Raw genomic sequence first — 55046 nt, 5'->3', positions numbered from 1 at the left:
AAAAGACAATCGGAGACACGCCATCATGGCTTTGGATTTATTCGTCGTCCTCATCTACGCCGCCGGCATGCTCTTGCTCGGCTACTTCGGCATGCGCAAGGCCAAGACCAACGAGGACTTTCTCGTCGCCGGTCGCAACCTCGGCCCAAGCCTGTACATGGGCACCATGGCCGCGACCGTGCTCGGTGGGGCGTCCACCGTCGGCACCGTGCGTCTGGGTTACGTGCACGGCATCTCCGGTTTCTGGCTGTGCGCGGCACTGGGTTGCGGCATCGTTGCGCTGAACCTGTTCCTCGCCAAACCGCTGCTGAAACTGAAGATCTACACCGTTACCCAAGTGCTGGAAAAGCGCTACAACCCGATGGCCCGCTCGGCGAGCGCGGCGATCATGCTCGCCTACGCACTGATGATCGGCGTGACCTCGATCCTCGCCATCGGCACCGTGCTGCAAGTGCTGTTTGACCTGCCATTCTGGGCTTCGGTACTCGTCGGTGGTGGCGTCGTGGTGATCTACTCGGCGATTGGCGGCATGTGGTCGCTGACCCTGACTGACATCGTCCAGTTCATCATCAAGACCGTGGGCCTGATGTTCATCCTGTTGCCGATCTGCCTGTACCGCGTTGGCGGTTGGGACGAACTGGTGCTGAAACTGCCGGCGACTGCCTTCAGCTTCACCACCATCGGCTGGGACACGATCATCACCTACTTCATGATCTACTTCTTCGGCATCCTGATCGGTCAGGACATCTGGCAACGGGTGTTCACCGTCAAGACCGCCAAAGTCGCGCAATACGCCGGCAGCATCGCCGGCATCTACTGCATCGTCTACGGTCTGGCCTGCGCGCTGATCGGCATGGCTGCACACGTGCTGATCCCGGATCTGGACAACGTCAACAACGCCTTCGCCGCCATCGTCAAACTGTCGCTGCCGGACGGCATCCGTGGTCTGGTGATCGCTGCTGCACTGGCCGCGATGATGTCCACCGCCAGTGCCGGCCTGCTCGCCGCTGCCACCACCATCACCGAAGACCTGCTGCCGAAACTGCGTGGCGGCAAACAGTCGAGCCTGGCGATCAACCGTTTGTTCACCCTGCTCACCGGTATTGTCGTGCTGGGTATCGCACTGGTGGTGAACGATGTGATCAGCGCCCTGACCCTCGCCTACAACCTGTTGGTGGGCGGCATGCTGATCCCGCTGATCGGTGCGATCTTCTGGAAACGCGCGACCACTGCCGGCGCCATCGCCAGCATGGGCCTGGGTTTCGCCACGGCGCTGCTGTTCATGTTCAAGGACGGTCTGGATGCGAACACGCCGATCTACTACAGCCTGGCCGTGGGTCTGGTGAGTTTTGTGGTGGTCAGCCTGGTTTCTCCTCGTCCGGCAACCGTGGCGAGTGCGATCTAAGCTCTGATGTAACGACTTGATGCTTTCTTCGACGGGTGTGGCGTCGGTTGCCACACCCGTTTTTTTCGTCTGGAGAAAAGTGCTTATGAAGATCGTTTCGCGCGATCAGTGGTTTGAAGTGCAGAGTTTCGGTCATGGAGTTCGGCTGATTCATGAGCCCTACATTCGACCGTTCTACCGCTGCAACCTGTGGCATATTCAGGGCCGCGACAAAGACCTGTTGCTCGATAGCGGTTCAGGGCTGGTCAGCCTGCGCGAGCAGTTGCCCTGGATCACCGAGCGGCCATTGGTGGCGGTGGCCAGTCACTGCCATTTCGACCACATCGCCGGGCATCATGAATTTGCTGAACGGCTGGTGCAGCCGGCCGAGGCGGACATTCTTGCGGCACCCGATGGCGAGAATGATTTGAGCCGAGCCTTTGTCGGCGATGACATGTTCGAGGCGCACCCGGACTGCCCGTTGTGCTACGCCGAATACCGGGTCAAAGCCGCGCCGGCCACGGGGTTTGTCGAGGACGGCGATGTGCTCGATCTGGGCAATCGCACACTGCAAGTGCTGCACACACCCGGGCATTCGCCGGGCGGCATCAGCCTGTATGAGGCGGCGACTGAAACCCTGTTCAGCGGTGACATCATTTACGACGGGCCGCTGATCGAGGACGCCTACCATTCGAATCTGCGGGATTACGCCACGAGTCTGCGGCGTCTGCACGCCCTGCCCGTGCGCACGGTACATGGCGGGCACTTCGGCAGTTTTGCCGGTGCGCATTTGCGTTCGATGATTGACGAATGGCTGCGCAGGCACGCGTGAGGCCTGCTTCACTCAAGCCAAACAACAATCAGACATTTCTGCCATGAGAAGAGCTGCCGTGCGTGCCGCCGTGCATCGGTTCATCCGGCGTCTGCTGGAAAACCGTGACTTCAATGAACACACCAGCCTGGTGCAATTGGGTTTGGAAAAAGCCGATATCGAGGATTTGATCTTTCATCTGGAAGATGAATTCGGACTGACGGCATTCACCGCCGAAGAAGATCGCATGCTCAAGACAGCGAAGACCGCGAATGACTTGAGCCGGTTTTTGCTTGAGATTGGCCGGCACTGAAAGCAAAAGATCGCAGCGTTCGGCAGCTCCTACATTGATTCGTGTAGGAGCTGCCAAAGGCTGCGATCTCTTGACCCTTAAAGAGGCACTTACCGCCGGCGTGGCTGACGGCGGCGCTGCTCGTCATCGGTGCGGATCGGGACAGGCTGCATAGGCGGTTCGATCAAGCCGAGGGCTACACCCAAGTCGTGAAGCCAGTTTTGAATTTTCTCTTTCATCGTCATGCCCCCTTCAGGGTGGTGCTGAGCGGCCGGAATTCTGAGGCCGCTTCGCACTGATAATAGTCCGAAGTCCTACGCAATGCTCGGCCAAATCCGCAATGATCTGTTACTGAATTGAACAGAGTTCGCCGCCATTGGTTCAGGCTGTTTCTCGGGTTTCGATCTGAGCCGCAGGATAGACAGCCTGCTGCACCTCGACCCAGGCATTGAGGTTGGCGCCGACCATGCCTTTGCGCCACATGAGCCACGTTGTCGCACCCACGAATGGTTCGGCCAAAAAGTGCGCGGCGACGCTTTCGCGACCCGGCAGGCTGGCAAGCATCGACTCAGACATCAATGCCACGCCGCTGCCAGCAATCACGCAGGCGAGCATGCCTTGATACGACTCGATCTCGATCGCTCGCCCCATCGTCGCGTGGTAATGCGAAAACCAGGCTTCCAGGCGCATCCGATAAGAACAACCGCGGCGAAAGGTAAACACTGAGCGTCCTTCGACATCTTTGGCACTGTGCACGGGCGGATGGTCGGTTTCGGTGATCAGCACCAAACGCTCTTCGCACAACGGCACGCCATCCAGTCCGGCCAGCTCCAGCGGGCCATCGACCAGCGCCGCATCGAGTCGGCCAGTGAGCAAACCTTCAAGCAACTCGCCACTCGGCGCCGATTGCACCTGCAGGTTCACCGCCGGGTATTGCTTGTGATAACGCGCCAGCAACGCCGGCAAATGGATCGCCGCCGTGCTGTACATCGTACCGAGGACAAAATCCCCCGCCGGTTGCCCGCCCATCACTGCCGCACTGGCCTGATCACGCAACGCGAACAGTTTGCCGGTGTAGTCCAGCAGGACTTTTCCTGCAGGCGACAACTGCAAACGCTGACGCTCACGGACGAAAAGCTCTACGCCCAGTTGCTCTTCAAGCTGTTTAAGCCGCGTCGACAGATTGGAGGGCACCCGGTGCAGGCGTTCGGCGGCCCGGGTAATTGAACCTTCCTCGGCCACGGCCTGAAAGATCCGCAGTTGGCTGAACTCCACAAGCATTCTCCAGAACAGAACAAGTTACTCACTATTATTCAATTTTAAAGAAAGTCAATCAGTCCTAGCCTGACGGTCATTGATGTCCCCAAGGAACTCCGACCATGTCGCCTCTGATTCGCTTATCCGCCTGCTTCGTTGCCTTGATGATGGCCATGGGCATCGGGCGTTTCGCCCTCACTCCACAAATGCCGCACCTGCTCAGCGAAGGCCAGTTCGACCTGACCGCCGCCGGTCTGATTGCGGCGGCCAACTACCTCGGTTATCTGCTCGGCGCGGTGGATGCGATGTTCGCCCATCGCCCGCAGCAGGTGCAGCGGCGCCTGCATGGCGGCTTGTGGTTGTGCGTGTTGCTGACGCTGGCGTCGTTCTGGGCCAATGGGTTCTGGTCGCACTTGGTACTGCGCTTCGGCACCGGAGTCGCGAGCGCCTGGGTGCTGGTGATGATCACTTCGTTGAGCCAACCACTGGCGGCGGCAGCGGGTCGTCCGCGTTTGGGCGCGCTGGTATTTGCCGGGCCGGGTCTGGGGATTTTTCTGACGGGGTTGTTGGCGCTGGTCTCACATCTGCTGCAGCAGACGTCAGCAACGCTTTGGCTGATTTATGCCGCGGCGGCGCTGGTGATGATGCTCGGGGTCTGGCGCGTTTTGCCGCAACCCACCGCCGCCGCGTCGATTGCCCCGGCTCAGGTCAATGCGTCGAATCGCGGTATCGGGCGTCTGGCTGTGATCTATGCGCTGTACGGCGTGGGCTACATCATCCCCGCGACATTCCTTTCGCAAATGGCCAATGCGCAGTTTCACGGGCAATGGCAGGCCGATCTGTTCTGGCCATGTTTCGGTTTGGCCGCCGCGCTCGGCGTGTTGCTGGTGAGCCTGCGCCGTCACGATCCCGCGACAACCCGACATTGGTTGATGGCAACGTTATGGCTACAAGCGGCCGGGGTGTTCGCCTGCCTGCTGAGTAGCGGCCTGGGCTTGGCGCTGGGGGTGATCCTGTGTGGCACGCCGTTCCTCGCGTGCATGCAATTAGTCATGCAGCGTTCGCGGGACATCGCGCCCCATGCCACGCAGCGCAATGCCGGCCTGCTGACCGCTTGCTTTGCCGTCGGCCAGCTCAGCGGCCCGTTATTGGCCGCGCTGAGCAGCCATTTCAGCGGCGGCCTGCAACCGGCCTTGGTGATCGCCGGCAGCGGGTTGCTGATCGCCGGCGGCCTGGCAATGAAATCGACTAGCGTTGGCCCAGCGCTTTGCGCAAACGCCTGCGCAGCCACTGTTCGGCGCTGACAAAGGTGATGCCGAGCAACACCAGCACGGCGCCGATCACAAAGTTGACGCTGAGCTCTTCGCCCAGCAGCAACACGCCGAAGGTGACACCGAACAACGGCGTCATGAACGAGAACACCGCCAGATTGGCCGCCAGGTAACGGCGCAGCAGCCAGAACCAGATCAGGTAACTGAAGAACGACACCACCAAGCCCTGAAACAGCACGCTGGCCACGGCCACGGTGGTCAGGCTGACGTGAGTGATCTGGCCGCTGAACAGCGCGATCAACAGCAGGCCGACGAAGCCGACAATCAGTTGGTAGAACAGGGTCAGCGTCACCGGCGCTTCCGACAAGCGCGAGGCACGCACCACCACGGTGGTCGCGCCCCAACAGGCGCCGGCCAATACGCCGAAGGCATCGCCGAGCAGCATGCGCCGGTCGAGGTTGTCCCACGACACGCCGCCGGCGAAGGCAATTGCGATGCCGACAAACGCCAGAAGAATCCCCAGCCATTGCAACGGTCGCAAGCGTTCGCTGGCCAGCAGGAAGTGCACGCCCAATGCAGTGAAGATCGGCGCGGTGTAGAGGAACACCGACATGTGCGCGGCGGTGGTCAGCTGCAAACCTTCGGCAATGAAGAAAAACTCCAAACCGAACAGCGCACCGGCCAGCAAGCCACCGCGCCAGGTGCTGCCGACCTGATCCCAGCCGCCCTTCCAGCAGATCAGCAGTGCTACGAGCAACGCGGAAATGCCCGACCGCCCCGCCGCTTGCATCACTGGCGCGATGTCCGCCGCGGCCCACTTGATCATCACTTGCTGCACGCCCCAGATCAGGCACAGGCCGATCATCACTTGCAGGGCAAAACGGTCGGCATTGCGCCGCTCGACACTCACCGCAAAACCTCGAACACACACAACATGGCAGGCCATCCAATGGTCAGAAAACAGTGCTGAGGATTATCAATCAGTCGGGCGGGAAAAAGGCGTCTGGAAGAGACATTTAGTGATTCAGTGGCGGCAGAGGTGAATGGCTGGCGGCTGCGCCATTCGCGAGCAGGCTTACTCCCACTTTGGAATGCGTTCCCCTGTGGGAGCGAGCCTGCTCGCGAAGAGGCCGGCATTGCTTACCTGCATTTCGGGTCAGACCTTGCCAAACCGCCTCGCGAGCAAAAACCCGACGGTACAAGCCACCGCCGTGGCAAACGTCCCCCACGCCCAATCCATCAACGACACTTGCGCCGACCACCCGCGCAACGTCGCCCAATTGGTCAGGTCGTACGTGCCATACGCCACCAGCCCCAACAGCGCGCCGCGCTTGGCCGCCCATTGCCAGGTCGCTGCAGGCAGCACCACAAACATCACGCAACCAAAAACATACAGGCAATAAAAAACCGCTGCAGGGACCAGCAGCGGTTTTTCCAGCATCAGCGAACCGAGCAGTTCGCGATAGGTCGGCGCCATCAGCAGGCCGAGCCAGAGGCCGTCGAGCAAAAGAAACATCACCAGCGTCGCGACGTAAGCCATCAGCGATTTTTTCATTGAACCGACCTCATGTGTGCCCATGCTAGATGGGCCACGCAAGACTCAGGTTAGTTCAATGCGATCAGCGTGAATGACGATCTTGCCTTCCTTGTACAGCGCACCGATGGCCTTCTTGAAGTTGCCCTTGCTGACGCCGAACAGGCTGCTGATCAGCGCCGGGTCGCTCTTGTCGCTGACCGGCAAAGTGCCGCTGTTGTCGCGCAACTTGGCGAGGATCTTCGAGTTAAGGCTGCTGGCCGCTTCCTGACCAACCGGTTGCAGGCTCAGGGCGATTTTGCCGTCGGCACGCACTTCCTTGATATAGCCCTTCTCGATCATGCCGGCACGCATGAACTTGAAGATTTCATTCTTGTGGATCAGGCCCCAGTGCTTGTTGTTGATGATCGCCTTGAAGCCCATGTCAGTGGCTTCAGCCACCAGCAGGTCGACTTCCTGGCCTTGGCTGTAGTTGGCCGGGGTCTTGTCGAGGTAGCGATCCAGACGCGCAGTCGCTGTGATGCGCCGTGTGTGTTTATCGAGATAAACGTGCACCACGCAGTATTCGCCGGCGGTCATCTGCCGTTTTTCTTCGGAATACGGCAGCAACAGATCTTTCGGCAGCCCCCAATCGAGGAACACGCCGATGCTGTTGACTTCAACAACTTTCAGGCTGGCAAATTCGCCGACCTGAACTTTTGGTTTTTCAGTGGTAGCGAGAAGTTTGTCTTCGCTGTCCAGATATACAAATACGTTGAGCCAGTCTTCATCTTCGCTGGGAATATCTTTAGGGATATAACGGTTGGGCAAAAGAATCTCGCCGTCAGCGCCGCCATCCAGATATAAACCGAAGTTAGTGTGTTTAACCACTTGCAAACTGTTGTAACGCCCGACTAAAGCCATTTCCAGAACCCTCATTGCGTGGGCGGCATTCTACCCGTTTTGTCGCAGCCGTTGGACGGTAGATCGGCGGTTCTCGGGAATTCTGCGCTAATCCTTGATTTTCCTCGATCGGCGCGCTGAAGGTTGCCGCCCGTCAGTCGGCTGAGTGCGGTTGCGGCAGATGGCTACACCGTCAGAATTCATTAATGTTCTTATTTAAAACAGCAGGTTAGCCAAGTATTTCGACTATTGAATCGATAATAATGCAGCACAGCGGTTGGTTATTCCCGGGGATATTTACCAAGCAATTGTCAAGTTATTCCTGTACGATGCCTGGCCGAGTTACTTTTCTACAGGTTAATGGCCGCCATGCGTGTAAAAGCATCCACCAGCAAAGCAAAGCCAGCTCCAGCCGTTGAAACCAGCGAATCGATCAACGATCAGATCGCAGCGTTCCTCAAGTCCGGCGGCGAGATCCAGCAAATTGCCAAAGGCGTCAGTGGCCAGACGTTCGGCCCGTCCAAGCAGATCAGCCTGGGCAAGAAGTAACACCCGGTTTTACCCCCGTCCAGAGGCGCTTTGAGCTTCGAAGCGTCTGGACTGGCACCGCACTCCCCCTCCGCGTTTTAAACAAAAAAATTCTAAATCGACGAACGGCCATCAATGCCGATCATTCGCCGGTATCCTTGCACGCGTCTAGATCAAGCGTTTCAGCAGGCCCGCCGCCCTGCGCTCGCCGTTCATGGAGTGACGCATGCGCCCATCTTCCTGTTTATTGCTCGTAGGCCTGTTCGCAGGCACGACCGCGCACGCGCAGGTTTTCCAGCGTGAACTGGGTGACTTCGATCTCAAACTCGGCACCACCCCCAGCCGCAGCATGGCTCAGGGCCTGGTCAAACCGTCGGCCGCCGGCTCCTTCCATGGCGGGCTCGACCTGAGCCACGATAGCGGCCTGTACGTCGGCCAATACGCGCCGAGCATGGGCATCACGCCTGGCAAGAATCTCGAAATCGACTCCTACGTCGGCTTCAAACAACCCTTCGACCAAATCCTCGGCTACGAAGTCGGGATGATCCATTACAGCTACCCGAAAGTGGACACCCTCGACAGCCAGGAGCTGTTCGGTGGCCTCACCCTGCTCGGCAGCCGTTTCGGCGTGGCCTTGAGCAACGACCCGGATAAACAGAACAACACGCTGTTTGCCGACCTCGGCGGCAATCAGCCGTTCGGCATCGGTGTCAGCATGAAATACACCACGCACCAATTGAACACGCCGGTGGCAGTGGATGGCGGCTACGTCAGCAGTTTTACGGATTGGTCGGTGAAGTTGTCCCGGCCGTTCATGGGCGTCGATCTGGACCTGATCTACAGCAACTCCAGCCTCAGCGGCAGCGATTGCTCGGCCTATTCCGGGCATAACAGCGAGTGCGACGGCCTCGTCACCCTCAAGGCCGAACGCGCGTTCTATTGATCGGCTGAACTGCTGCGCGCTTCCTGCATCACATAAGAATCAGACTTTCGAAGCCAGGCCAACGCAAGGATTCGCCCATGTCTCGCTGGTTCAAACACATTGCCGCACTGTTGATTTTCACCCTCGCCCTCGGCGCCTGCAGCCGCGTCGGCCTGGCTTATCGCAACCTCGACGTGATCATTCCATGGACGCTAGGCGACTACCTGGACATGAACGGCGAGCAAAAAGACTGGTTCAACGAACGCCTCAAGGACCACCTGAACTGGCACTGCACCACGCAATTGCCGGGCTATCTGGACTGGCTGGATCGCCTCCAGACCATGGTCGAAACCAATCAGGTCAGCGATGCTGCGTTGCAGGCGCGGACTGAGGAAGCCAAGCAGGCCATCGCTGCAACGGCGAAGGAAATCACCCCTTCGGCCATCGAGTTATTGCAAGGTCTGGATGACAAGCAAGTGGCGGAAATGAATGACGCGTTCGCCAAGGATCTGCGCAAGCGCCAGCAGGAATACTTGAAGCCACCGCTGGACCAGCAAATTGCCGAGCGTAGCGCGCGCATGTTGAAACGCCTGAACGACTGGCTCGGCCCCTTGAGCGCCACGCAAGAGCAGCGGGTCATGGCGTGGTCGACCGCCCTCGGCGATCAATACACCCAATGGATCGCCAATCGCGCCCATTGGCAGAAGCAATTCAGTGCTGCCGTAGCGCAACGCAAAAGTCCCGAATTCCCACAAAGAATCGAGACGCTTCTGGTCAATCGCGAGAGTTTATGGACAGCGGATTACCGCAAGGCTTACGCCAGCACCGAGGCGCAGGCACGCTCGCTGGCGGTGGACCTGATGGCTGAAAGCACCCCGCAACAGCGTCAGCGGTTGTTGAAAAAGATTGAAGGTGTGCGTAAAGACTTCAACGACCTCAAGTGCCTGAAGGCCGCGCAAAAACCTTGAACAAAACGAAGAGCCATGTGGGAGCGAGCCTGCTCGCGAAAGCGGTGCATCAGTGAGTTCAAATATCACTGACAGACCGTATTCGCGAGCAGGCTCGCTCCCACATGCGTGTGTGTGTGTGTGTTTGAACTCAGGCGATCTGGGCTTTTGACGCGACTTCGTCAAAAGTGGCTTCCGCCAGCGCATCGTCCTGCTCATCCAGCACCTGACGCGGATGGTCATTACCGGGAATGCTGCTGTCGATCAGGCTGAGCAGGCTTGAACCGCGCGGCGTCAGCACAAAATTATTCCCCGTGCTGCCTTCTTCATCAGGACGCGGCGCGATGTAGCCGCGCAATAGCAGCAACCTTTCATAATCGCAGGCCAGGGTTTTCAGGTGATCGAGGTTCTCGATCGGTTCGCCTGCGCTCGCCTTCTCCGCTGCGTAATCTTCGGCGTAGGCGCGAGGGGCGAAGCTGTGGCCGGCGCTGTTCTGCACTTCGTGCAGCAAACGTTCAATCAAATCCCAGTTATAAGTCGTCATCCTGATACAACCTCCGGTGCGCGTGATTTATGACGCGTTCATAGGTTGTGACCGGAGCGGCACGCAGCCGTTCAGCCTCATCTTGCGCAGCGCCCGACCGACGGTCTGTCGATTTCCCCCAAGGTTAAACGACTAACCTGAAACAGCCGCTTCAACCCCGCAGGAGGCATCATCATGAACGTTGAGAATCATCCGGTGGTATCGCACGAAGAATGGCTCGCCGCCCGCACACAGCATCTTGCCGACGAAAAAGCCTTTACCAGAGAACGCGACCGTCTCAGCGCCGCACGTCGGGCATTGCCCTGGGTTAAGGTCGACAAGGACTACCACTTTCAAGGCCCGAGCGGAGCACTGAAGCTGGCCGACCTGTTCGGTCAACACAGCCAGTTGATCGTTTACCACTTCATGTTTGCCAAAGACTGGGAGGAAGGCTGCCAGGGTTGCTCTTTTCTCAGCGACCACATTGATGGCGCCAACCAGCATCTGGCTCATCACGACATAGCCGTGGTGGCTGTTTCTCACGCGCCCTTCAACGAGTTTCAACAATTTAAACAGCGGATGGGCTGGAGGTTTGACTGGGTGTCGTCAGAAGGCTGCGATTTCAACTATGACTTCGGCGTCTGCGCGCGGGCGGAAGACGTCGCAGCGGGAAAGGCTACGTACAATTACGAAAAAACCGACAGCGCCGAGGAAGAAATGCCCGGGCTGAGCGTGTTTTACCGGGATGCGAACGGCGACATTTTCCACACGTATTCAACCTATGCCCGCGGCCTCGACATGCTGGTCGGCGCCTACAACTACCTCGACCTGACGCCCAAGGGCCGCAATGAAGACGAGATCATGGAGTGGGTTCGGCATCATGACCGCTATGAGGGAACCACAAAATCCAGTTGCTGCCACGGCAACTGAGCGTTTTTTGTGGGAGCGAGCCTGCTCGCGAAGGCGGCAGCTCATTCACTATTGATGATGCCTGACACGACGCTGTCGCGAACAAGCTCGCGCCCACAGTTTCTGAACTTTTTCCTGCCAGATGGCCTCAACCCATTAAATGCCTTAACCGGAACTGAGGCCTGCCCCGATGAAAACCCTGATCAAGATTACCCTCGCCGCCACCCTCGCTTGCGCCCTGCCCGTCTGGGCCTGCACACCTGAAGAGGCGACTGCCAAACGCGAACAACTGGCCAAAGAAGTCACGAAGCTCACCGAGCAGAATCCGGCCAAGGCCAAAGAGATCAATGCCGAGTTGCAGAAGATGGATCTGGGCACGGCCAGCAAGGATTTGCCGGACAAGTGCCAGCTGATTGACCAGCGCTTGAAAGAGCTGAATGCGGCGGAGAAGAAGACCGAAGGCTGAAGCGAAGATCGCAGCCTTGGGCAATTCCTGCCAACGGACGAAAAAAAACCCGGACACTGTCCGGGTTTTTTCTGCGCGTCTGAAAAGACTTATTCAGCCGCTGGCTCTGCCGGCTTGCGACGTTTCAGCGGCGCCATGCCATCGCTGCTCACCAACGAATCCGGCTTCGGACGGTTGGCGCTCTTGCGCTTGGTCGGCGTCTTGGCGGCGGTTTTCTTCTTGTCGCCCTTGGCGTCGGTCTTTTTCTTCTTCACGCCAACGGCTTTGCCCGAGGCCTTGACCTTTTTCGGTCCGCCGTAGGTGCCTTTGACTTCCTTGATCGTGCGGCGCTCGAAGCTCTGCTTCAGGTAGCGCTCGATGCTCGACATCAGGTTCCAGTCGCCGTGGCAGATCAGCGAGATCGCCAGACCGTCGTTACCGGCGCGGCCAGTACGACCAATGCGGTGCACGTATTCGTCGCCGCTGCGTGGCATGTCGAAGTTGATCACCAGATCCAGACCATCCACGTCCAGACCACGGGCTGCAACGTCGGTGGCCACGAGGATCTTCACGCCGCCCTGCTTCAGACGGTCGATCGCCAGTTTGCGATCCTTCTGGTCTTTCTCGCCGTGCAGCACGAACGCTTTGTATTCCTGAGCCACGAGGCGGCCGTAGATGCGGTCGGCCATGGCACGGGTGTTGGTGAAGACGATGGCCTTCTGATAGGTCTCGTTGGCCAGCAGCCAGTTCACAATCTGCTCTTTGTGCTGATTGTGGTCGGCGGTGATGATTTGCTGACGGGTGGTCGAGTTCAGCTGGCTGACCGCGTTGAGCTGCAGGTGCTCAGGGTTGTTCAGCACTTTGCCGATCATGTCGCGCAGGCCGGAACCGCCAGTGGTGGCGGAGAACAGCATGGTCTGCTGACGGTTCGGGCATTCGTCGACCAGACGCTGGACGTCTTCGGCGAAGCCCATGTCGAGCATGCGGTCGGCTTCATCGAGCACCAGCACTTCGACTTCTTTCAGGTCGAGGTTGCCGGCATTGAGTTGCTCGATCATCCGGCCCGGGGTGCCGATGAGGATGTCCGGCACTTTGCGCAGCATTGCGGCCTGGACCTTGAAGTCTTCACCGCCGGTGATCAGGCCGGATTTGATGAAGGTGAACTGCGAAAAGCGTTCAACTTCTTTCAACGTCTGCTGGGCCAGCTCGCGGGTCGGCAGCAGGATCAGCGTCTTGATGCTGACGCGAACCTTGGCCGGGCCGATCAGGCGATTGAGGATCGGCAGAACGAAAGCGGCGGTTTTGCCGCTACCGGTTTGCGCAGTCACCCGCAAATCACGCCCTTGGAGCGCCAGCGGAATGGCCGCGGCTTGCACAGGCGTTGGCTCGACAAATTTCAGCTCGGCCACAGCTTTAAGCAGGCGTTCGTGCAGGGCGAATTGGGAAAACACGGGTGCTACCTCGAAGATATGCAAAAAAACAGCTGCATAGGTTACCGGTTTCGAGCGCTCAGGCCGAGTTTCTTTATACAAACGGGCGTAATCAGTGGCTTTTTTGTTGCTCGATTTGTCTCCAACGGTAATACACGGCGTCTTAAATGCTCTAATCGCCCATCGCGTCTTACAGAAGAATCGTTGCTCATATGGATTTCAAACAGCTCTGGCTCAACGCCCAGGACCTCTGGGGCACCCTCGAACAGCATCCGCTCTTGCAGGCGGGGCTCGCGCTGACCGTGTTACTAGTGATCGCGCTGTTGCTCGGACGAGTGGCGCGCTATCTGATCCTGCACGCCAGCCGCATGCTCGGTCGCCAACCGGCGCTGCACTGGATCAATGACTTTCGCCACAATAAAGTGTTTCAGCGTCTGGCGCAGATGACGCCGTCGCTGGTGATTCAGTTCGGCTTGCATCTGGTGCCGGAGCTGAGCAAAACCGCCATGACCTTCCTCAGCAACGTGGCGTTGTCGTTCACCATCCTGTTCCTGCTGCTGGCGGTCAGCGCCCTGCTCAACGCCCTGCTCGACATCTATGCGCGCACCGAACACGCCCGCACGCGCTCGATCAAGGGCTACGTGCAACTGGCGAAAATGGTCTTGTACGTGTTCGGCGCGATCATCATCGTCGCCACGTTGATCGACCGCTCGCCGCTGTTGCTGCTCTCCGGTCTCGGTGCGATGTCGGCGGTGATTCTGTTGGTCTACAAGGACACCCTGCTGTCGTTCGTCGCCAGCGTGCAGTTGACCAGCAACGACATGCTGCGGGTCGGCGACTGGATCGAAATGCCGCAAGTCGGCGCTGACGGTGACGTGGTCGACATCACCCTGCACACGGTCAAGGTGCAGAATTTTGATAAAACCATCGTCTCGATCCCGACCTGGCGCCTGATGTCCGAGTCGTTCAAGAACTGGCGCGGCATGCAGCAATCCGGTGGACGGCGGATCAAACGCAGCCTGTTCATCGACGCCAGCGGCGTGCGTTTCATCCGCGATGACGAGGAAGAAAAGCTTTCGCAAGTGCACCTGCTCACCGACTACATGAGTCGCAAGAAAGCCGAACTCAAGGCGTGGAACGAGGCCCAGGGCAATGTTGCGGCGATGTCGGCCAACCGTCGCCGGATGACCAACATCGGCACTTTTCGCGCTTATGCGCTGGCGTATCTGAAGAGTCACCCGGAGATTCAGCCGAACATGACCTGCATGGTCCGCCAGATGCAGACCACGGCGCAGGGTATTCCACTGGAGATCTACTGCTTCACCCGCACCACCGTGTGGGCCGATTACGAGCGGATTCAGGGGGATATTTTCGATTATCTGCTGGCGGTACTGCCGGAGTTTGGATTGAGCCTGTATCAGCAGCCGAGTGGTGGGGATTTGCGTTCGGGGTTGCTGCCAGCGGTGCTTGGCGCGGCGAGCATTCCCGAACAGCAGAAACACCTGATGTAACCCAAACATCAAATGTGGGAGCGAGCCTGCTCGCGAATGCAATGCGTCAGTCGACCCATCCTGATCTGACCCAGCGCCTTCGCGAGCAGGCTCGCTCCCCCAGGGGTTAGGCAGTGACTGGTTTTTTTCGGAAGCCCAACCGGCTAATCCACACAGCAGCAAGGATGACGCTGCCGCCAAGGAACAACCGCCCCAATTCCTCATGCTGATTCCAGATCAGCAGATTCAACAACAACCCCACCGGCACATGCAGGTTGTTCATCACCGCCAAGGTGCCGCCGTTGACCATGCACGCGCCCTTGTTCCACCAGTACATGCCCAGCGCCGTCGAAACCAGACCGAGAAACAGCAACACGCCCCACTGCAGCGGCGCTTCCGGCAGGAAGTTGGCTTTGCCGAACATCAGGAATGCCGGCAACACCACGGCCAATGCGCCGAGGTAGAAGAAGCCGAAACGCCGGTAATGCGGCAGATCGCTCGGGTGCTTGGCCACCAGATGTTTGTACATCACCTGCCCGGCGGCGTAGGTGAAGTTGGCCAGTTGCAGCAGCAGGAAACCCATGAAGAAGTCCGGGCTGATGCTGTCGAAACGGATCACCGCCGCGCCGCCCACCGCCACCAGCGCAGCGATCAGTGCCCACGGGTTGAAGCGTCGGTTCAGCGCGTCTTCGATCAACGTCACGTGCAACGGCGTGAGGATGGTGAACAGCAAGACTTCCGGCACCGTCAGCACGCGGAAGCTCAGGTACAGGCAGACGTAGGTCACGCCGAACTGCAACGCGCCGATCACCAGCATGCCGCGCATGAACGAAGGTTCGACCGAGCGCCAGCGGGTCAGCGGGATGAACACCATTCCGGCCAGTACCACGCGTATCAGCACGGCGAAGTAGCTGTCGACGTGACCAGCGAGGTATTCGCCGATCAGACTGAAGGAAAACGCCTGGATCAGCGTGACAAAAAGTAGATAGCCCATGCTCGCCCCTAATTTGAATGGCGGCGACGATAGCGGTTTTCTGGCCTCACTGCGAATAGCCAGAAACACAAAATGCCCCTGTGGGAGCGAGCCTGCTCGCGAAAGCGGTGTGTCAGACAAGCATCTGCCATCTGCAGGCTCGCTCCCACAAGGAGTTCTTGTTGTTCATCAAATCGTGGGCAAAAAAAAGCCCGATCTCGCTAATGCGTTCAATCGGGCTACAGCACTCAGGAGCAACAAGTGCAAAGGGAGGTTCGATGCGCGTAGAGCCTTGAAGGGGTTGCGCCAGGTCACTTAAACAATCGGCGATTATCTGGCGATTAACATATCAAGCAACCTGGGACAGCTTGGCGTTCGCCTGGTTGAGGCCCTTCTCCTGGAAGTCGCCACCGAGGTTCATGCCTTCGGCGTGAATGAACGTCACGTCGTTGATGCCGATGAAACCCATGACCTGACGCAAGTACGGTTCTTGATGATCGGCTGGGCCGCCGGCGTAGATGCCGCCGCGAGCGGTCAGCACATAGGCACGCTTGCCGCTGAGCAGGCCTTGCGGGCCGGTTTCGGTGTACTTGAAGGTCACGCCGGCACGCAGCACGTGGTCGAGCCAGGCCTTGAGGGTGCTCGGAATCGCGAAGTTGTACATCGGCGCGGCCATCACCAGCACGTCGGCGGCAAGCAGTTCATCGGTCAGTGCGTTGGAGCGGTCCAGCGACGCCTGTTCGCTGTCGTTGCGTTGTTCAGCAGGTTTCATCCAGCCGCCCAACAGGTTGCTGTCCAGGTGCGGTACCGGGTTCACGGCGAGGTCACGCACGGTGATCTGATCGTCTGGGTGCGCCGCTTTCCACTGACTGATGAAGGTCTGGGTCAGTTGACGGGATACCGAGTCTTGCTGGCGGGCACTGCTTTCGATGATCAGAACGCGGGACATGGTGTGTAGCCTCCATCCGAGAATGTTGTAGGTCGATGGAGTGAAGGTTAAACAGAGTCGAATCGATGAAAAAGCGCAAATAATTGCTGCAAAGCATCGAATAATTCGTTTAGATGCACTTACCCTCCCTGTGGGAGCGAGCCTGCTCGCTCCCACAATGGGATTCGGGTTATTTCGGGGTGCAGGTCAGTTTGATGCGCAGCTTGATGATCTCGCGGGTGAACTTGGCCGTGGCGTTTGTATGTTTGCCGGCCGGCACATCGATGGTGCGGGTGCGTGGCGCCTCGGGGCCATTGCTGAAAACGGCCTTGCACACTGCATCGACGTCACCGTAGTTGGCCACCCGAATCGAGCCGATGTCGTTATCGGTGTCGAAGGTTTCGTAGTCGATCTTGAGATCGTTGAGATTCTTCTCCACATCGATCGGGTAGGCAAAAGCAGTCAGCGGAAGCAGCGCCAGCACCACACAACAGAATTTTTTCATTCGGCAGTCTCCATGAGGGACCGCCAGCTTAGGACAAGAGGAGCTATTGATGAAAGCGCCCCGCGTGACCCTGGATCAATGGCGAACATTGCAAGCCGTGGTCGACCATGGCGGATTCGCCCAGGCTGCCGAGGCCTTGCACCGCTCGCAGTCGTCGGTGAGTTACACCGTCGCGCGCATGCAGGACCAGCTCGGCGTGCCGCTACTGCGCATCGACGGGCGTAAAGCCGTGCTCACCGAAGCAGGGGGCGTATTGCTGCGCCGCTCGCGGCAACTGGTGAAACAGGCCAGTCAACTGGAAGACCTCGCTCACCATATGGAGCAAGGCTGGGAGGCCGAAGTAAGACTGGTGGTGGATGCGGCGTACCCGAGCGCGCGGATCGTCCGCGCGTTGACCGCGTTCATGCCGCAAAGCCGTGGCTGCCGCGTCCGTCTGCGCGAAGAAGTGTTGTCGGGGGTTGAGGAAGTGTTGCTCGAAGGCGTCGCCGATCTGGCGATCACCGGCCTGAGCATTCCCGGTCACCTCGGTGCGGAATTGAGCGACGTCGAGTTCATTGCCGTCGCCCACCCCGATCACCCGCTGCATCGGCTCAATCGCGAACTGAGCTTTCAGGATCTGGAAACCCAGATGCAAGTGGTCATCCGCGACTCCGGCCGCCAGCAACCCCGCGACGTTGGCTGGCTCGGCGCCGAACAGCGCTGGACCGTGGGCAGTCTCGCTACGGCAGCCACCTTTGTCAGCAGCGGCCTCGGTTTTGCCTGGCTGCCCCGGCACATGATTGAACGAGAACTGAAGGATGGCTCGCTCAAGCTGCTACCGTTGGACAGGGGCGGCACCCGCAACTCCAGCTTCTACCTGTATTCGAACAAGGACAAACCCTTGGGCCCGGCCACGCAAATCCTTATCGAACTGTTGCGCACCTTCGATACGTTGCCGCTGGATGCGCCGTACGCCGCCCCCGAACAAGCCTGACACGGAGTTCACCGATGGCCTATTTCGAACACGATGGTTGCAACCTGCACTACGAGGAATATGGCCACGGCACGCCGTTGCTGTTGGTTCACGGGCTCGGCTCGAGCACGCTGGACTGGGAAATGCAGATCCCGGCGCTCGCCGCGCACTATCGGGTGATCGTCCCGGATGTTCGCGGCCACGGTCGCTCGGACAAACCCCGTGAGCGGTATAGCATCGGCGGTTTCAGCGCCGACATGGTTGCGCTGGTCGAGCATTTGAACCTCGGCCCGGTGCACTACGTCGGGCTGTCGATGGGCGGGATGATCGGTTTCCAGTTCGGCGTCGATCAGCCGCAGCTGCTGAAAAGCCTGACCATCGTTAACAGCGCACCCGAAGTCAAACTCCGCAGCCGCGACGATTATTGGCAGTGGTTCAAACGCTGGAGCCTGATGCGCGTGCTCAGCCTCGCGACCATTGGCAAGGCCCTCGGCGGCAAACTTTTCCCCAAACCTGACCAGGCCGATCTGCGGCAGAAAATGGCCGAACGCTGGGCAAAAAACGACAAACGTGCTTATCTCGCCAGCTTCGATGCGATTGTCGGCTGGGGGGTTCAGGAACGACTTTCCCGAGTAACCTGTCCAACCCTCATCGTCACAGCCGACCGTGACTACACACCGGTCGCGCTGAAAGAAACCTATGTAAAACTGCTGCCTGATGCGCGGTTGGTGGTGATCACCGATTCGCGCCACGCCACACCGCTCGATCAACCCGAGCGTTTCAACCAAACGCTGCTGGAGTTTCTCGCCGCAGCCGATATTCAATCTCAGGATCACTGACCCATGCTGAAAAAACTCGCCCTCGCCGCTGGTACTGTGCTGTTCGCCGCCAACCTGATGGCTGCCACGCCGGTCAAAGCACCGCACGTGCTGCTGGACACCACCAACGGCCAGATCGAAATCGAACTGGACCCGGTCAAGGCGCCGATCAGTACCAAAAACTTTCTCGATTACGTCAACAGCGGCTTCTACACCAACACCATTTTCCACCGTGTGATCCCGGGCTTCATGGTTCAGGGCGGCGGCTTCACCCAACAAATGCAACAGAAAGACACCAAGGAACCGATCAAAAACGAAGCCAGCAATGGCCTGCACAACGTTCGCGGCACCTTGTCGATGGCGCGCACCTCCAATCCGAATTCGGCCACCAGCCAGTTCTTCATCAACGTGGCTGACAATGCGTTCCTCGACCCGGGCCGTGACGCCGGTTACGCGGTGTTCGCCAAAGTGGTCAAAGGCATGGACGTGGTCGATGTCATCGTCAACTCGCAAACCACCACCAAAAGCGGCATGCAAAACGTGCCTGTCGACCCTGTGATCATCAAGTCGGCCAAAGTCATCGACTAAGCTGTACAGGGCGCTCGGAGCGGCGTGAATTCAAACTCACGCCGCTCACACCGATAAAAGGAGAGCCCGGACTCCGGGCGGTTATCTGATGCTCTATCGCCGTTTTGAACAACTGATCGACGTGTTCCGCGACGCCCCCACGGCATCCCCGCCGGATCGGGTGCTGCCCTTCTACACCTATTACCTCAAGCAGGTCTGGCCAAGTTTTGCCGCCCTGCTCACCGTCGGATTATTCGGTGCCTTGATCGAAGTGGCGTTGTTCAGCTACCTCAGTCGCATCATTGACCTTACCCAAGGTGCACCGAACCCGAACTTCTTTCAGGAGCATGGTCTGGAGTTGGCCTGGATGGCTGTGGTCGCGCTGATCTTGCGCCCGGTCTTTGTCGGCTTGCACGACTTGCTGGTGCACCAGACCCTGAGTCCGAGCATGACCAGCATGATCCGCTGGCAAAACCACAGCTACGTGCTCAAGCAAAGCCTGAACTTCTTCCAGAACGACTTCGCCGGCCGTATCGCCCAACGCATCATGCAGACGGGCAACTCGCTACGTGATTCTGCGGTGCAGGCAGTGGATGCGTTGTGGCATGTGCTGATCTACGCGATCAGCTCGCTGGTGCTTTTTGCCGAGGCGGACTGGCGCCTGATGATCCCCTTGCTGACATGGATCGCCGCCTACATCGGCGCGCTCTGTTACTTCGTGCCACGGGTCAAGGAACGCTCTGTGGTGTCCTCCGATGCACGCTCGAAACTGATGGGACGGATCGTCGATGGCTACACCAACATCGCCACCCTGAAGCTGTTCGCCCATACCAATTACGAGCAGCAATACGCCCGCGAAGCAATCGAAGAACAGACTGAAAAAGCCCAACTGGCGGGCCGCGTTGTGACCAGCATGGACATCGCCATTACCACCATGAATGGCCTGCTGATCGTCGGCACCACTGGCTTGGCCTTGTGGCTGTGGACGCAGTCGCTGATCACCGTTGGCGCGATTGCTCTGGCTACTGGCCTGGTGATCCGCATCGTCAACATGTCCGGCTGGATCATGTGGGTGGTCACTGGCATTTTCGAAAACATCGGCATGGTGCAGGACGGTTTGCAGACTATCTCGCAACCGGTCAGCGTCACCGATCACGAACAGGCCAAACCGCTGGATGTGGCCCGTGGCGAAGTGCGTTTCGAGCACGTGGATTTTCACTACGGCAAGAAGCGCGGGATCATCGGCGACCTCAACCTGAACATCAAACCAGGTGAAAAAATCGGTTTGATCGGGCCGTCCGGCGCCGGTAAATCGACCTTGGTCAACCTCCTGTTGCGCCTGTATGACGTCGAGGGCGGGCGGATTCTGATCGATGGTCAGAACATTGCCGAAGTCGGCCAGGAAAGCCTGCGCGCGCGGATCGGCATGATCACGCAGGACACCTCGCTGCTGCACCGTTCGATCCGCGATAACTTGCTGTACGGCAAACCGGATGCGACCGACGCCGAACTCTGGGACGCGGTGCACAAGGCCCGCGCCGATGAGTTCATCCCACTGCTATCGGACGCTGAAGGCCGCACCGGTTTTGATGCGCATGTCGGTGAGCGTGGGGTGAAGTTGTCGGGTGGCCAACGCCAGCGGATCGCGATTGCGCGGGTGCTGCTCAAGGACGCGCCGATCCTGATCATGGACGAAGCAACCTCGGCGCTGGACTCGGAAGTCGAGGCGGCGATTCAGGAAAGCCTGGAAACCCTGATGCAGGGCAAAACCGTGATCGCGATTGCTCACCGCCTCTCGACCATTGCGCGCATGGACCGGCTGGTGGTGCTGGAGAACGGCAAGATTGCCGAGAGCGGCACTCATGCTGAACTGCTGGCGCATCGCGGTTTGTATGCGCGGTTGTGGGCGCATCAGACCGGGGGGTTTGTCGGCATCGATTGACCTCCTGGCACTGATCGTTCCCACGCTCCGCGTGGGAATGCAGCCCGTGACGCTCCGCGTCCCTTGCGGCGCTACCACGCAGAGCGTGGGAACGATCAGCTAGCGGGAATTCAGGTTTGCCGATAGGGCAAGGCGGTTCTCGCCTCTTCGGCATAAGCCAGAATGCCCGCGCGCTCTTGCTGGAGAAAATCCTTCACCGCCGCTTTCAGCCCCGGATGGCGCAAGTAGTGCCATGAATGGGTGATCACCGGTTCAAAGCCGCGAATCAACTTGTGCTCACCCTGCGCCCCGGCATCGAAACGCTGATAGCCCTGGGCAATCGCGTAATCCATACCCTGATAGAAACACGTCTCGAAGTGCAGCCGGTCAAACTCGGCCAGACACCCCCAATAGCGCCCATAGAAACTGTCGCCACCGACCAGACTGAACGCCATCGCCACTGGCCGTGAGCCCTGTTTGGCCAATACCACGCGGATCGCTTCCGGCATGCGTTCGGCCAACAGGCTGAAAAATTCCCGCGTCAGATACGGCGTCTGCCGGCGCACCGCATAGGTGTTGGCGTAGCAGGCGTAGACGAAATCCCACTGCGCCTCGCTTAGCTCGCGCCCCTCCAGCCAGTCGAACTCAAAGCCGTGCCCCGCCACTTGCTCGCGTTCCTTGCGCATCTGCTTGCGCTTGCGCGAACTGAGCACGTCGAGGAAATCCTGAAAGTCGCGGTAGCCGCGATTCTGCCAGTGATACTGACAGCCGATGCGCTGCAGCCAGCCCGGTTGCTCGGCCATCGCCGCATCGGTGAAGGGGTCGGTGAAGTTGATGTGCGCGCTGGAGAGCTCTTCGATTTCCAGATAACCCGGCAGGCTCTTGAGCAGTTCGAAACCGTCTTCGACATTGGCCGCCAGCAAGCGCGGACCGCTGACCGGACTGAACGGCACGGCCGTCAACAACTTAGGGTAGTAATCGATGCCCGCACGGGCGCAGGCATCCGCCCAGCCATGGTCGAAGACGTACTCGCCGTAGGAATGCCATTTGCGATAACTGGGCAACGCGGCGATCAGCCGACCGTCTTCGACGTGCAGCAAATGCTCCGGTTGCCAGCCGCTGTGAGGGCCCACACTGCCGCTGTCTTCCAGCGCACTGAGAAAGGCATGGCGCAGAAAAGGCTGACTTTCCGGCACCAGCGCATCCCAGCTGGTCGAGGCGATTTGCGACAGGTTTTGCAGGCATTGCAACGGCATCAACAAGCTCTCCACAACAGGACTTCGGCGCCCGGCGAGTATCGCTGATTGCGCCCGTTTGCACACCCGCCATCGGCCGACAGCGCTCTAGATCAATCGTTCGGCGCGAATCAACAACGTCATCAACCTGCCATCACTGTGCCACTGCTCTGTCATAAACCATCGCGATACTGGCGCCTGTTTTTAGAGCGCCGGGTTCTAACCCGGACACTGTTTTCCGACGTTCAATGCGTCGGTTGTGCCCAGGATGGTTCAGCCATCCTCTCTCATCTTCGGAGATTGCTATGCGTCTTGCTTCCACGAAAACTGCGGCGGCCCTGTGCGGTGGCTTGTTGCTGGCCATGAGCGTTCCGGCCAGTGCTGCAGTCGACGCCAAACTGCTCGACATGCTCAAGGCTAACGGTTCGATTTCCCAGGCGCAGTACGTAGAACTGCAAACTGAACTGGCCAAGGATCAGAAGGCTCAGCAAATCGCGCAGCAGGCGCAGCAAGAGACCAACGAACAAGTCGCCGCCGTGGCGAAGAAAACCAGCGAACAAAGCGTCTTCGACCAGAAACTGGCGTGGGCCGCGAAGACCCAGTTCAAGGGCGACGTGCGTATCCGTCAGGAAACCATCAAGATCGACGGCGAGCCGAACAATGGCGGCCGCGACAAGGATCGTCAGCGCATCCGTGCCCGTCTGGGCGCCTACACCGAGATCAACCCGCAGGTCGACACCGGCATCCGCATCGCCACCGGCGGCGGCGACGATGCCCGTTCGACCAACCAGGACCAGGACAACTACTTCGACAAGAAGCAGATCTGGCTCGACCTCGGCTACATCGACTACCACCCGGATCAGATCAAGAACCTGCACATCATCGGCGGCAAAATGCTCCAGCCGTGGGTGAGCATGGGCGACGTGATCTGGGACAGCGACATCAACCCGGAAGGTCTGGCCGTTACCTACAAATATCCACTGGGCAGCAGCGCCGAACTGTTCGGCAGCCTGGGTAACTACAACCTCAAGGACAACGTTGACGGCGATGGTGTGCAATTCCGCCACGACCTGCGTTTGACCGCCGGCCAGTTGGGTAGCCGCTTCAACATCACCGACAACCTGAAACTGACATTGGGCGGCAGCGTCTACGCCTACCAGAACGATGAAGACAGCCGCTGCACCGGCACTTCCACACCGTGCGCACTGGCGGTCAACGGCAACTCGGCCGACAACGAATTCCGTCTCTATGAGGGCTTCAGCCAAGTCGACATCGGCGGTCTGCCGATGCCACTGTCGTTCTACGGCCAATACGTGAAAAACAATGACGCCGTGACCGATCAGGACACCGCGTGGCTGGTCGGCGCCAAGTCGAAAGTCTTCGGCCTGAACCTCGATTACAACTACCGCGACGTGCAGCGCAACGCCGTGGTCGGGGCCTTCACCGACTCCGACTTCGCCAACGGCACCACCGGTTCCCGTGGCCACAAGTTCAAGGTCGGTTACGACATCGACAAGAACTTCGCCATTGGCGCCACGTACTTCCTGACCAAGGCCGACTTCGCCAGCCGTGGTCAGCGTGACGCGGATGCCAACACCCTGCAGCTGGATGCGGAAGCCAAGTTCTAAGAAGACAGCGACAAGCTTCGAGCGACAAGCTGCAAGTAATGCTCCGCTTGTAGCTTGAGGCTCGCAGCTCGAAACTTTTAGCCCGATGCAGCAACAGCGATCCCCATCATCCGTTCGCTGGCGCAGCATCGGGCTGATTTTTTCAGCTTCGGTCTTTGCGGCGCTGCTCGGCCAAACGTTCGGCCAGGGCATCAACGCCTGCTTCAGGTGTCTGCGGCATCGCCTTCAATGTGGCCTGCAGAAATTTCATCTGCCGAATGAAGCGCCGGCAGTTGGGGCAGAACATCAGGTGATGGCGCACCATCAGTTTCTCGCGAAAGCTCAACTGACCATCGAGATAGTCACTGGAACGCGCGACTTGTTCCTTACAGGTCAGCATTCGCCGGTCTCCTCAAAATGCTCCACCGTGGCAAAGACTTTCAGCCGCGCACGGTGCAGCAGCACTCGGACATTGGAGAGCGAGATCTCCAGAAGATTACAGATCTCTTCCAGCTCCAGGCCCTGGCGTTCGCGCAACAGCAACACACTGCTTTGCAGTTCCGACAGGCTGAGCAGCGTGTGCTCCAGGCAATCGCGCAATTCATCTTCGGTGAGCAAGGCTTCGGGGGTGTCCTGGTGCCAGGCGAACGGCGCGATCAGCCAATGGCCGTCACCGGGCGAGAAGCGATCGTCATCGATGGTGCCATGGGGCGACGGCAGGTCATCGATCAGCACTTCGCGGCGATTTTGCTTGTAGCGACTCTTCGCCGAATTGGCGGTGATGGTCAGCAGCCAGGTCTTGAGACTGGAACGGCCCTCGAAGCTGCCGATATGGCGCACCACCGACAGCCAGGCATCCTGCACCACTTCTTCGACGTGGCGCTGGCCGACAATCGCATAAGCCACGGCGCGCATCGCACTTTGGTAGGTGCTGACGAGTTCCTTGAACGCCTTTTGCTCGCCGGCCAGCAGGCGTTCGAGCAGTTGGGTGTCGTCGGTTGCGGCCATTGGCGCCTCTTTTTCGTAGGGTCAAAAGCAAAAGATCGCAGCCTGCGGCAGCTCCTACAGGGATCAGTGTAGGAGTTGTCGCAGGCGGCGATCTTTTAACGCGTGATCAACGTTTACGCAGAATCACGCTGCCAATCGAGTAACCGGCGCCGAACGAACTCAGCACGGCCAGCGAACCGGCAGCGAGATCGTCCTGATGTTTGTGAAACGCAATCACCGAACCGGCGGAGCTGGTGTTGGCGTAGGTGTCGAGAATCACCGGGGCTTCTTCTTCGGTGGCTTCGCGGCCCAGCAGTTTGCGCACGATCAGGTGGTTCATGCTCAGGTTGGCCTGGTGCAGCCAGAAGCGCTTGACGTCGCCGACGTTGAGTTGGTTCTCCTGCAGATGCTCACCGATCAGCTCGGCAACCATCGGGCACACGTCCTTGAACACCTTGCGGCCTTCCTGCACGAACAGCTTGTCGCGGGCACCGACGCCCTCTTCTGCGGCGCGGTTGAGGAAGCCGAAGTTGTTGCGGATGTTGTTGGAGAACTTGGTCAGCAGTTTGGTGCTGACCACGTCGAACTGGTGCGGGGAGGTGGCGGTGTCAGCGCGCTCGATGATCACCGCAGTGGCGGCGTCACCGAAGATGAAGTGGCTGTCGCGGTCGCGGAAATTCAGGTGACCGGTGCAGACTTCCGGGTTGACCATCAGAATCGCCCGGGCCTGGCCGAGTTGCACGCTGTTGGCCGCTGCCTGAATGCCGAAGGTGGCCGAGGAGCAAGCGACGTTCATGTCGAAACCGAAGCCTTGAATGCCCAGGGCTTCCTGGACTTCGATGGCGATGGCCGGGTAGGCGCGTTGCAGGTTGGAGCAGGCAACGATCACGCCGTCGATGTCGGCGGCGGTTTTGCCGGCGCGTTGCAGGGCTTGTTCGGCAGCGCCGATGGCCATCTGGCACAGCACCGACCATTCGTCGTTGGACCGCTCCGGCAGACGCGGGGCCATGCGTTGCGGATCGAGGATGCCGTCCTTGTCCATGACAAAGCGGCTCTTGATGCCCGAGGCTTTTTCGATGAAGGCTGCGCTGGATTCGGTCAGGGCCTGGACTTCGCCGCTGGCAATGGCCTCGGCGTTGTCGGCGTTGAACTGCGCGACGTAGGTATTGAAAGACTGCACCAGCTCTTCGTTGGAGATGCTGTTGGCCGGGGTGTACAGGCCGGTGCCGCTGATGACGACGTTATGCATGGTCGTTTCTCTAATCTGTTCAGGCAGAAAGTGCTGGAACCGTCGTACCAACACACAAAGGGTCTATTCCCATCCGGGGGACGCAAACCTGGCATCGCTTTATTCCGCTGCGCGACATCGCCGAAGGCTCTGGGTCGCGAAACCGGCGTTTATGGTCGCGAAGTTTGCCATAAACGCGGGGTTTTGGCGCCTTTCTCAAGATCAACACGGATGATCGTTCTCACGCTCCTGCGTGGGAATGCAGCCCGTGACGCTCCGCGTCACTGGACGCGGAGCGTCCCCAGAGGCATTCCCACGCAGAGCGTGGGAACGATCAGCGTTACGGTTCGACCTGGCTCCACTGCTTGTTCAGGCGTTTGTCGGAAATCGGCGTTTTCGTGCCCAACTGCTGGGCGAACAGCGAGACCCGATATTCCTCCAGCCACCAGCGGTACAACTCCAGCTGCGGATCGCGTTTGCCTTCTTGGGCATGCTTGGCGGCGCGAGCCTGATATTGCGCCCAGAGACCCGCGAGTTCGCCGCTCCAGACGCGATCCTTCTGCACCTGCGCGCCAAGTTTCTCAAAACGCTGCTCGACCGCTTTCAAGTAACGCGGGATTTCTTTGAGCCACTGCATCGGGGTCTCCCGGACAAAGCCCGGATACACCAGATGGCTGATCTGTTGCTTGATGTCGTTCAGCGCCACGGCTTGCGCCAAATCGATCTTGCCTTTGAAGCGCTTCTGCAAACCGTGCCACAGCTTGAGAATCTCCAGCGTCAGCCGCGCAACCCGCTCGGCGTGCTCGGCCCAGCTACCGCGTTTGCGCTCGGCCAGTGCCGCCAACCCGGCGCCGTCGCGGGGCAACGGGTCTTCGCCTTCGAGAATGCAGCTGTCGAGGCTGGCCAGCAGAATGTCTTCGACCAGCGCATCGACGCGGCCCAATTCGCGATAGAGCAGACCCAACTCAGTCTGCCCCGGCAATTTGCTGCGCAGGAATTTCGCCGGTTCCGCCAGTTGCTGCATCAACAGCCGCTGCAACGCGCGACGGTGTTGGAATTCGGCTTCGGCCGGGGTCGAGAATCGCCCTTCCTTGACCGTACCGCCCTCTTCGACCAGTGCCGGATACACCGTCATCGACAGCCCGGCGATTTTTTGCTGAGTCTTTTCCGCGACCGGCGCGAAGACCTTGGCCTCCACCGGCTGCTGACTTTTCGCACTTTGCGGCACCGCCAACGCGGCCTGACTGGCTTCGGCAAACCGCGCGGTCAGCTCGGCCAGATCGCGGCCTTCGCCAAGGAACTTCCCTTGGCCGTCGACGATTTCCAGGTTCATCCGCAGATGCCCTTCGACGCCCTGTTCAGCCTCTGCCCACGCCTCATCGCTGACCCGTGCGCCGGTCATGCGCAACAGCTCACGGCCCAGCGCTTGCGGCAACGAGCCTTCGCCGAAGGTCATGCGCTGCAACGCAGCTTTGATGAAGTCCGGCACCGGCACAAAGTTTTTGCGCAGCGCTTTCGGCAAGTTGCGCACGAGGGCAATGCACTTGGCCTCGATCAGCCCCGGCACCAGCCATTCCAGACGCTCCGGCGGCAGCATCGGCAACAGCGGCGCCGGCACGCGTAGGGTCACGCCGTCGCGCGGGTGATTGGGTTCGAAGTGGTAGGTCAACGCCAGTTCCAGATCGCCGATGTGCAGCGTGTCGGGATAGTGCAGCGCGGTGACTTCACTGGCCTCGCGGGCCAGCACGTCTTCTTCGCGCATGATCAACAGCTGCGGGTCTTTCTGGCTGTTGATGCGGTACCAACTGTCGAAGGTCGCGGTCTGGTGAATCTCCGCCGGCAAGCGCGCGTCGTAGAACGCGTACAGGGTTTCTTCGTCGGCGAGAATGTCGCGACGACGGGCCTTGGCTTCCAGTTCGTCGAGTTGTTCCAGCAGTTGTTTGTTCGCGGTCAGGCACTTGGCTCGGGATTGAATCTCGCCGCGCACCAAACCTTCGCGAATAAACAGCTCACGGGACACCACCGGATCGATCGGGCCGTAATGCACCGGGCGACGACCGACCACGATCAGACCGAACAGAGTGATCTGTTCGAATGCCACGACCTGACCGCGCTTCTTCTCCCAGTGCGGCTCGAAGTGGTTTTTCTTGATCAGGTGCCCAGCCAGCGGCTCAATCCAGTCGGCATCGATCTTGGCGACCATGCGCGCGTAGAGCTTGGTGGTTTCCACCAGTTCGGCGGTCATCAGCCATTGCGGACGCTTCTTGCCGATGCCCGACGATGGATGAATCCAGAAGCGCCGCTGACGTGCGCCGAGGTAATCGCCGTCCTCGGTTTTCTGACCGATCTGGCTGAGCAGACCGACCAGCACGGCTTTGTGCAGTTTCGGATAATCCGCCGGCTCTTTATTCAGGCTTAACTGCATGTCGCGGCAGATCAGGCTCAACTGGCGATGGGAATCGCGCCACTCGCGCAGGCGCAAATAGTTGAGGAAATTCTTCCGGCACCAGTTGCGCAAAGGGCTCGCGGTCAGCGCCTGGCGTTGCTCTTCAAAACCACGCCACAGATTTACCAGACCGGCAAAGTCGGAATCGACATCCTTCCATTGTGCGTGGGCCTGATCAGCCGCCTGCTGACGCTCCGGCGGCCGCTCGCGAGGATCCTGAATCGACATCGCACTGGCGACGATCAACACTTCCTGCAAGCTGCCGAGTTTCGCCGCTTCGAGCAGCATGCGACCCATGCGCGGATCGACAGGCAGACGCGCAAGTTGACGACCGAGCGGCGTTAACTGACTGTTGCGATCCACCGCCGAGAGTTCTTGCAGCAGGTTGAAACCGTCGCTGATCGCCTTGCCATCCGGCGGTTCGATGAACGGAAATGCAGTGATCTCACCTAGGCGCAGATGGAGCATCTGCAAGATTACGGCGGCGAGGTTGGTGCGCAGAATCTCCGGATCGGTAAATTCCGGGCGTCCGTTAAAATCTTCTTCGCTGTACAAGCGAATGCAGATGCCCGGCTCGACCCGACCGCAGCGACCTTTACGCTGATTGGCGCTAGCCTGGGAAATTGCTTCGATCGGCAGACGCTGCACCTTGGCGCGATAGCTGTAGCGGCTGATGCGTGCAGTGCCGCTGTCGATCACGTAACGGATGCCCGGCACGGTCAGCGAAGTTTCGGCGACGTTGGTTGCCAGCACCACGCGACGGCCCGGGTGCGACTGGAAAATCCGCTGCTGTTCAGCCGGCGACAAGCGCGCGTACAGCGGCAGGATTTCAGTGTGTTTGAGCTGCGCCTTGCGCAGCATGTCGGCGGCGTCGCGAATCTCGCGCTCACCCGGCAGGAACACCAGCACATCGCCCGGACTGCGTCGTTCGCTGCGTTCATACGCGGCGACTTCATCGAGGGCGGCGAGGATCGCCTGATCCACCGTCAGGTCATCCTCGACGCGGTTGCCCTCCTCGTCCTGCTCCAACGTTAGCGGGCGATACCAGGTATCGACCGGGAAGGTACGCCCGGAGACTTCAACAATCGGCGCATCGTCGAAATGCTTGGAGAAGCGCTCCAGATCGATGGTCGCCGAGGTGATAATGACTTTCAGATCCGGACGACGCGGCAGCAGGGTTTTCAGGTAACCGAGCAGGAAGTCGATGTTGAGGCTGCGTTCGTGGGCTTCGTCGACGATGATCGTGTCGTAGCGTTCGAGGTAGCGATCATTCTGGGTTTCCGCGAGCAAGATACCGTCGGTCATCAGTTTGATCAGGGTGTTGGCATCGCTCTGATCTTCGAAGCGTACCTGATAGCCGACCAGCGAACCGAGCGGCGTGCCGAGTTCTTCGGCGACACGGCTGGCGACGCTGCGGGCAGCGATTCGACGCGGCTGGGTGTGGCCGATCAGACCGTGCTGGCCGCGACCGATCTCCAGACAGATTTTCGGCAACTGGGTGGTTTTACCCGAGCCGGTTTCGCCGGCGATGATCAAGACCTGATGCTTCTCCAGCGCCTTCTTGATTTCGTCGCGCTTGGCGGCAATCGGCAAACTGTCGTCGTAGCGAATCACCGGCAGGCTGGCCTTGCGCGCCAGCACCTGATCACAGGACGCCTGCATGCGCGTCACCCATTGAGCCAATTTGGCCTCATCGGGCTTCTTGCGCAGCTCAAGCAACTGCCGCCGCAGCCGGTGACGGTCGGCGAGCATGGCGTGGTCGAGGTTTTTCAGCAGTTTGTCGATGGAGGGCGATTCGTCGGTCATCGGGTACGCAATTCGGTCGTCTATTTGTGCAGGGGGCCGATTGTCGCAGATTTGCCTCCGATTGACCTGCTTCCCCTGTGTGATCGTTCCCACACTCAGCGTGGGAACGCAGCCAGGGACGCTCTGCGTCCCGGAAGCGGACGCGGAGCGTCCGGTGAGGCATTCCCACGCAGAGCGTGAGAATGATCAGGGACGGGTTATTCGTTATCGAGGCCTTTGCGGCGATACGGAAAGACATCAATGACTTTCCCCGCCCGAATCGCCTCCTGCAAACTCTTCCAGTAATCGGCGTTGTACAACTCGCCATGCAACTGATCGAACAACTTGCGCTGCCCCGAATCGGCGAACAGGAACGGCGGAAACTCTTCGGGAAACACATCCAGCGGCCCGATCGAATACCACGGTTCAGAGGCCATTTCGTCCTCCGGTGTACGCGGCGCGGGAATGTGGCGGAAGTTGGCTTCGGTCAGGAAACAAATCTCGTCGTAGTCATAAAACACCACGCGCCCGTGTCGGGTGACGCCGAAGTTTTTCAACAGCATGTCGCCGGGAAAGATATTCGCCGCCGCCAGTTGCTTGATCGCCAACCCGTAGTCCTCCAGCGCCTCGCGCACTTGGGCATCGTTGGCGTTTTCCAGGTACAGGTTGAGCGGGGTCATCCGCCGTTCGGTCCAGCAGTGGCGGATCAATACTGTTTCGCCCTCGACCGACACCGTCGACGGCGCTACGTCCAGCAATTCCTCAAGACACGCCGGATCGAACTTGCTCAGCGGAAAACGGAAATCGGCGAATTCCTGGGTGTCGGCCATGCGCCCGACACGGTCGACGCTTTTCACCAGTCGATACTTCTCGATCACCGTCGCCCGGTCGACGTTTTTCGACGGCGAGAAACGGTCCTTGATGATCTTGAACACCGTATTGAAACCCGGCAGGGTGAACACGCTCATGACCATGCCGCGCACACCGGGGGCCATGATGAATTGGTCGTCGGTGTTGGCCAGATGATTGATCAACGCGCGGTAGAACTCGGACTTGCCGTGCTTGTAGAACCCGATCGAGGTGTACAGCTCGGCGATGTGTTTGCCCGGCAAAATTCGCCGCAGGAAGCCGATGAACTCCGCCGGCACTGGCACGTCGACCATGAAGTACGAACGGGTGAACGAGAAGATGATCGACACATCGGCTTCGTCGGTGATCAACGCATCAATCTGAATCCCGCGCCCTTCGCGGTGCAGCAGCGGAATCACCAGCGGCCATTGTTCATCGCGGGTGTAGATCCGTCCGACCAGGTACGCGCCTTTGTTGCGGTACAGCACGGAGGAAAACAGCTCGACGGCCAGCTCCGGATCCTTGCACACCCAGTCCGGCAGGTTCTCGCGCAGTTGCGCTTCGAGGCGGCGCAGGTCGCCGGGCAAATCGGCGTAATCCTCGCTGAAACGGTAGTCGGCGAAGATGCTTGCGAGCATTCCCGACAACTGCCCTTGCGGCTTGTACGTGCGGGTTTGCGCGGCACGGGCCCGGCGCAGGCTCGGGCGCGTGGTGTGGATGAACATGCAGCCGTCGCTGATCAGGTCGTGGCTGAACAGCCCGCAGAAAATCGAGTTGTACCAGGTTTCGGAGAGCTCATCGTCGAAGCGCAGGTCGATGACGCTGATGTAGGCGCTTTTCACCAGCGGCCAGCAGCTGACATTCATCAGCGTCTCGTCATCGAAGTATTCGCGCAGGCGGGCGATGGTTTCGCCGACTTTTTCTTCGTAGAGGTTGATCCGCGCCGCTGACGCCGTCTGCGCTTCCTGCCAGCGCGCCTGCTCGAAGCGCTCGCGGGCGCCATCGGTGATCCGGCGGAAGTGCTCGCGGTAATCGTCAAAGCCATCGAGGATCATGCGGGCGATGTCGGTGGCTGGCCATTGCTGCGGCATAGAGAGACCTCGGCGTGCGTTTGGAAATCTGTGCCTGAGCTTAGTCACGGAACCGCAGGCAGGTGAAGTGCAATTTCGGCCAAATCAGCGGCAGGGTTGTACGCCGAAACAGTTTTTGCAAAGTTTTTTTAATCGACCGTTCGGTCAGTTTATCGCCTGTTCAGTCGCTGTCGCGGTCCGGCGCCAGCCTGCGGATTCTCTGGCTTTCGCTTCAAAAAGAGAGCGGACGGCTCTAGTCCGTGGTTTTGCTGGAAACACACGTCGCGTCAGCCAAGACTCCAGATTGGTCTTACCAAAATAGTGGCACTTTGATATACAGCCCGCCATCACCTCCCTTCACAACAAGATCCTCGCTCACGAGGGCAACCTCTCCCTCAAAGATCAAGGAGCACATTGATGTCTATCCGCAATCTGCGCATCGGTTTGCGCGCCAGTCTGAGTTTCGCCGTTTTGGCCGCATTGCTGGTGGCGGTCGGCCTGTTCGGCCTGGGCCAGATGAAAACCCTGCGCGAGAGTGCGGCGGTGATTGAACAGTCATGGATGCCGAGTATCGAGAGCATTCACGACGCCGCTGCGAACATTGCCAATATTCGCCTCGAATCCTTGCGCCTGATCACCAGCACTCAGCCTGCCGTGCGCGACAGAAGCAAAGGCATCATCAAGGCGCAGCGCGAAGAATTGCTCAAGCGCTTGGGCGACCACAAAACCCTGCTCACCAGTGATGAAGAAGGGGCGATGCTCGAGAGCCTGGATGCCAACGTCGCTAAATACATGAGCATCCTCGAGCAGATCATCGTCCACATCGACGCCGGGCAGAGTGAACAGGCCTACACGCGCCTGAACAATGAACTGGCGCCGCAGGGAACCCTGCTCGACAAGGCCCTGGAGCAGATGATCACCTTCAATCAGCAAGGCGCAGATGACGCCGCCAGGTCGGCCGCCACGGCGTACGAGCAAGCGCTGTGGATTGTCGCGGCGATCATCGTCATCGCCTTGATTGCCACCCTGCTGCTGGCCTGGCTATTGACCCGCAGCATCACCACGCCGATCAATCAGGCGCTGAACGTGGCGCGGCGCATTGCCTCCGGTGACCTCAGCGGCCAGATCGCCAGCAGTGGCAAGGATGAAGCCGCGCAGTTGCTCGATGCGCTGGCCGAGATGCAGGGTAATTTGCGTTCGACCATCCGTGGTATCAGTGAATCAGCGCAGCAACTGGCGTCCGCTGCCGAGGAAATGAGTTCGGTAATGGAACAAAGCACTCGCGGCCTGCAACAACAGAATGACCAGATCGAACAGGCGGCCACCGCCGTCACCGAAATGAGCACAGCGGTGGACGAAGTGGCGGCCAATGCGGTGTCCAGCGCCGAAGCATCCGAAGCGTCCAATGAAGACAGCAAACATGGCCATGTGCAGGTCAGCGAGACCATCAGTTCGATTCAGGAATTGGTCAGCGCCGTGCTCGGTGCCTCCGAGCAAGCGGAAGGCCTGGCCACTCAGGCCCAGGACATCAGCAAAGTGCTCGAAGTGATTCGTGGCATCGCCGGGCAGACCAATCTGCTCGCCCTCAACGCAGCCATTGAAGCGGCGCGGGCCGGTGAGGCTGGACGCGGATTTGCGGTGGTCGCCGATGAAGTGCGCTCGCTGGCGCAACGCACGCAAAACTCCACCGAAGAAATCGAGCTGATGATCAGCAGTATCCAGCACGGCACCAGTGCCACCGTCGGCGCCCTGCAAAGCAGTGCCGAGCAGGCTGAACATACCTTGCGTCGAGCCAATAGCGCCGGCCAGGCATTGGAGAAAATCACTGCCTCGATTTCGCAGATCAACCAGCGCAACCTGGTCATCGCCAGCGCAGCCGAGCAACAGGCACTGGTGGCCCGCGAAGTCGATGAAAATCTGGTGAACATCCGCGATCTGTCGACGCAAACCGCCGCGGGCGCGACGCAGACCTCGGCGGCGAGCCAGGAGCTGTCGCGTCTGGCCGTGGATCTCAACGGGCTGGTCACACGTTTTGTGATCTGAGCCAGTTCAATGCCCGATTAGCGGTTGCCTTCGACAGGGCGCTCGGCAACACTCTCGTCCCGATCAAGGAAGGAGCCCGCCGTGAGCCCTGTCGATATGTTCCGTATGTTGTCGCTGGCTGCCATTTGGGGCGCGAGTTTTCTGTTTATGCGAGTGATTGCACCGGTGATCGGCTCGATCCCGACCGCGTTCTTTCGCGTGTCGATCGCCGCCGCCGGGCTGCTGGTAATCCTCGGCCTGATGCGTATCAGCTGGGATTTCAAAGGCAAATTGAAAACCGTGATGCTGCTCGGCGTGATCAATTCCGGGCTGCCTGCAACCCTCTACTCAGTCGCCGCGCAAGTGCTGCCCGCCGGTTATTCGGCCATCTTCAACGCCACCACACCGTTGATGGGCGTGCTGATTGGCGCGCTGTTTTTCAGTGAAAAACTCACTGTCGCCAAGTTCAGCGGCGTGTTTCTCGGCCTGTTCGGCGTCGGCGTGCTGACCCGCGCCGGTCCCGTTGCGTTCGATCTGCAATTGCTGATGGGCGCCCTCGCCTGCCTGCTGGCGACCACCTGCTACGGTTTTGCCGGGTTCCTCGCGCGGCGCTGGCTGGACCACGCCGGCGGACTCGATCCGCGCCTGTCGGCACTGGGCAGCATGCTCGGGGCGACGTTGTTCCTGCTGCCGCTGTTCGGCTACAGCGTCATCACCACGCCACCGGTTAGTTGGGGCGGCTGGAATGTCTGGCTGTCGCTGCTGGGTCTGGGTCTGGGGTGCACGGCGTTTGCGTACATCATTTATTTCCGCCTGCTCAGCTCGATCGGCCCGGTGAAATCGATGACCGTGACCTTCATGATTCCGCCGTTCGGCGTGTTGTGGGGGGCGTTGCTGCTGGATGAGCCGTTGTCGATGGCGCATGTGTATGGCGGCGTGTTGATTGCGGCGGCGTTGTGGCTGGTGGTGAAGCCTTCGCGGGCGACAGTCCGCTAAGCGCGGTACACGGATTGCAACGATTTGGGCGATTGGCCGGTAGCGACGGATGCTCGAGAGCCGAATAGGCTGTTGAGCAACGGCTACACCCACTGATGGGGAGACATGGAATGCTCGAAATCACATGCCAAGAGAACGGACGTATTTGCGGTATCAGGTGTACAAATCACAGGCCAGGAAACAGGCAGGTGTCGTTACTCACCGGATGCAGTTTCATGAAGGAACAGATTTTTCGAAAGTCCGCTTCGAACCTATCGATGCCTTAGCACTAAGCGCATTTGAGCTTTGGGAGAATCCGCATTTTTGCTGGCGAGAGATTGCCGCATGGAAGTCACGAGAACCCTTGTCCCTGGATATCGCAATCTGGTTTGAAGATCAGCTATGCGGACTGTGCTTCGCCAATCCGAACAAAAGCCGTCAGAGAATTCGAATTGTGCGATTGGAGGGACGGCCCGAAGCGCCTCACCCGCTTAAAAAGCGTATTGCAATTTTGGCGATGATGGCCATTGATGAGTTTGCGCAAATATTCGGCAGTAAGTGCATTGAAGTCCAGGAGCCGCTACAAGGAGCAATGCCCGTTTATAAGGAACTCGGCTTCAAACTTGATTTGGAAGGCCGCCTTGTCCTCGCAGTAGAGAGTAAAGTATCGTGAAAACTGTTCAAGTAATGATCAACGAGGGCGGAAGCATGCGTAAATCCGTGAAAAAATCCCCCACGAAGAGAAGATCAATCAAAACGGACGAAAAGCTTATCTCCTCTGAGCTATCAACCAATCAGCAGCGCTTTCTTCAGTTGCTGATCACAGGCATCGAAGACGAACCCGACGTTCTCGCTGGACGGCGCTGACTCGCAGCCAATAAAAACCGCTCACAAGGAGCGGTTTTGTATCGCCTGATCAGCCTCAACCAAACAGCCAATAACCCAGCAACGTCAACACCACCACCGCCAGCACCGGGCGCAACACGCGGTAGGCCTTAGGGTGGCGACGCTTCCACTGTTTGACCACGCCGCTGAACTTGTCGCTGAAGTTCTTGCTCCAGGCGTAGGCCTGATTGATCCCGCCGACACGTTCGTCATCGAGGTTTTGCGGTGCGGTTGCACGGCCGAGGAACGCACTGATAGAGCGGTTGATGCGGGTCATCAGACGGTTTCGCAGTGGACGCTCGACGTCGCAGAACAGGATCACCCGAGTCTTTTCGGTTTCGTTCTTGACCCAGTGCACGTAGGTCTCGTCGAACATCACGTCTTCGCCATCACGCCAAGCGTAAACCTGACCGTCGACGAAAATTCGGCAGTCGTCGGAATTCGGCGTCGACAGGCCCAAGTGATAACGCAGGGAGCCGGCAAACGGATCGCGGTGCGGGTTGAGATGGCTACCGCCCGGCAACAGCGCAAACATCGCACCTTTCACGTTGGGAATCGCACTGACCAAGGCCACGGTTTTCGGGCACAGGGTTTCCGCCGATGGCAGCGGTTTGTCGTACCACTTGAGGTAGAAACGCTTCCAGCCCTTCTTGAAGAACGAACCAAAGCCGGCATCGTTATTCTTTTCAGCGGCGCGAATGTAGCCCTCGTCGAACAAGTGCATGGCCTCGTCGCGAATGGTTTCCCAGTTATCGCGCAGCACATCCAGTTCCGGAAACTTGCTGCGATCCAGATACGGCTTGGACGGCACGCCGGAAAACAGGTACATCAAAGCGTTGTAGGGGGCGAACAGTGCCGAGTGGTTGACGAACTGACGCAGCACCGGCAAACGCGCCTTTCCGCGCAAATGCACGTAGAGGATGCTGCCCACGAACAGCAGCAGCACCAACACCTTGGCGGCTAACGAAACGGTCATCAACGACTCCTTGAATAAAGACAACGCTGCGCAATGCCGTTCACTGGGCATGGCAGCCGGCCATGATAAACATTACCGGCCTCGGGCAAAACCCGCTGAAGCCAAGATTCAGTGTTAAGCATTGCGCAACAAAGCATTTATTAACATAACGATCCTGAACCCTGGCTGACCTGAATCAACAGGATTTACTGCTGATTCTCTTGTTCGGTGAACAGATCGCTGAACAACATGCTCGACAGATACCGTTCGCCTGAGTCCGGCAGAATTACCACAATGGTCTTGCCCTGCATTTCCGGGGTCTCGGCCAAACGCACCGCGACAGCCATCGCCGCACCGCAGGAGATGCCGCACAAAATCCCTTCTTCCTGCATCAGGCGCAGCGCCATGGCCTTGGATTCTTCGTCGGTCACCTGCTCGACCCGGTCAACCATGGCCAGATCAAGGTTTTTCGGCACGAAGCCCGCGCCGATACCCTGAATCTTGTGCGGGCTCGGCTTGATCTCTTCACCGGCCAGCGCCTGAGTAATGACGGGCGAGGAAACCGGTTCAACGGCCACCGAGAGAATCGGTTTGCCCTGAGTATTCTTGATATACCGCGAAACGCCGGTAATGGTTCCGCCTGTGCCAACGCCCGCGACCAGTACATCCACCGCGCCATCGGTATCGTTCCAGATCTCCGGGCCCGTGGTCTTTTCGTGAATGGCCGGGTTGGCCGGGTTGTCGAACTGCGCCGGCATGAAATATTTGTCGGCATCACTGGCGACAATCTCGGCAGCCTTCTCGATGGCGCCTTTCATGCCTTTGGCCGGTTCAGTCAACACCAGCTCGGCGCCCAATGCCTTGAGGACTTTGCGGCGTTCAATGCTCATGGACGCCGGCATGGTCAGCATCAATTTGTAGCCACGCGCGGCCGCGACAAACGCCAGGCCGATGCCGGTGTTGCCGGAAGTTGGCTCAACGATGGTCATGCCCGGTTTGAGTTTGCCGCTGCTTTCGGCGTCCCAGATCATGTTCGCGCCGATCCGGCACTTGACCGAATAACCCGGGTTGCGCCCTTCGATCTTGGCCAGGATGGTCACGCCACGCGGCGCAATACGGTTGATCTGCACCAGCGGTGTGTTACCGATGGAATGGGCGTTGTCAGCGAAAATACGGCTCATGGCTGGGTCCTTATGCAGCGTTGAATTCAGCCTTCCAAGGTAAGCCTGTTGCCCATCACAGTCCAGTCGGGTCGAACGTCTGTGGTCGCCGACAGTCAATCGCTTTACATCGTTGGGGAATTATCGTCATGAAGCGTCGCTACAGTTGGCCATTGTGGACTTTCGCCGGAATCGTGGTGCTGCTGATCGCCTTGCACATCGCCCTGCCTTACATGGTGCGCGACTACCTGAATGGCAAGCTTGCGGACATGGGTGATTACCGTGGCCAGATCACTGACGTCGATCTGGCCCTGTGGCGCGGGGCCTATAAGATCAATGGCCTGAAAATCGTCAAGGTCGACGGCAAAGTACCGGTGCCGTTCGTCAATGCACCGCTCATAGATCTGGCGGTCAGCTGGCACTCGCTGTGGTACGACCACGCGGTGGTCGCACAGGTGAGATTCGTCAAACCTGAAGTGAATTTCGTCGACGGCGGTGCCAACAAACAGAACTCCCAGACCGGTCAAGGCACCGACTGGCGCGAACAGCTGGGCAAGTTGCTGCCCATCACCCTAGACGAGGTGCAGATCAGCGACGGCAAAATCAGTTTCCGCAACTTCAACTCCAAACCGCCCGTCAATATGAACGCCACTAACGTCGAGGCGAGCATCTACAACCTGACCAACGTCGTCGACAAAGAAGGCAAGCGGGATGCCCGCTTCGAAGGCAAAGCCCTGCTGCTGGGCCATGCACCGCTGGAAACCACCGCAACATTCGATCCGTTGAGCAACTTCGAAGACTTCGAATTCCGCCTGCGCGCCAAAGACATCGAACTCAAACGCATGAACGACTTCGCCTCGGCCTACGGCAAGTTCGATTTCAACGCCGGCCACGGTGACGTGGTCATCGAAGCCAAAGCCAAAAAAGCCCAAGTCAACGGCTACATCAAACCGCTACTGCGCGACGTTGAAGTGTTCAACTGGCAACAGGACGTGGAAAACAAAAACAAAAGCATCTTCCGCTCAGTCTGGGAGGCATTGGTCGGTGGCACTGAAACGGTGCTGAAAAACCAGACGAAAAACCAGTTCGCCACCAAAGTCGAACTCAGCGGCAATGTGCATCAGCAAAATATCAGCGCGTTCGAAGCGTTTTTGCAGATTTTGCGCAATGGTTTCGTACAGGCATTCAATGCGCGGTATGAGCGGCCCAAGCCGGATGCGGGTTAGGGTTTGCGGTTTACGGTGTAACGACCGCAATCCTCTGCCGCTAACGTTGAATTCTGCTGCAGTGAATCCCAGCCTAGACAGGCCAGCGCCAGGGATCGGGGTACTGCCTCACGACCGTTGCTGTAGCGGCTGATACTGCGAGCACTAACACCTAGCGCTTCGGCTGCCTGATTGAGTGACAGGCCGGTTCGAGCACGCCAATCAATGAAAATCCGAGTGTTTTCATCAGCGGCATTCTGAGCCAGCGCATCCATATAAAGCGTGTCTGCACCGATCTGTATATCGGGTTCACACCATTCGACCGTCCAGCCGTCGTCGTCCATGGTGGCAGTCGCAAACACTTCGGCATCGAGCAACGGTTGCAGACCGGGATAAGCGTGAATATCACGGTCCAAATCAAGTGTCAGTGTCTGGCCATCAATAAAAGTCAGTGCCAAGCGAAAATTTGACAGCGCCTGCACAGCCGCCAGACGAGGCCTTTTCATGGGTAACATCGTTTCCAGTCCTCCAGAAGTTGCGCCTGATGCGAGGCAATCCACGCCAGCGCTTCTTTGATAACCAGTGGCGGCGCCCTACCCGTCATAACTTCAACGGTCTCAAGGCTAAGCATCACATCTACTCCACCACCGATCAGGTGAACGTGGGGCGGCGGATGATCCTTCTCGCGCAACTGAATGCGGTATTTGTCGCGAAATCGGTATTTAGTCGTCATGCCTGAGAGGCTATCGCCAAATCGGCGATACCTGAATACTGGCCATGCGCCGAGACTGAGTCAACATGTGACGCCCCATTCAGAGACTGAATAAGTCGTCTGCGTTCACAGTCGACCGGCCTGCGCGTTATAGTCGGGCATCCGATTATTTCGCCCCCGCCCTGCCCGTTCAGGTCGGCGTTACCGTTCGAGGATTAGCAGATGAAGTTCGAAGGCACCCAGGCCTACGTCGCCACCGATGACCTGAAGCTGGCGGTCAACGCCGCCATCACCCTGGAGCGGCCGCTGCTGGTCAAGGGCGAGCCGGGCACCGGCAAGACCATGCTCGCGGAGCAACTGGCCGAATCGTTCAATGCCAAGCTGATCACCTGGCACATCAAGTCCACCACCAAGGCCCATCAGGGTCTGTACGAGTACGATGCGGTCAGCCGTCTGCGCGACTCGCAATTGGGCACTGAAAAAGTCCACGACGTGCGCAACTACCTGAAGAAAGGCAAGCTCTGGGAGGCTTTCGAGTCCGAGGAGCGGGTCATTCTGCTGATCGATGAAATCGACAAGGCCGACATCGAGTTCCCGAACGACTTGCTGCAAGAACTCGACAAGATGGAGTTCTACGTTTACGAGATCGACGAAACGATCAAAGCCAAGAAGCGCCCGATCATCATCATTACCTCGAACAACGAGAAAGAGCTGCCGGACGCCTTCCTGCGCCGCTGCTTCTTCCATTACATCGCCTTCCCGGACCGCACCACCCTGCAGAAAATCGTCGACGTGCACTACCCGGACATCAAGAAGGACCTGGTCAGCGAAGCGCTGGACGTGTTCTTCGACGTGCGCAAAGTGCCGGGCCTGAAGAAGAAGCCGTCGACCTCGGAACTGGTCGATTGGCTGAAGCTGCTGATGGCCGACAACATCGGCGAAGCGGTGCTGCGCGAACGTGATCCAACCAAAGCCATTCCACCGCTGGCCGGTGCCTTGGTGAAGAACGAGCAGGACGTGCAATTGCTTGAGCGCCTGGCGTTCATGAGCCGTCGCGGTTCTCGCTAAGAGGCTGATGCCATGTTGCTCAACCTGTTCAATGAAATGCGCGCAGCCAAGGTGCCGGTGTCGGTGCGAGAGCTGCTCGACCTGATCAACGCGCTGAAACAGCGCGTGACCTTCGCCGACATGGATGAGTTCTACTACTTGTCGCGGGCGATTCTGGTGAAGGACGAACGCCATTTCGACAAATTCGACCGTGCGTTCGGCGCCTACTTCAATGGCCTGGAAAAACTCGACGATCACCTGCAGGCGCTGATTCCCGAAGACTGGTTGCGCAAGGAATTCGAGCGTTCACTGAGCGACGAGGAACGCGCGCAGATCCAGTCCCTTGGCGGCCTGGACAAGCTGATCGAAGAGTTCAAGAAGCGTCTGGAAGAACAGAAGGAGCGCCACGCCGGTGGGAACAAGTGGATCGGCACTGGCGGCACCAGCCCGTTCGGCTCCGGCGGTTTCAACCCGGAAGGCATTCGGGTCGGCGATGCCGGCAAACGCCAGGGCAAAGCGGTGAAAGTCTGGGATCAGCGCGAGTACAAGAACCTCGACGACTCGGTGGAGCTGGGCACGCGCAACATCAAGGTGGCCCTGCGTCGCTTGCGTAAATTCGCCCGCCAAGGCGCGGCGGAAGAGCTCGACATCGACGGCACCATCGACCACACCGCCAAAGATGCGGGCCTGCTGAATATTCAGATGCGCCCCGAGCGCCGTAACACCGTGAAGCTGTTGTTGCTGTTCGACATCGGCGGCTCGATGGACGCCCACGTGAAGATCTGCGAGGAGTTGTTCTCGGCCTGCAAGACCGAGTTCAAGCATCTGGAGTATTTCTACTTCCACAACTTCGTTTATGAGTCGGTGTGGAAGAACAACATGCGCCGCACTTCCGAGCGCACTTCAACCCAGGATCTGCTGCACAAGTACGGCGCCGACTATAAGGTGATTTTCATCGGTGACGCCGCCATGGCGCCTTATGAAATTACCCAGGCCGGCGGCAGTGTCGAGCATTGGAATGAAGAGCCGGGTTATGTGTGGATGCAGCGTTTCATGGAGAAGTACAAGAAGCTCATCTGGATCAATCCGTATCCGAAAGATACGTGGGGATATACCTCGTCGACCAATATCGTGCGGGATTTGATTGAAGATCAGATGTATCCGTTGACGTTGCGCGGGCTTGAGGAAGGGATGCGGTTTTTGTCCAAATGACGACCAGATCGTTCCCACGCTCCGCGTGGGAACGATCAAGTGAGCTGCACCGGGCGGCGTTCCGACGAAGCTTTTAGCTATTCCTGAAACGCTGCAAATACTCGACATGCTCACGGTGCGCAACTTCTTGCACCACCGGCCGCAGCCGCACCTGAGCCCCTGGCAGACACTGTGCCAGCCGCGCCAACGCCACCGGCGTCAACGCCCCCAATCGCGGATATCCGCCAATCGTCTGCCGGTCATTGAGCAACACAATCGGCTGCCCGTCCGGCGGCACCTGCACCGCGCCCAAGGGAATCCCCTCGGAAATCATCGGCTGGCCCTGATATTCCAACGCCTTGCCCAGCAAACGAATGCCCATGCGATCGGCGCGACTGTCGAGCGTCCACGCACTGTTGAACACATCGAACAGGCTCTGCCCGCTGAACTGACCGATCTGCGCGCCGAGCACCAGATCCAGCGGTGCAGTCGATTTCAGATCCGGCCGCAACGCCAATGGCACTTCGCGAACCATTAGCGCTTCCCCGTGATAACTCAGCGTCGCCCCCTTGGCCAACGGCAAGCCCATTCCATCGAGCCCGCCGAGTTCTTCGCGCACAACCGTCGCGCTACTGCCCAAGACCTTCGGAGCGTCGAAGCCGCCGGGCGCCGCCAAGTACGCCCGAGCACCGAGGTGCGGCTGCGTGAACTGCAATTTTTGCCCTTTGACCAATTTAAAGCTGCGCCACGGCGCGAGCGGCTGGCCATCGATTTGTGCGCCAAGATCCGCCCCGGCCAATGCAAGCAAACAATCCTCTTCTGCGAGGAGCGCAAACCCGCCGAGGGTGATTTCGATCACCGGCACATCCAGCCCATTGCCCAGCAGCCAATTGGCCCAACTCATGGAATTCCAATCCGCCGCGCCGCCCTGAGTCACGCCCAGATGCCGCACACCAAATCGTCCGGCGTCCTGCAACAGGCACAGCGGCGTACTCGCCTCAATCGTCAATCGGCTCATGCGTGTGCCTCCAGCGGCGTGTCGTCGCCACCCAGACCGATGAATTCGGCGTGGCTCACGGCTTCAAACCGCACGGTGTCGCCGGGTTGCATCAGGCTGTAGCCATCGCGATGACGGTCGAACAGTTTCGCCGGGGTACGACCGATCAGGTTCCAGCCGCCGGGAGACACCACGGGATAGGCCGCAGTTTGTCGTTCAGCGATGCCGACGCTGCCAGCCGCGACTCTCTTGCGCGGAGTGTTCAAACGTGGCGCTGCAAGGATTTCGTCAACCAGGCCCATAAAGGCAAAACCGGGCGCAAAACCGAGGGCGAACACCTGATATTCACGGCCACTGTGGCGACGTATTACCTCCTCCACTGCCAGCCCACTGCGCTCGGCCAGCAAGCTCAATTCAGGCCCGACACTGAGGTCGTACCAGACGGGCAACACATGGCACTGGCCGCCGCTGCGTGCATTGGGCGACAGATCAATCAATGCCTCGGCAATCAATTCCCGCGCCTGATTGGGGTTCAACTTCGTCAGATCGTAATGAACCATCAACGTCGTGTACGACGGCACCAGATCAATCAATTGATCGCCGAACACCGCACGCAAACGCTCGCTGGCAGCGAGCATCCACGGCATGTTGGCCTCAGCGATTTCATCGAACAGGCGCAGCATCAGGCAATCCAGTGCCACCACTTCAATCCTTGGGTTCATTGCGCGTCCTGCTGATTCAAGGCCTCGCGAATGCGCTGCACGGCGGCCACCGAACTGGCGTTGTCACCGTGTACGCAGAGGGTATTGGCATGCAGACGCAATGCGCTGCCATCGCTGGCGGTGAGGTTGCCGCCACGGGCGATGGTCAGCGCTTGCTCGATGATTTTCTCAGGGTCGTGATGCACCGCCCCCGGCAGTTGTCGCGAAACCAGTTTGCCGGCGCTGTCATAGGCGCGGTCGGCGAAGGCTTCGAACCACAGGGTCACGCCGTACTCGTCGCCAATCTGCTGCGCGGGCGAGTTATCGCGAGTGGCCATCAGCATCAGCGGCAGGACGCGGTCGTACGCGGCCACGGCCTGAATCACCGCGCGCAATTGCGCCGGATTAGCCATCATGTCGTTGTACATCGCGCCGTGGGGTTTGACGTAACTGACCCGCCCGCCCTGCGCCTTGCAGATGCCATCGAGGGCGCCGATCTGGTAATGCAAAATGTCTTGCAGCTCTTGCGCCGAATAGGCCATGGAACGGCGACCGAAGCCGACCAGATCCTGATAGGCCGGGTGCGCGCCGATCTGTACGCCGTGGCTCAACGCCAGGCTGACCGTCTTGCGCATGATGCTTGGGTCGCCGGCATGAAAACCGCAGGCGACGTTGGCGCAATCGATGAAGGGCATGACCTCGGCGTCCAGACCCATGGTCCAGCTGCCGAAGCTCTCGCCAATGTCGCAATTCAATAGCAGGCGGCTCACGGTGAACACTCCTGTAGGGGCTTGTCTTTTTTCTGTAGGACTTTGCTGCGCAGGTTATCAGTTACTGCGCATCGAGTTGCTTGCCACGGGTTTCCGGCAGGCTCAACGCCGCGATAATCACCACGCCGTAAGACACCGCCGCGAAAGCACCAATGCCCACGCTCAATGGCACTTTCTGGCTGAGCAAGCCGATCAGCAGTGGAAACAATGCCGCGAGCGCCCGACCGATGTTGTAGCAAAAGCCCTGCCCCGAACCGCGAATGCGCGTAGGGAACAGCTCCGTCAAAAACGCGCCCATGCCGCTGAAAATCCCCGAGGCAAAGAAGCCCAGCGGAAAGCCCAACCACAGCATTACGCCGTTACTCACCGGCAGTTGCGTGTAGAGCAGCACGATGGTGAACGAGCCCACCGCGAACAGAATGAAGTTCTTCTTCCGCCCCAGCAGATCGGTCAGATAGGCGCTGATTACATAGCCGACGTAGGAGCCGACAATTACCATCGCCAGATAGCCGCCAGTGCCGAGTACGCTCAAGCCGCGTTCGTTTTTCAGAAAGGTCGGCAGCCACGAAGTGATTGCGTAATAGCCGCCCAAAGCACCGGTGGTCAGCACTGATGCGCGGAACGTGGTGAAGAGCATGCCGGGCGCGAAAATCTCGTAGAACTTCGACTGATTCTCCGGCGTTTGTTGGGCCTTGGCTTCGCGATAGATCTCCGGATCCTTGACGAGACGACGAACGAAAATCACAAAAATCGCCGGCACGATGCCGAGGATAAACAGCGCGCGCCAAGCGTCTTCCGGTGGCAGGACAGAGAACAGCAGCGCGTACAGAATCGCCGTCAGGCCCCAGCCCAGCGCCCAACCGGATTGCACCATGCCCACCGCTTTGCCGCGATCCTTGGCGCGAATGACTTCGCCGATCAGCACCGCGCCAGCGGTCCATTCGCCGCCGAAACCGAAGCCCATCAAGGTACGGGCGATCAGCAGTTGTTCGTAGTTTTGCGCGAAGCCGCAGAGAAAGGTGAAGAAGGCGAACCACAGCACCGTCAGTTGCAGGGTGCGCACGCGGCCGATGCGGTCAGAAAGGATCCCGGCGACCCAACCGCCAATCGCGGAAGCAATCAGGGTGCTGGTGTGAATCAGTCCGGCTTCGCCAGTGGTGATGCCCCACATCGCAATCAGCGTCGGCACGACAAAGCTGAGCATCTGCGTGTCCATGCCGTCCAGACCGTAACCGATCTTGCAGCTCCAGAAGGTGCGGCGCTCCTGCTGGTTGATGTTGCGATACCAGTCGAACGGCCCGGGACGCGCCGTTGCCTTGGGTACTTCTAGGGTGTCGGGAGCACGCATGGCTTATCTCCGCAGGTTTTTATTGGTCTTGTTCGTAGCCCCGACGACGCCTATCGTGGGGACCGGATGCGTCGATTTTTCGTCGCGCGGCCCTGCTGCGTCCAACGAATAAAAACCCGCCTTAGCCATAAGAAAAATTTGTCACCCGAGCCTTGCCCATGAACCTGAAGTTTCTCGAGACCTTTGTCTGGGTCGCCCGCCTGAAGAGTTTTCGTCTGACCGCTGACAAGCTGTTCACCACCCAGGCGTCGATCTCCAGCCGCATTGCGGTGCTGGAAGGTGAGCTGGGGGTGAAACTGTTTTTGCGCGATTCGCGCGGGGTCAGCCTGACGCCGGAAGGCTTGAAAGTGCTGGAGTATGCCGAGCAGATGCTCGACACCATGTCGGCACTCAAGCAGTCGATCGAGACCCGCTCGAGCAAGGTTGGCCGTGTGCGCATCGGCGTGATGGACACGGTGATCCACACCTGGCTCAGCCCGTTGGTGGCGCAGATGACCGATCTGTATCCACGGGTGGAAATCGAATTGGTGGCGGATACCTCGCTGAACCTCTGCGATCAACTGCAAAAAGGCTTTCTCGATCTGATCCTGCAAACCGATCTGGTGCGCCATGAAAGCGTGCGCAGCCTGGAGCTGGCCAGCCATCCGCTGGGCTGGATCGTCGCCAGTAATTCGATCTACAACCGCGACTACGCCGACCTCGCTGAACTGGCGCAGGAACGCATCATCACCTACTCGAAAAACTCACGACCGCATCAGGATCTTGTGGCGTTGATGCAGGCCAACGGCGTAATGGCGCCGCGCTTGAATTGCGTGAATTCGGTGTCGGCGATTACCCGGTTGTTGCGCGATGGCTTTGGTGTGGGCGTGCTGCCGCCGGTGCTGGTGGCTGAGGAACTGGCGCGGGGGGAATTGATCTTGTTGGCGATTGATCAGCGGCCACCGAATTTACAGGTGGTGGTGTCGTGGCGGGTGGGCGTTGAATGGGTCGAGGAGATTGTGACGTTGTGTCAGCAGGTGTTGGCGGGGTATGCGCAGAAAGTCGGCAAGGACTACATCACCCTCACTGACTGAACATGATCGTTCCCACGCTCCGCGTGGGAATGCCTCAATGGACGCTCCGCGTCCGCTTTGGGACGCGGAGCGTCCCGGGCTGCATTCCCACGCAGAGCGTGGGAACGATCATCCGTGTGGGAACGATCATCAGAGACCGCGCACGTCGCGATCTTCGATCGGCCGGCTCTGGCGCAATCGCTTGCCGCCGAGCACCACCCAGTCGATCAAGCGGAAAAGGCATTCAATCCCGAACGACAGCAGCAACGCGCCGCTCATGCCCCAGATCATCGCTTCCGGGGTCAGCAGGATCTGGTAGCTGTAGCCATTCCAGGTTTCCTTGCGAATGTCCGGATCGGCCGCCAGCACCACTTGCAGGAAGCGGATGTACCACGGGCCCTGCATCGCCTGGAATTGTTTATCCAGCGCAAGCTGACGCGTGAGCAAGGTGTTCAGACTGTCGGCATCACTGCGGAAAATCGGATCCTCACTGGCGCGGTAATGCGCCACCAGCGCCTGCATATCGCCCTTGAAAAACTGTTCGGCAGTGCCCTGAAAGCCGCGCAAACCGGTCTGCGCCTCGATCAGATGCGCTTCGACACGTTTTGCATAATCGTTGATGAACCCCGGCACCTGGACACCGATCAACAGGCCCGCCGCAAACAACACCAGCCGTACATAACTGAGCAACATGGGGTGCAATCCTTATTCGGTCTTGCCTTGGCTGACGCATTCGCCGCGTCGCCACAGGCTCCATTGGCCCGGTTCGTAGCGGGTCCAGGTTTCGTTTTCGGTCAACGGTTCAGTGGCGATCACCGTCACCACGTCGTTGGGCGTGGTTTCCGCCTGGAAATCGACGATCACGTCGACATCCTTGAGCCGCGCAGGGCCAAACGGTGCGCGCCGGGTGATCTGTGCGAGTTTGGTCGAGCAATAGCAGAACAGCCAGTCGCCATCGCTGAGCAGGCAGTTGAACACGCCTTTGCTGCGATATTCGGCGCACGCGGCGACCAGATCCGGCAGCAGCTCTTCTACTTCGACCGGCTCCGGAAAGGCTGCACGCACGCGGTTGAGCAAATCGCAGAACGCCGCTTCGCTGTCGGTATCGCCGACCGGGCGGTAGAAACTTTTGATCGGGGTGAAGTCGGCGAGCTGGCCGTTGTGCGCAAAGCACCAGTTGCGTCCCCACAGTTCTCGGACGAACGGGTGGGTGTTGGACAGGCAGACCTTGCCGACGTTGGCCTGACGGATGTGGCCGATGACCACTTCACTCTTGATCGGATAACGCTGCACCAGATTGGCGACTTCCGACTCGCAGCTCGCCGCCGGGTCCTGAAACAGACGCAAGCCACGACCTTCATAGAAGGCGATGCCCCAGCCGTCGCGGTGCGGGCCGGTGCGACCGCCGCGCTGCATCAAACCGGTGAAGCTGAACACGATATCGGTCGGCACGTTGGCGCTCATGCCCAGTAATTCACACATGTGCGGACTCTCGGATTACAGGCGCGGCTCGACCCGCATGCGCTGCGGATTGCTCGGCACAGGTGGGCGGCCGTATCGATCATCGCCGGCACCGCCGAAGGGTTGATCGTCGTCGCGATCATCGGCACGGGCGGCGGCTTTAGCGGCTTCGGCCTGTTCACGACGGGCGCGGGAAGAGCGTTCGATCGGGAAACGAATCAGCACGAAGATCAGGTAAATGCCGAACGCGATCATGCCGTACATGAACAGATCGGAAATCGCCCGCCAGGCGTTGTTGCCGACCTTGAAGGCCAGGTCTAGCGCAGTGATGGCGATGGACGGTGCAACCTTGGCTTTCACCGGGTCGATGATGGTCGGGCTGAACAGCAACACCGCCATCAGCACGCGCAGTGGCTCGCGCAACCAGCGCCACATCCAGGTGGTCAGGCGCATCCATACCAACAGGCAGCCCACGGCGGCAAAGGCGTAGAGGCCCCAGGCGATCAGATAGTCGTTCTCGGTCATGGTGTCCATGGCAAGGCAGGCAAAGAGGCGCTTATAGTAACGACTTTTCGCCCGCCCGGCTTGTCCCAATAGACATGCGACCTGTGGGAGTGAGCCTGCTCGCGAATACGGACTGTCAGTTGAAACTTTGTTGTCTGACCCACCGCATTCGCGAGCAGGCTCGCTCCCACAGGGGAATGCGACAGTTTCACGAACTGCGAAAACCTTTATTCCGAACATTGTCCGAGAGCCTTTCATGCCCGAATCCGCCAACGTCATCAGCGCCCCGATTGCCCACAAAGCTGCCGGCGCCGACCCGTATGCCTGGCTGCAGGAGCGCGACACCGATGCGGTGCTCGATTACCTCAAGGCCGAAAACGCTTATCAAGAGGCGCAAACTGCCGATCAGGCCGACCTGCGCGACACTCTGTTCGAAGAGATCAAAGGTCGGATTCTCGAAACCGACCTGTCCCTGCCCTCGCCATGGGGCCCGTACCTGTATTACACCCGCACCACCGCTGGCGACGAATATGCCCGGCACTACCGCTGCCCGCGCCCGGCCGACGACAGCCTGACCCTCGATGAAAGCCGCGAGCAACTGCTGCTTGATCCGAACGAATTGGCCAATGGCGGCTTCTTCTCGCTGGGCGCCTTCAGCATCAGCCCAGACCATCAGCGTCTGGCCTACAGCGTCGACGCCACGGGAGACGAGATTTACACCCTGTTCGTCAAAGAGCTGTCCAACGACAAGGTCAGCGAACTGGAATTCGAAGACTGCGACGGCAGCATGACCTGGGCCAACGACAGCCTGACCCTGTTTTTCGGCGAACTCGACGACACCCACCGCCCGCACAAGCTGTTGCGCTATCGTCTCGACGGCACCGCTGCCGAGGAAGTGTTCAACGAGCCGGACGGGCGTTTCTTCCTGCATTGCTACCGCTCCAGCTCGGAACAACAATTGCTCTTGTCGCTGGGCAGCAAAACCACCAGCGAAGTCTGGGCGCTCGACGCCAATCAGCCGCACTTGCCGTTCACTTGCCTGGCGCCGCGCGTCGAAGATCACGAATACGATGTCGATCACGGCCTGCTCGATGGCGTGTGGACGTGGTTTATCCGCACCAACCGCGACGGCATCAACTATGCCCTGTATCAGGCGCCGGACACCGGCATCGCGCCGACCGAAGCCGACTGGCAGAACCTGATCCCGCACAACGACACGGTGATGCTCGATGGCGTCAGCCTCAACACCGAGGCCATGACCCTGAGCCTGCGCGAAGGTGGACTGCCGATCATCGAAGTTCACCCACACGGCCTGACGCCTTATCGCGTGCAATTGCCGGACGCGGCCTACAGCCTCTATGTGCAAAACAGCCTGGAATTCGAGAGCGACCGCATTCGTCTGCGCTACGAGGCGCTGAACCGTCCGGCGCAGGTGCGCCAGTTGATCCTCGCCAGCGGCGAGCAGACCGTGCTCAAAGAAACCCCTGTGCTCGGCCCGTTCGACGCCGACGCTTACGTCAGCCAACGGCTGTGGGCGACGGCACCGGACGGTACGCAAGTGCCGATCAGCCTGGTGATGAAACGCGAAATGCTCGGCAAACCGGTGCCACTGTATCTGTACGGTTATGGCGCTTACGGCTCCAGTCTGGATCCGTGGTTCTCTCACGCGCGTCTGAGTCTTCTTGATCGCGGCATGGCCTTCGCCATCGCCCATGTGCGCGGCGGCGGCGAGCTGGGCGAAGCCTGGTATCGCGCCGGTAAGCAGGAACACAAGCACAACACTTTCAGCGACTTCATTGCCTGCGCCGAATTCTTGATCCTCAACGGCATCACCACCGCCGAAAAACTGGCGATCAGCGGCGGCAGTGCCGGTGGTTTGCTGATCGGCGCCGTGCTGAACCAGCGCCCGGATCTGTTCGGCGTGGCGATTGCCGAAGTGCCGTTCGTCGACGTCCTCAACACCATGCTCGACCCGGAGCTGCCGCTGACCGTCACCGAATACGACGAGTGGGGCAATCCTGAAGAGCCGGAGGTTTACGAGCGGATCAAGGCTTATGCGCCGTACGAAAACGTCAGCGCACAGCATTACCCGCCGACGCTGGTCATCGCCGGCTACAACGACAGCCGCGTGCAGTATTGGGAAGCGGCCAAGTGGGTGGCGAAATTGCGCGCGACCAAGACCGACGACAACGTCCTGCTGTTGAAGACCGAATTGGGTGCCGGGCATGGCGGGATGAGCGGGCGTTATCAGGGATTACGTGACGTAGCGCTCGAATACGCATTTGTTTTCAAGGTTTTGGGCCTGGCCTGAGGAACTCCGTCGGTCACTTGGGTCTTAATTCCAGACCCAAGAGGCCGATACTCCCCGAGCTCCCACAGGGGCGGTGTACCGCCTTGAAAATGTGAAAACAAAAAGACCGTGCCGACATGTCAGAACCGACCTTCCTGAACAACGAAATCCGCGATTGGCTGATGGACTGCGGCCTGTTCGATCAATTGCAACTGGCCGACTTTGCGGCCGCTTCCGGCTACTTCAGCATCAGCACGGTGGCTGAGGGCGAGGCGATTTTCCGTGAGGGCGATGCCGGCAGCTTCATGTGCATCCTCCACACCGGTCAGGTCGCCGTGCAGAAAACCGGGCCCGATGGCCAAGTCATCACCATGGCCACCCTGCGCAGCGGTCGCGCCTTCGGCGAAATGGCCGTGCTCGATGGCGAGCGACGTTCGGCCACCTGCATCGCGGCGAGCAACTGTCAGTTGCTCAACCTCGGCAAAGACTCCCTGGAAAAAATGCTCAACGACGCGCCGAAGATCGCCGCGAAGATCATCCGCGCCCTTGCCGTCTCCCTGTCGAAACGCCTGCGCATGGCCGACGGCCAATTGGCCGCGCAGCAGGTTTAACCGCCGGGGGATTTCGCCTTGGTACCGTTCGGTTCGATGCCCGGCACCGGTTGATCCTTGCTCGGCGGGCTGGGCATTTCGATCGGCACTAGCGGCGGGCTGCCACTGCCGGCACCCGACTTGGGAATGGTGATCGGGGTGATCTGCGGATACGGCGTCGGTGTCGCGGTACCGGGCGAGCCGGGTTGCGGCGCCGGGCTGACCGGAATCGTCTGTTGCGCCTGCACTGCAGTAATCGAGAGCGCGGCCAGGGCAATGACCGTTAGAATGGTGCGCTTCATCAAGGGCTCCGTTTGGCCTCTAGTCTGCGCTCAGGCTACTCCCAACGGGCCTGCTTGCCTTCCCCCTTGTAGAGATTTCCATGAAACGTTTCGTTCTGCTCGACACCACCCCGATCCCTGAAAGCGGCGGTGCCCTGTGCCTGTTCGAGTATGGCGAGGATTTCGTCATCAAGATCCAGGGCGGCGACGGCGGGCAATTGATGAACACGCGCATGCACGGTTCCGAAGATGCGCTGGCCGAGATTCCGTGTCGCAAGGTGGCTGGCCGGGAAAATTCGCGCGTGCTGATCGGCGGTCTGGGCATGGGTTTCACCCTCGCCTCCGCGCTCAAGCACCTGGGCAAGAGCGCCGAAGTGGTGGTCGCAGAACTGGTGCCCGGCGTTGTTGAATGGAACCGTGGCCCGCTCGGCGAGAAGTCCGGCCGCCCGCTGCTGGATCCGCGCACGGTGATCCGTCAGGAAGACGTGGCCAAAGTGCTGCAAAGCGAGCCCAACGGTTTCGACGCGATTATGCTCGACGTCGACAACGGCCCCGAAGGACTGACGCAGAAGGCCAACAGCTGGCTGTATTCCGCCGCTGGTCTGAATGCCTGCGCCAAAGCTCTTCGCCCGAAAGGCGTGCTCGCCGTATGGTCAGCCAGCGCCGACAAGCAGTTTTCCGACAAATTGAAGAAGGCCGGTTTCAAGGCCGAAGAAGTCCAGGTCTTCGCCCACGGCAACAAGGGCACGCGCCACACGATCTGGATTGCCGAGAAGCTCAAAGGCTGAGCTAAACTCTGCCCATAACCGTCATTAGTCTTTTACAAAGGTGAACCCATGAGTTCGTCCACTCCAACCAACACGTCGAAGCTGGATCGCATCCTCGCCGACAACCAGCGCGACAAGGAAATGGGCTACCGCGACAAGGCCCTGAAGATGTACCCGCACGTCTGTGGCCGCTGCACCCGTGAGTTTTCCGGCAAGCGCCTGAGCGAACTGACCGTGCACCACCGCGATCACAACCACGACAACAACCCGCAGGACGGCTCGAACTGGGAATTGTTGTGCCTGTATTGCCACGACAACGAACACTCGCGGTATACCGATCAGCAGTACTTCAGCGAAGGCTCGCTGAGCACGCCGAAAATCGCCAAGGCGACGCATAACCCGTTTGCCGCGCTGGCCGGGTTGATGAAGAAAGAAGATTAAGCCAGACATGATCGTTCCCACGCTCCGCGTGGGAATGCCTCTTCGGACGCTCTGCGTTCGGCGGTTTAAGGGGACGCGGAGCGTCCCGGGCTGCATTCCCACGCAGAGCGTGGGAACGAGCGGTCTGACCACAACCGCCCAATCCCCGTATAATCGCCCTCTTTTTCCCGAAGGCACCCCGCTCGTGGCAGACAAACGGTACAGCTGCATTGGTTTGTATAACCCCAAGTCACCGGAGAACGTCGGTTCGGTGATGCGCGCCGCAGGCTGCTATGGCGTGGCCTCGGTGTTCTACACCGGCAAGCGTTATGAACGCGCCGCCGACTTCGTCACCGACACCAAACGCGTGCACTACGACATCCCGCTGATCGGCATCGATGATCTGAAAAAGATCCTCCCGCTCAACTGCGTGCCCGTCGCCGTGGAACTGGTCGAGGGCGCCCGCCCGCTGCCGGAATACACTCATCCGGATCGCGCCCTGTACATCTTCGGCCCGGAAGACGGTTCGCTGGATAAAGAAATCCGCGATTGGTGCGAAGACGTCGTGTACATCCCGACCACCGGCTGCATGAACCTCGCCGCCACGGTCAACGTCGTGCTCTACGACCGCATGGCCAAAGGCCTGAACACCCGCTCCGGGCCAAAATTCCGCTGAAGCGTCGTACATCCGATGGAACAAGCTGACCGCTGCGGCAGTCAGCTTGTTTATCCATTATTCATTGCCTGGAGAAAGATCATGACCGAGCTCAAACGCGTCGAGCGTATCGAATCCACCCCGTTCCAAAGCCGTTCCGAGCAAAACGTCGAAGGTTGGGAGCGCATCGGCTCGCTGGCCGGCGGCGTGATCATGGTCGGCAAAGGCCTGCGCCGTGGCGGTGTGTTCGGTCTGATTCAGGTGGCGATTGGCGGCGTGGCCATGGCCCGCGGGATTACCGGGCACAGTTCGATGAAAAGCCTGATCGAGAAGAGTCGTCAGGACATGAACAATGTGCGCGCCAAGATCGAACGGGCCGGCGAAGAGCTGAGCAAGCTGAAAGCCAATGCCGAAGCGGCGACCAGCACCGCCACAGTGACCGGCAATGATTCGGTGAAATCGCCGAAAGCCGGGGTTTGATCCGAGAGTTGCGGTGGGGCTGATGGCCCCTTCGCGAGCAGTTCGAATCGTCGCACCGTCGCTCCCACAGGGGAATACATTT

The 55046-nt window shown here is 59.3% G+C and carries 57 protein-coding genes; 29 read left to right on the top strand and 28 right to left on the bottom strand.

All coding sequences use genetic code 11. The features are described from left to right. Window positions 1-25: 25 nt before the first annotated feature. The 3 genes from ACQ4OE_RS24935 (at window position 26) to ACQ4OE_RS24925 (ending at window position 2508) form a co-directional block, all read left to right on the top strand. Complete coding sequence (locus tag ACQ4OE_RS24935) at window positions 26-1405, top strand: sodium:solute symporter (RefSeq protein WP_430948248.1); 1380 nt, start codon at window positions 26-28, stop codon at window positions 1403-1405. 85 nt (window positions 1406-1490) lie between these two features. After that, entirely contained in the window at window positions 1491-2216 is a 726-nt protein-coding gene (locus ACQ4OE_RS24930) for an MBL fold metallo-hydrolase (protein ID WP_430948247.1), read from the top strand. A 43-nt stretch (window positions 2217-2259) separates the two neighbouring features. After that, window positions 2260-2508, top strand: coding sequence for an acyl carrier protein (locus tag ACQ4OE_RS24925; protein WP_430948246.1), 249 nt, complete (start codon window positions 2260-2262; stop codon window positions 2506-2508). A gap of 89 nt (window positions 2509-2597) precedes the next feature. Here the strand turns inward: ACQ4OE_RS24925 and ACQ4OE_RS24920 are convergent, their stop codons facing one another. Further along, window positions 2598-2726, bottom strand: coding sequence for a PA1414 family protein (locus tag ACQ4OE_RS24920; protein WP_003198971.1), 129 nt, complete (start codon window positions 2724-2726; stop codon window positions 2598-2600). A gap of 142 nt (window positions 2727-2868) precedes the next feature. Further along, on the bottom strand, window positions 2869-3762 hold the full coding sequence (gene ptrR, locus ACQ4OE_RS24915; protein WP_122591801.1) for a putrescine utilization regulator PtrR: 894 nt from the start codon (window positions 3760-3762) through the stop codon (window positions 2869-2871). Between the two features lie 104 nt (window positions 3763-3866). Between ptrR and ACQ4OE_RS24910 the strand changes: the two genes are divergently transcribed. Beyond that, window positions 3867-5048 carry an MFS transporter gene (locus ACQ4OE_RS24910; RefSeq protein WP_430948245.1) on the top strand — a complete coding sequence of 394 codons (1182 nt, stop codon included), beginning with the start codon at window positions 3867-3869 and terminating at the stop codon, window positions 5046-5048. Here ACQ4OE_RS24910 and ACQ4OE_RS24905 read toward each other — a convergent pair. From ACQ4OE_RS24905 to ACQ4OE_RS24895, 3 genes are all read right to left on the bottom strand, one after another. Further along, on the bottom strand, window positions 4993-5925 hold the full coding sequence (locus ACQ4OE_RS24905; protein ID WP_430948244.1) for a DMT family transporter: 933 nt from the start codon (window positions 5923-5925) through the stop codon (window positions 4993-4995). The genes ACQ4OE_RS24910 and ACQ4OE_RS24905 overlap by 56 nt on opposite strands. Before the next feature lie 246 nt (window positions 5926-6171). Beyond that, on the bottom strand, window positions 6172-6570 hold the full coding sequence (locus tag ACQ4OE_RS24900; protein ID WP_122591796.1) for a DUF2177 family protein: 399 nt from the start codon (window positions 6568-6570) through the stop codon (window positions 6172-6174). Window positions 6571-6615: 45 nt separating this feature from the next. Continuing rightward, window positions 6616-7452 carry a CvfB family protein gene (locus ACQ4OE_RS24895; RefSeq protein WP_122591794.1) on the bottom strand — a complete coding sequence of 279 codons (837 nt, stop codon included), beginning with the start codon at window positions 7450-7452 and terminating at the stop codon, window positions 6616-6618. Between the two features lie 339 nt (window positions 7453-7791). On the opposite strand from ACQ4OE_RS24895, the gene ACQ4OE_RS24890 reads away from it, so the two are divergent. The 3 genes from ACQ4OE_RS24890 (at window position 7792) to ACQ4OE_RS24880 (ending at window position 9849) form a co-directional block, all read left to right on the top strand. Next, window positions 7792-7980 (top strand): hypothetical protein, encoded by a 189-nt coding sequence (locus tag ACQ4OE_RS24890; RefSeq protein WP_016985943.1) that lies wholly within the window; start codon window positions 7792-7794, stop codon window positions 7978-7980. 205 nt (window positions 7981-8185) lie between these two features. Then, on the top strand, window positions 8186-8902 hold the full coding sequence (locus tag ACQ4OE_RS24885; RefSeq protein ID WP_122591792.1) for a TorF family putative porin: 717 nt from the start codon (window positions 8186-8188) through the stop codon (window positions 8900-8902). Window positions 8903-8979: 77 nt separating this feature from the next. After that, complete coding sequence (locus tag ACQ4OE_RS24880; protein ID WP_430948243.1) at window positions 8980-9849, top strand: DUF6279 family lipoprotein; 870 nt, start codon at window positions 8980-8982, stop codon at window positions 9847-9849. A 130-nt stretch (window positions 9850-9979) separates the two neighbouring features. On the opposite strand, the gene ACQ4OE_RS24875 is transcribed toward ACQ4OE_RS24880, so the two are convergent. Then, complete coding sequence (locus tag ACQ4OE_RS24875) at window positions 9980-10372, bottom strand: transcriptional regulator (protein ID WP_160056648.1); 393 nt, start codon at window positions 10370-10372, stop codon at window positions 9980-9982. 174 nt (window positions 10373-10546) lie between these two features. On the opposite strand from ACQ4OE_RS24875, the gene ACQ4OE_RS24870 reads away from it, so the two are divergent. Then, the gene (locus ACQ4OE_RS24870) at window positions 10547-11281 is read left to right on the top strand and encodes a DUF899 domain-containing protein (RefSeq protein ID WP_430948242.1); all 735 of its coding nucleotides are present in this window, start codon (window positions 10547-10549) and stop codon (window positions 11279-11281) included. A 169-nt stretch (window positions 11282-11450) separates the two neighbouring features. Beyond that, on the top strand, window positions 11451-11726 hold the full coding sequence (locus ACQ4OE_RS24865; RefSeq protein ID WP_430948241.1) for a hypothetical protein: 276 nt from the start codon (window positions 11451-11453) through the stop codon (window positions 11724-11726). A gap of 89 nt (window positions 11727-11815) precedes the next feature. On the opposite strand, the gene ACQ4OE_RS24860 is transcribed toward ACQ4OE_RS24865, so the two are convergent. Beyond that, the gene (locus ACQ4OE_RS24860; RefSeq protein WP_007914470.1) at window positions 11816-13156 is read right to left on the bottom strand and encodes a DEAD/DEAH box helicase; all 1341 of its coding nucleotides are present in this window, start codon (window positions 13154-13156) and stop codon (window positions 11816-11818) included. A 191-nt stretch (window positions 13157-13347) separates the two neighbouring features. Here ACQ4OE_RS24860 and ACQ4OE_RS24855 point away from each other — a divergent pair, with 191 nt between their 5' ends. Further along, window positions 13348-14646 carry a mechanosensitive ion channel family protein gene (locus ACQ4OE_RS24855; RefSeq protein WP_430948240.1) on the top strand — a complete coding sequence of 433 codons (1299 nt, stop codon included), beginning with the start codon at window positions 13348-13350 and terminating at the stop codon, window positions 14644-14646. A gap of 106 nt (window positions 14647-14752) precedes the next feature. Here the strand turns inward: ACQ4OE_RS24855 and ACQ4OE_RS24850 are convergent, their stop codons facing one another. The 3 genes from ACQ4OE_RS24850 to ACQ4OE_RS24840 form a co-directional block, all read right to left on the bottom strand. Further along, entirely contained in the window at window positions 14753-15619 is an 867-nt protein-coding gene (locus tag ACQ4OE_RS24850) for a carboxylate/amino acid/amine transporter (RefSeq protein ID WP_430948239.1), read from the bottom strand. A 328-nt stretch (window positions 15620-15947) separates the two neighbouring features. Beyond that, on the bottom strand, window positions 15948-16547 hold the full coding sequence (locus tag ACQ4OE_RS24845; protein WP_430948238.1) for an FMN-dependent NADH-azoreductase: 600 nt from the start codon (window positions 16545-16547) through the stop codon (window positions 15948-15950). Between the two features lie 169 nt (window positions 16548-16716). Continuing rightward, the gene (locus ACQ4OE_RS24840; protein WP_430948237.1) at window positions 16717-17031 is read right to left on the bottom strand and encodes a 3-phosphoglycerate kinase; all 315 of its coding nucleotides are present in this window, start codon (window positions 17029-17031) and stop codon (window positions 16717-16719) included. Window positions 17032-17080: 49 nt separating this feature from the next. On the opposite strand from ACQ4OE_RS24840, the gene ACQ4OE_RS24835 reads away from it, so the two are divergent. From ACQ4OE_RS24835 to ACQ4OE_RS24820, 4 genes are all read left to right on the top strand, one after another. After that, entirely contained in the window at window positions 17081-18004 is a 924-nt protein-coding gene (locus tag ACQ4OE_RS24835) for a LysR family transcriptional regulator (protein ID WP_008086429.1), read from the top strand. A gap of 14 nt (window positions 18005-18018) precedes the next feature. Continuing rightward, window positions 18019-18822, top strand: a complete 804-nt coding sequence (locus ACQ4OE_RS24830) for an alpha/beta fold hydrolase (RefSeq protein ID WP_430948236.1) — start codon at window positions 18019-18021, stop codon at window positions 18820-18822. A gap of 3 nt (window positions 18823-18825) precedes the next feature. Beyond that, window positions 18826-19389: a peptidylprolyl isomerase gene (locus tag ACQ4OE_RS24825; protein WP_122591773.1), complete on the top strand. Its 564-nt coding sequence runs from the start codon at window positions 18826-18828 to the stop codon at window positions 19387-19389. Between the two features lie 88 nt (window positions 19390-19477). Continuing rightward, a complete protein-coding gene (locus ACQ4OE_RS24820; RefSeq protein WP_122591771.1) occupies window positions 19478-21310 on the top strand; it encodes an ABC transporter ATP-binding protein in 1833 nt (610 codons plus the stop codon). Window positions 21311-21420: 110 nt separating this feature from the next. Here the strand turns inward: ACQ4OE_RS24820 and ACQ4OE_RS24815 are convergent, their stop codons facing one another. Next, window positions 21421-22545 carry a GNAT family N-acetyltransferase gene (locus ACQ4OE_RS24815; protein ID WP_430948235.1) on the bottom strand — a complete coding sequence of 375 codons (1125 nt, stop codon included), beginning with the start codon at window positions 22543-22545 and terminating at the stop codon, window positions 21421-21423. Between the two features lie 284 nt (window positions 22546-22829). Between ACQ4OE_RS24815 and ACQ4OE_RS24810 the strand changes: the two genes are divergently transcribed. After that, window positions 22830-24152, top strand: a complete 1323-nt coding sequence (locus ACQ4OE_RS24810; RefSeq protein ID WP_430948234.1) for a putative porin — start codon at window positions 22830-22832, stop codon at window positions 24150-24152. A 142-nt stretch (window positions 24153-24294) separates the two neighbouring features. Here the strand turns inward: ACQ4OE_RS24810 and ACQ4OE_RS24805 are convergent, their stop codons facing one another. From ACQ4OE_RS24805 to aceK, 5 genes are all read right to left on the bottom strand, one after another. Beyond that, on the bottom strand, window positions 24295-24531 hold the full coding sequence (locus ACQ4OE_RS24805; protein ID WP_430948233.1) for an anti-sigma factor family protein: 237 nt from the start codon (window positions 24529-24531) through the stop codon (window positions 24295-24297). Beyond that, window positions 24525-25139 carry an RNA polymerase sigma factor gene (locus tag ACQ4OE_RS24800; RefSeq protein ID WP_158954088.1) on the bottom strand — a complete coding sequence of 205 codons (615 nt, stop codon included), beginning with the start codon at window positions 25137-25139 and terminating at the stop codon, window positions 24525-24527. Before ACQ4OE_RS24800 ends, ACQ4OE_RS24805 begins: the two co-directional genes overlap by 7 nt. Before the next feature lie 106 nt (window positions 25140-25245). Beyond that, window positions 25246-26367, bottom strand: coding sequence for a beta-ketoacyl-ACP synthase III (locus ACQ4OE_RS24795; protein WP_430948232.1), 1122 nt, complete (start codon window positions 26365-26367; stop codon window positions 25246-25248). A 319-nt stretch (window positions 26368-26686) separates the two neighbouring features. Continuing rightward, complete coding sequence (hrpA, locus tag ACQ4OE_RS24790; protein WP_430948231.1) at window positions 26687-30598, bottom strand: ATP-dependent RNA helicase HrpA; 3912 nt, start codon at window positions 30596-30598, stop codon at window positions 26687-26689. 197 nt (window positions 30599-30795) lie between these two features. Next, a complete protein-coding gene (aceK, locus tag ACQ4OE_RS24785; protein ID WP_122591758.1) occupies window positions 30796-32517 on the bottom strand; it encodes a bifunctional isocitrate dehydrogenase kinase/phosphatase in 1722 nt (573 codons plus the stop codon). Between the two features lie 396 nt (window positions 32518-32913). Here aceK and ACQ4OE_RS24780 point away from each other — a divergent pair, with 396 nt between their 5' ends. The 4 genes from ACQ4OE_RS24780 to ACQ4OE_RS24765 all read left to right on the top strand — a co-directional run bounded on the left by ACQ4OE_RS24780 (window position 32914) and on the right by ACQ4OE_RS24765 (window position 36360). Next, window positions 32914-34539 carry a methyl-accepting chemotaxis protein gene (locus ACQ4OE_RS24780; RefSeq protein ID WP_430948230.1) on the top strand — a complete coding sequence of 542 codons (1626 nt, stop codon included), beginning with the start codon at window positions 32914-32916 and terminating at the stop codon, window positions 34537-34539. Between the two features lie 81 nt (window positions 34540-34620). After that, the gene (locus ACQ4OE_RS24775; RefSeq protein WP_430948229.1) at window positions 34621-35514 is read left to right on the top strand and encodes a DMT family transporter; all 894 of its coding nucleotides are present in this window, start codon (window positions 34621-34623) and stop codon (window positions 35512-35514) included. Between the two features lie 205 nt (window positions 35515-35719). After that, window positions 35720-36166 carry a hypothetical protein gene (locus ACQ4OE_RS24770; protein ID WP_430948228.1) on the top strand — a complete coding sequence of 149 codons (447 nt, stop codon included), beginning with the start codon at window positions 35720-35722 and terminating at the stop codon, window positions 36164-36166. Next, complete coding sequence (locus tag ACQ4OE_RS24765; RefSeq protein WP_430948227.1) at window positions 36163-36360, top strand: hypothetical protein; 198 nt, start codon at window positions 36163-36165, stop codon at window positions 36358-36360. Before ACQ4OE_RS24770 ends, ACQ4OE_RS24765 begins: the two co-directional genes overlap by 4 nt. A gap of 55 nt (window positions 36361-36415) precedes the next feature. Here ACQ4OE_RS24765 and ACQ4OE_RS24760 read toward each other — a convergent pair whose 3' ends face one another. Together ACQ4OE_RS24760 and cysK are read right to left on the bottom strand one after the other, a co-directional pair. Beyond that, window positions 36416-37354 carry an aspartyl/asparaginyl beta-hydroxylase domain-containing protein gene (locus tag ACQ4OE_RS24760; protein WP_122591749.1) on the bottom strand — a complete coding sequence of 313 codons (939 nt, stop codon included), beginning with the start codon at window positions 37352-37354 and terminating at the stop codon, window positions 36416-36418. Between the two features lie 185 nt (window positions 37355-37539). Next, on the bottom strand, window positions 37540-38514 hold the full coding sequence (gene cysK / locus ACQ4OE_RS24755) for a cysteine synthase A (RefSeq protein WP_122591748.1): 975 nt from the start codon (window positions 38512-38514) through the stop codon (window positions 37540-37542). Window positions 38515-38642: 128 nt separating this feature from the next. Here cysK and ACQ4OE_RS24750 point away from each other — a divergent pair, with 128 nt between their 5' ends. After that, window positions 38643-39719: a DUF748 domain-containing protein gene (locus tag ACQ4OE_RS24750; protein ID WP_430948226.1), complete on the top strand. Its 1077-nt coding sequence runs from the start codon at window positions 38643-38645 to the stop codon at window positions 39717-39719. Here the strand turns inward: ACQ4OE_RS24750 and ACQ4OE_RS24745 are convergent. After that, window positions 39716-40213, bottom strand: a complete 498-nt coding sequence (locus ACQ4OE_RS24745) for a DUF2442 domain-containing protein (protein ID WP_430948225.1) — start codon at window positions 40211-40213, stop codon at window positions 39716-39718. The two genes, ACQ4OE_RS24750 and ACQ4OE_RS24745, sit on opposite strands and share 4 nt — an antisense overlap. Further along, entirely contained in the window at window positions 40201-40431 is a 231-nt protein-coding gene (locus ACQ4OE_RS24740; RefSeq protein WP_430948224.1) for a DUF4160 domain-containing protein, read from the bottom strand. Before ACQ4OE_RS24740 ends, ACQ4OE_RS24745 begins: the two co-directional genes overlap by 13 nt. Window positions 40432-40632: 201 nt before the next feature. Here ACQ4OE_RS24740 and ACQ4OE_RS24735 point away from each other — a divergent pair, with 201 nt between their 5' ends. Both ACQ4OE_RS24735 and ACQ4OE_RS24730 read left to right on the top strand, forming a co-directional pair. After that, window positions 40633-41478, top strand: a complete 846-nt coding sequence (locus tag ACQ4OE_RS24735; RefSeq protein WP_008085923.1) for an AAA family ATPase — start codon at window positions 40633-40635, stop codon at window positions 41476-41478. A gap of 12 nt (window positions 41479-41490) precedes the next feature. Next, a complete protein-coding gene (locus tag ACQ4OE_RS24730; RefSeq protein WP_007911295.1) occupies window positions 41491-42669 on the top strand; it encodes a vWA domain-containing protein in 1179 nt (392 codons plus the stop codon). 73 nt (window positions 42670-42742) lie between these two features. Here the strand turns inward: ACQ4OE_RS24730 and ACQ4OE_RS24725 are convergent, their stop codons facing one another. The 4 genes from ACQ4OE_RS24725 to ACQ4OE_RS24710 all read right to left on the bottom strand — a co-directional run bounded on the left by ACQ4OE_RS24725 (window position 42743) and on the right by ACQ4OE_RS24710 (window position 46464). Then, on the bottom strand, window positions 42743-43666 hold the full coding sequence (locus ACQ4OE_RS24725) for a biotin-dependent carboxyltransferase family protein (RefSeq protein ID WP_430948223.1): 924 nt from the start codon (window positions 43664-43666) through the stop codon (window positions 42743-42745). After that, window positions 43663-44367: a 5-oxoprolinase subunit PxpB gene (pxpB, locus tag ACQ4OE_RS24720; protein WP_430948222.1), complete on the bottom strand. Its 705-nt coding sequence runs from the start codon at window positions 44365-44367 to the stop codon at window positions 43663-43665. Before pxpB ends, ACQ4OE_RS24725 begins: the two co-directional genes overlap by 4 nt. Next, on the bottom strand, window positions 44364-45116 hold the full coding sequence (locus ACQ4OE_RS24715; RefSeq protein WP_430948221.1) for a 5-oxoprolinase subunit PxpA: 753 nt from the start codon (window positions 45114-45116) through the stop codon (window positions 44364-44366). Before ACQ4OE_RS24715 ends, pxpB begins: the two co-directional genes overlap by 4 nt. A 61-nt stretch (window positions 45117-45177) precedes the next feature. Continuing rightward, window positions 45178-46464, bottom strand: a complete 1287-nt coding sequence (locus tag ACQ4OE_RS24710) for an MFS transporter (protein ID WP_430948220.1) — start codon at window positions 46462-46464, stop codon at window positions 45178-45180. A 158-nt stretch (window positions 46465-46622) separates the two neighbouring features. Between ACQ4OE_RS24710 and ACQ4OE_RS24705 the strand changes: the two genes are divergently transcribed. Then, window positions 46623-47537: a LysR family transcriptional regulator gene (locus ACQ4OE_RS24705; RefSeq protein ID WP_430948219.1), complete on the top strand. Its 915-nt coding sequence runs from the start codon at window positions 46623-46625 to the stop codon at window positions 47535-47537. 129 nt (window positions 47538-47666) lie between these two features. On the opposite strand, the gene ACQ4OE_RS24700 is transcribed toward ACQ4OE_RS24705, so the two are convergent. From ACQ4OE_RS24700 to ACQ4OE_RS24690, 3 genes are read right to left on the bottom strand one after another with little or no spacing between them, the layout of a single operon-like run. Next, window positions 47667-48209 carry a DUF2937 family protein gene (locus ACQ4OE_RS24700; protein ID WP_122591732.1) on the bottom strand — a complete coding sequence of 181 codons (543 nt, stop codon included), beginning with the start codon at window positions 48207-48209 and terminating at the stop codon, window positions 47667-47669. Between the two features lie 12 nt (window positions 48210-48221). Next, a complete protein-coding gene (locus tag ACQ4OE_RS24695) occupies window positions 48222-48998 on the bottom strand; it encodes a class II glutamine amidotransferase (RefSeq protein ID WP_122591730.1) in 777 nt (258 codons plus the stop codon). A gap of 15 nt (window positions 48999-49013) precedes the next feature. After that, window positions 49014-49511: an MFS transporter gene (locus ACQ4OE_RS24690; protein ID WP_158954048.1), complete on the bottom strand. Its 498-nt coding sequence runs from the start codon at window positions 49509-49511 to the stop codon at window positions 49014-49016. A gap of 226 nt (window positions 49512-49737) precedes the next feature. Between ACQ4OE_RS24690 and ACQ4OE_RS24685 the strand changes: the two genes are divergently transcribed. Both ACQ4OE_RS24685 and ACQ4OE_RS24680 read left to right on the top strand, forming a co-directional pair. Continuing rightward, window positions 49738-51792: a S9 family peptidase gene (locus tag ACQ4OE_RS24685; protein ID WP_430948218.1), complete on the top strand. Its 2055-nt coding sequence runs from the start codon at window positions 49738-49740 to the stop codon at window positions 51790-51792. Window positions 51793-51908: 116 nt separating this feature from the next. Continuing rightward, window positions 51909-52382 (top strand): Crp/Fnr family transcriptional regulator, encoded by a 474-nt coding sequence (locus ACQ4OE_RS24680; RefSeq protein WP_008085900.1) that lies wholly within the window; start codon window positions 51909-51911, stop codon window positions 52380-52382. On the opposite strand, the gene ACQ4OE_RS24675 is transcribed toward ACQ4OE_RS24680, so the two are convergent. Continuing rightward, window positions 52379-52663 (bottom strand): hypothetical protein, encoded by a 285-nt coding sequence (locus ACQ4OE_RS24675; RefSeq protein WP_122591725.1) that lies wholly within the window; start codon window positions 52661-52663, stop codon window positions 52379-52381. The genes ACQ4OE_RS24680 and ACQ4OE_RS24675 overlap by 4 nt on opposite strands. 80 nt (window positions 52664-52743) lie before the next feature. Between ACQ4OE_RS24675 and ACQ4OE_RS24670 the strand changes: the two genes are divergently transcribed. The 4 genes from ACQ4OE_RS24670 to ACQ4OE_RS24655 all read left to right on the top strand — a co-directional run bounded on the left by ACQ4OE_RS24670 (window position 52744) and on the right by ACQ4OE_RS24655 (window position 54964). Beyond that, window positions 52744-53430: a hypothetical protein gene (locus ACQ4OE_RS24670; RefSeq protein ID WP_122591723.1), complete on the top strand. Its 687-nt coding sequence runs from the start codon at window positions 52744-52746 to the stop codon at window positions 53428-53430. A 48-nt stretch (window positions 53431-53478) separates the two neighbouring features. Further along, window positions 53479-53850 carry a YajD family HNH nuclease gene (locus tag ACQ4OE_RS24665; RefSeq protein ID WP_007911336.1) on the top strand — a complete coding sequence of 124 codons (372 nt, stop codon included), beginning with the start codon at window positions 53479-53481 and terminating at the stop codon, window positions 53848-53850. Window positions 53851-54034: 184 nt separating this feature from the next. Then, on the top strand, window positions 54035-54505 hold the full coding sequence (locus ACQ4OE_RS24660) for an RNA methyltransferase (protein ID WP_007911337.1): 471 nt from the start codon (window positions 54035-54037) through the stop codon (window positions 54503-54505). Between the two features lie 81 nt (window positions 54506-54586). Beyond that, window positions 54587-54964: a YgaP family membrane protein gene (locus ACQ4OE_RS24655; RefSeq protein WP_093438222.1), complete on the top strand. Its 378-nt coding sequence runs from the start codon at window positions 54587-54589 to the stop codon at window positions 54962-54964. Window positions 54965-55046 lie beyond the last annotated feature (82 nt).

The organism is Pseudomonas sp. WC2, from assembly GCF_050586545.1.
Taxonomy (GTDB): Bacteria; Pseudomonadota; Gammaproteobacteria; order Pseudomonadales; family Pseudomonadaceae; genus Aquipseudomonas.
This window is presented reverse-complemented; position numbering and strand designations above follow the sequence as displayed.

Excerpts from the sequence above, each read along its gene's own strand:
- ACQ4OE_RS24935 (WP_430948248.1), top strand. The coding sequence starts at position 26 with ATGGCTTTGGATTTATTCGTCGTCCTCATCTACGCCGCCGGCATGCTC.
- ACQ4OE_RS24930 (WP_430948247.1), top strand. The coding sequence starts at position 1,491 with ATGAAGATCGTTTCGCGCGATCAGTGGTTTGAAGTGCAGAGTTTCGGT.
- ACQ4OE_RS24925 (WP_430948246.1), top strand. The coding sequence starts at position 2,260 with ATGAGAAGAGCTGCCGTGCGTGCCGCCGTGCATCGGTTCATCCGGCGT.
- ACQ4OE_RS24920 (WP_003198971.1), bottom strand. The coding sequence starts at position 2,726 with ATGAAAGAGAAAATTCAAAACTGGCTTCACGACTTGGGTGTAGCCCTC.
- ACQ4OE_RS24910 (WP_430948245.1), top strand. The coding sequence starts at position 3,867 with ATGTCGCCTCTGATTCGCTTATCCGCCTGCTTCGTTGCCTTGATGATG.
- ACQ4OE_RS24900 (WP_122591796.1), bottom strand. The coding sequence starts at position 6,570 with ATGAAAAAATCGCTGATGGCTTACGTCGCGACGCTGGTGATGTTTCTT.
- ACQ4OE_RS24895 (WP_122591794.1), bottom strand. The coding sequence starts at position 7,452 with ATGGCTTTAGTCGGGCGTTACAACAGTTTGCAAGTGGTTAAACACACT.
- ACQ4OE_RS24890 (WP_016985943.1), top strand. The coding sequence starts at position 7,792 with ATGGCCGCCATGCGTGTAAAAGCATCCACCAGCAAAGCAAAGCCAGCT.
- ACQ4OE_RS24885 (WP_122591792.1), top strand. The coding sequence starts at position 8,186 with ATGCGCCCATCTTCCTGTTTATTGCTCGTAGGCCTGTTCGCAGGCACG.
- ACQ4OE_RS24880 (WP_430948243.1), top strand. The coding sequence starts at position 8,980 with ATGTCTCGCTGGTTCAAACACATTGCCGCACTGTTGATTTTCACCCTC.
- ACQ4OE_RS24875 (WP_160056648.1), bottom strand. The coding sequence starts at position 10,372 with ATGACGACTTATAACTGGGATTTGATTGAACGTTTGCTGCACGAAGTG.
- ACQ4OE_RS24870 (WP_430948242.1), top strand. The coding sequence starts at position 10,547 with ATGAACGTTGAGAATCATCCGGTGGTATCGCACGAAGAATGGCTCGCC.
- ACQ4OE_RS24865 (WP_430948241.1), top strand. The coding sequence starts at position 11,451 with ATGAAAACCCTGATCAAGATTACCCTCGCCGCCACCCTCGCTTGCGCC.
- ACQ4OE_RS24855 (WP_430948240.1), top strand. The coding sequence starts at position 13,348 with ATGGATTTCAAACAGCTCTGGCTCAACGCCCAGGACCTCTGGGGCACC.
- ACQ4OE_RS24850 (WP_430948239.1), bottom strand. The coding sequence starts at position 15,619 with ATGGGCTATCTACTTTTTGTCACGCTGATCCAGGCGTTTTCCTTCAGT.
- ACQ4OE_RS24845 (WP_430948238.1), bottom strand. The coding sequence starts at position 16,547 with ATGTCCCGCGTTCTGATCATCGAAAGCAGTGCCCGCCAGCAAGACTCG.
- ACQ4OE_RS24840 (WP_430948237.1), bottom strand. The coding sequence starts at position 17,031 with ATGAAAAAATTCTGTTGTGTGGTGCTGGCGCTGCTTCCGCTGACTGCT.
- ACQ4OE_RS24835 (WP_008086429.1), top strand. The coding sequence starts at position 17,081 with ATGAAAGCGCCCCGCGTGACCCTGGATCAATGGCGAACATTGCAAGCC.
- ACQ4OE_RS24830 (WP_430948236.1), top strand. The coding sequence starts at position 18,019 with ATGGCCTATTTCGAACACGATGGTTGCAACCTGCACTACGAGGAATAT.
- ACQ4OE_RS24825 (WP_122591773.1), top strand. The coding sequence starts at position 18,826 with ATGCTGAAAAAACTCGCCCTCGCCGCTGGTACTGTGCTGTTCGCCGCC.
- ACQ4OE_RS24820 (WP_122591771.1), top strand. The coding sequence starts at position 19,478 with ATGCTCTATCGCCGTTTTGAACAACTGATCGACGTGTTCCGCGACGCC.
- ACQ4OE_RS24815 (WP_430948235.1), bottom strand. The coding sequence starts at position 22,545 with ATGCCGTTGCAATGCCTGCAAAACCTGTCGCAAATCGCCTCGACCAGC.
- ACQ4OE_RS24810 (WP_430948234.1), top strand. The coding sequence starts at position 22,830 with ATGCGTCTTGCTTCCACGAAAACTGCGGCGGCCCTGTGCGGTGGCTTG.
- ACQ4OE_RS24805 (WP_430948233.1), bottom strand. The coding sequence starts at position 24,531 with ATGCTGACCTGTAAGGAACAAGTCGCGCGTTCCAGTGACTATCTCGAT.
- ACQ4OE_RS24800 (WP_158954088.1), bottom strand. The coding sequence starts at position 25,139 with ATGGCCGCAACCGACGACACCCAACTGCTCGAACGCCTGCTGGCCGGC.
- ACQ4OE_RS24795 (WP_430948232.1), bottom strand. The coding sequence starts at position 26,367 with ATGCATAACGTCGTCATCAGCGGCACCGGCCTGTACACCCCGGCCAAC.
- hrpA (WP_430948231.1), bottom strand. The coding sequence starts at position 30,598 with ATGACCGACGAATCGCCCTCCATCGACAAACTGCTGAAAAACCTCGAC.
- aceK (WP_122591758.1), bottom strand. The coding sequence starts at position 32,517 with ATGCCGCAGCAATGGCCAGCCACCGACATCGCCCGCATGATCCTCGAT.
- ACQ4OE_RS24780 (WP_430948230.1), top strand. The coding sequence starts at position 32,914 with ATGTCTATCCGCAATCTGCGCATCGGTTTGCGCGCCAGTCTGAGTTTC.
- ACQ4OE_RS24770 (WP_430948228.1), top strand. The coding sequence starts at position 35,720 with ATGCAGTTTCATGAAGGAACAGATTTTTCGAAAGTCCGCTTCGAACCT.
- ACQ4OE_RS24760 (WP_122591749.1), bottom strand. The coding sequence starts at position 37,354 with ATGACCGTTTCGTTAGCCGCCAAGGTGTTGGTGCTGCTGCTGTTCGTG.
- cysK (WP_122591748.1), bottom strand. The coding sequence starts at position 38,514 with ATGAGCCGTATTTTCGCTGACAACGCCCATTCCATCGGTAACACACCG.
- ACQ4OE_RS24750 (WP_430948226.1), top strand. The coding sequence starts at position 38,643 with ATGAAGCGTCGCTACAGTTGGCCATTGTGGACTTTCGCCGGAATCGTG.
- ACQ4OE_RS24745 (WP_430948225.1), bottom strand. The coding sequence starts at position 40,213 with ATGTTACCCATGAAAAGGCCTCGTCTGGCGGCTGTGCAGGCGCTGTCA.
- ACQ4OE_RS24740 (WP_430948224.1), bottom strand. The coding sequence starts at position 40,431 with ATGACGACTAAATACCGATTTCGCGACAAATACCGCATTCAGTTGCGC.
- ACQ4OE_RS24735 (WP_008085923.1), top strand. The coding sequence starts at position 40,633 with ATGAAGTTCGAAGGCACCCAGGCCTACGTCGCCACCGATGACCTGAAG.
- ACQ4OE_RS24730 (WP_007911295.1), top strand. The coding sequence starts at position 41,491 with ATGTTGCTCAACCTGTTCAATGAAATGCGCGCAGCCAAGGTGCCGGTG.
- ACQ4OE_RS24725 (WP_430948223.1), bottom strand. The coding sequence starts at position 43,666 with ATGAGCCGATTGACGATTGAGGCGAGTACGCCGCTGTGCCTGTTGCAG.
- pxpB (WP_430948222.1), bottom strand. The coding sequence starts at position 44,367 with ATGAACCCAAGGATTGAAGTGGTGGCACTGGATTGCCTGATGCTGCGC.
- ACQ4OE_RS24710 (WP_430948220.1), bottom strand. The coding sequence starts at position 46,464 with ATGCGTGCTCCCGACACCCTAGAAGTACCCAAGGCAACGGCGCGTCCC.
- ACQ4OE_RS24705 (WP_430948219.1), top strand. The coding sequence starts at position 46,623 with ATGAACCTGAAGTTTCTCGAGACCTTTGTCTGGGTCGCCCGCCTGAAG.
- ACQ4OE_RS24700 (WP_122591732.1), bottom strand. The coding sequence starts at position 48,209 with ATGTTGCTCAGTTATGTACGGCTGGTGTTGTTTGCGGCGGGCCTGTTG.
- ACQ4OE_RS24695 (WP_122591730.1), bottom strand. The coding sequence starts at position 48,998 with ATGTGTGAATTACTGGGCATGAGCGCCAACGTGCCGACCGATATCGTG.
- ACQ4OE_RS24690 (WP_158954048.1), bottom strand. The coding sequence starts at position 49,511 with ATGGACACCATGACCGAGAACGACTATCTGATCGCCTGGGGCCTCTAC.
- ACQ4OE_RS24685 (WP_430948218.1), top strand. The coding sequence starts at position 49,738 with ATGCCCGAATCCGCCAACGTCATCAGCGCCCCGATTGCCCACAAAGCT.
- ACQ4OE_RS24680 (WP_008085900.1), top strand. The coding sequence starts at position 51,909 with ATGTCAGAACCGACCTTCCTGAACAACGAAATCCGCGATTGGCTGATG.
- ACQ4OE_RS24675 (WP_122591725.1), bottom strand. The coding sequence starts at position 52,663 with ATGAAGCGCACCATTCTAACGGTCATTGCCCTGGCCGCGCTCTCGATT.
- ACQ4OE_RS24670 (WP_122591723.1), top strand. The coding sequence starts at position 52,744 with ATGAAACGTTTCGTTCTGCTCGACACCACCCCGATCCCTGAAAGCGGC.
- ACQ4OE_RS24665 (WP_007911336.1), top strand. The coding sequence starts at position 53,479 with ATGAGTTCGTCCACTCCAACCAACACGTCGAAGCTGGATCGCATCCTC.
- ACQ4OE_RS24655 (WP_093438222.1), top strand. The coding sequence starts at position 54,587 with ATGACCGAGCTCAAACGCGTCGAGCGTATCGAATCCACCCCGTTCCAA.